Origin of the sequence: Collinsella aerofaciens, from assembly GCF_009876115.1 — a bacterium.
Classification (GTDB): domain Bacteria; phylum Actinomycetota; class Coriobacteriia; order Coriobacteriales; family Coriobacteriaceae; genus Collinsella; species Collinsella aerofaciens_N.
Window position 1 is genome coordinate 1 of record NZ_WWSY01000014.1, and the last position, 50,373, is coordinate 50,373.

34 protein-coding genes, 1 tRNA gene and 1 pseudogene are annotated in these 50,373 nt (G+C 60.2%); 21 read left to right on the top strand and 15 right to left on the bottom strand.

What is annotated here, in order from left to right; translation table 11 throughout:
- Positions 1 to 322: 322 nt before the first annotated feature.
- Complete coding sequence (locus tag GT571_RS07550; protein WP_161156434.1) at positions 323 to 2,623, top strand: hydratase; 2,301 nt, start codon at positions 323 to 325, stop codon at positions 2,621 to 2,623.
- Positions 2,624 to 2,826: 203 nt separating this feature from the next.
- On the opposite strand, the gene GT571_RS07555 is transcribed toward GT571_RS07550, so the two are convergent.
- A complete protein-coding gene (locus tag GT571_RS07555) occupies positions 2,827 to 3,474 on the bottom strand; it encodes a hypothetical protein (protein WP_161156436.1) in 648 nt (215 codons plus the stop codon).
- An 890-nt stretch (positions 3,475 to 4,364) separates the two neighbouring features.
- Here GT571_RS07555 and clpB point away from each other — a divergent pair.
- The 3 genes from clpB (at position 4,365) to GT571_RS07570 (ending at position 8,870) form a co-directional block, all read left to right on the top strand.
- Positions 4,365 to 6,992, top strand: coding sequence for an ATP-dependent chaperone ClpB (clpB, locus tag GT571_RS07560; RefSeq protein WP_161156438.1), 2,628 nt, complete (start codon positions 4,365 to 4,367; stop codon positions 6,990 to 6,992).
- Positions 6,993 to 7,126: 134 nt separating this feature from the next.
- Positions 7,127 to 7,309, top strand: a complete 183-nt coding sequence (locus tag GT571_RS07565) for a hypothetical protein (protein ID WP_240136230.1) — start codon at positions 7,127 to 7,129, stop codon at positions 7,307 to 7,309.
- Positions 7,310 to 7,517: 208 nt separating this feature from the next.
- Positions 7,518 to 8,870 carry an ATP-binding protein gene (locus tag GT571_RS07570; protein WP_161156440.1) on the top strand — a complete coding sequence of 451 codons (1,353 nt, stop codon included), beginning with the start codon at positions 7,518 to 7,520 and terminating at the stop codon, positions 8,868 to 8,870.
- 44 nt (positions 8,871 to 8,914) lie between these two features.
- Here GT571_RS07570 and GT571_RS07575 read toward each other — a convergent pair whose 3' ends face one another.
- From GT571_RS07575 to GT571_RS07585, 3 genes are all read right to left on the bottom strand, one after another.
- Entirely contained in the window at positions 8,915 to 10,417 is a 1,503-nt protein-coding gene (locus tag GT571_RS07575) for a hypothetical protein (RefSeq protein WP_161156442.1), read from the bottom strand.
- A 238-nt stretch (positions 10,418 to 10,655) separates the two neighbouring features.
- The gene (locus tag GT571_RS07580; protein WP_161156444.1) at positions 10,656 to 11,663 is read right to left on the bottom strand and encodes a DUF5692 family protein; all 1,008 of its coding nucleotides are present in this window, start codon (positions 11,661 to 11,663) and stop codon (positions 10,656 to 10,658) included.
- Between the two features lie 63 nt (positions 11,664 to 11,726).
- The gene (locus GT571_RS07585) at positions 11,727 to 12,389 is read right to left on the bottom strand and encodes a TetR/AcrR family transcriptional regulator (RefSeq protein WP_161156446.1); all 663 of its coding nucleotides are present in this window, start codon (positions 12,387 to 12,389) and stop codon (positions 11,727 to 11,729) included.
- A 189-nt stretch (positions 12,390 to 12,578) separates the two neighbouring features.
- On the opposite strand from GT571_RS07585, the gene GT571_RS07590 reads away from it, so the two are divergent.
- The 7 genes from GT571_RS07590 (at position 12,579) to GT571_RS07620 (ending at position 19,742) form a co-directional block, all read left to right on the top strand.
- Positions 12,579 to 15,356 (top strand): FAD-dependent oxidoreductase, encoded by a 2,778-nt coding sequence (locus GT571_RS07590; protein WP_192934675.1) that lies wholly within the window; start codon positions 12,579 to 12,581, stop codon positions 15,354 to 15,356.
- Positions 15,357 to 15,452: 96 nt separating this feature from the next.
- Positions 15,453 to 15,881 (top strand): hydrogenase maturation nickel metallochaperone HypA/HybF, encoded by a 429-nt coding sequence (locus tag GT571_RS07595; protein WP_161156448.1) that lies wholly within the window; start codon positions 15,453 to 15,455, stop codon positions 15,879 to 15,881.
- A gap of 377 nt (positions 15,882 to 16,258) precedes the next feature.
- On the top strand, positions 16,259 to 17,248 hold the full coding sequence (locus GT571_RS07600; protein WP_099432538.1) for a PTS sugar transporter subunit IIB: 990 nt from the start codon (positions 16,259 to 16,261) through the stop codon (positions 17,246 to 17,248).
- A gap of 18 nt (positions 17,249 to 17,266) precedes the next feature.
- Positions 17,267 to 18,085, top strand: coding sequence for a PTS mannose/fructose/sorbose transporter subunit IIC (locus GT571_RS07605; protein ID WP_161156450.1), 819 nt, complete (start codon positions 17,267 to 17,269; stop codon positions 18,083 to 18,085).
- Positions 18,086 to 18,101: 16 nt separating this feature from the next.
- Positions 18,102 to 19,022, top strand: a complete 921-nt coding sequence (locus GT571_RS07610) for a PTS system mannose/fructose/sorbose family transporter subunit IID (protein ID WP_161156452.1) — start codon at positions 18,102 to 18,104, stop codon at positions 19,020 to 19,022.
- Positions 19,023 to 19,142: 120 nt separating this feature from the next.
- Entirely contained in the window at positions 19,143 to 19,541 is a 399-nt protein-coding gene (locus GT571_RS07615) for a DUF956 family protein (protein WP_006235193.1), read from the top strand.
- A 125-nt stretch (positions 19,542 to 19,666) separates the two neighbouring features.
- Positions 19,667 to 19,742 (top strand) — tRNA-Arg (locus GT571_RS07620).
- Between the two features lie 435 nt (positions 19,743 to 20,177).
- On the opposite strand, the gene pknB is transcribed toward GT571_RS07620, so the two are convergent.
- The 7 genes from pknB to GT571_RS07655 all read right to left on the bottom strand — a co-directional run bounded on the left by pknB (position 20,178) and on the right by GT571_RS07655 (position 31,178).
- Positions 20,178 to 22,121: a Stk1 family PASTA domain-containing Ser/Thr kinase gene (gene pknB, locus GT571_RS07625; protein ID WP_161156454.1), complete on the bottom strand. Its 1,944-nt coding sequence runs from the start codon at positions 22,119 to 22,121 to the stop codon at positions 20,178 to 20,180.
- 132 nt (positions 22,122 to 22,253) lie between these two features.
- Positions 22,254 to 25,124 carry an FtsW/RodA/SpoVE family cell cycle protein gene (locus GT571_RS07630; protein ID WP_161156456.1) on the bottom strand — a complete coding sequence of 957 codons (2,871 nt, stop codon included), beginning with the start codon at positions 25,122 to 25,124 and terminating at the stop codon, positions 22,254 to 22,256.
- Positions 25,125 to 25,140: 16 nt separating this feature from the next.
- Positions 25,141 to 27,039 (bottom strand): Stp1/IreP family PP2C-type Ser/Thr phosphatase, encoded by a 1,899-nt coding sequence (locus GT571_RS07635; RefSeq protein ID WP_161156458.1) that lies wholly within the window; start codon positions 27,037 to 27,039, stop codon positions 25,141 to 25,143.
- On the bottom strand, positions 27,036 to 27,452 hold the full coding sequence (locus tag GT571_RS07640; RefSeq protein WP_006235180.1) for an FHA domain-containing protein: 417 nt from the start codon (positions 27,450 to 27,452) through the stop codon (positions 27,036 to 27,038). Before GT571_RS07640 ends, GT571_RS07635 begins: the two co-directional genes overlap by 4 nt.
- Positions 27,453 to 27,458: 6 nt before the next feature.
- On the bottom strand, positions 27,459 to 28,469 hold the full coding sequence (locus GT571_RS07645; RefSeq protein ID WP_161156460.1) for an FhaA domain-containing protein: 1,011 nt from the start codon (positions 28,467 to 28,469) through the stop codon (positions 27,459 to 27,461).
- A complete protein-coding gene (locus GT571_RS10015) occupies positions 28,466 to 30,319 on the bottom strand; it encodes a serine/threonine-protein kinase (protein ID WP_204987214.1) in 1,854 nt (617 codons plus the stop codon). Before GT571_RS10015 ends, GT571_RS07645 begins: the two co-directional genes overlap by 4 nt.
- Positions 30,320 to 30,461: 142 nt before the next feature.
- On the bottom strand, positions 30,462 to 31,178 hold the full coding sequence (locus GT571_RS07655) for a hypothetical protein (protein ID WP_161156462.1): 717 nt from the start codon (positions 31,176 to 31,178) through the stop codon (positions 30,462 to 30,464).
- Positions 31,179 to 31,293: 115 nt separating this feature from the next.
- Here GT571_RS07655 and dnaX point away from each other — a divergent pair, with 115 nt between their 5' ends.
- The gene (dnaX, locus tag GT571_RS07660; RefSeq protein ID WP_161156464.1) at positions 31,294 to 33,792 is read left to right on the top strand and encodes a DNA polymerase III subunit gamma/tau; all 2,499 of its coding nucleotides are present in this window, start codon (positions 31,294 to 31,296) and stop codon (positions 33,790 to 33,792) included.
- A 21-nt stretch (positions 33,793 to 33,813) separates the two neighbouring features.
- Here the strand turns inward: dnaX and GT571_RS07665 are convergent, their stop codons facing one another.
- Positions 33,814 to 34,287 carry a hypothetical protein gene (locus GT571_RS07665; protein ID WP_161156466.1) on the bottom strand — a complete coding sequence of 158 codons (474 nt, stop codon included), beginning with the start codon at positions 34,285 to 34,287 and terminating at the stop codon, positions 33,814 to 33,816.
- A gap of 339 nt (positions 34,288 to 34,626) precedes the next feature.
- Here GT571_RS07665 and GT571_RS07670 point away from each other — a divergent pair, with 339 nt between their 5' ends.
- The 7 genes and pseudogenes from GT571_RS07670 (at position 34,627) to GT571_RS07700 (ending at position 42,409) form a co-directional block, all read left to right on the top strand.
- Positions 34,627 to 34,947 carry a YbaB/EbfC family nucleoid-associated protein gene (locus GT571_RS07670; RefSeq protein ID WP_006235174.1) on the top strand — a complete coding sequence of 107 codons (321 nt, stop codon included), beginning with the start codon at positions 34,627 to 34,629 and terminating at the stop codon, positions 34,945 to 34,947.
- A 13-nt stretch (positions 34,948 to 34,960) separates the two neighbouring features.
- Entirely contained in the window at positions 34,961 to 35,557 is a 597-nt protein-coding gene (recR, locus tag GT571_RS07675) for a recombination mediator RecR (RefSeq protein ID WP_089573257.1), read from the top strand.
- Positions 35,558 to 35,802: 245 nt separating this feature from the next.
- Positions 35,803 to 36,708, top strand: coding sequence for a hypothetical protein (locus GT571_RS07680; RefSeq protein WP_161156468.1), 906 nt, complete (start codon positions 35,803 to 35,805; stop codon positions 36,706 to 36,708).
- Positions 36,705 to 38,549 (top strand): serine/threonine protein kinase, encoded by a 1,845-nt coding sequence (locus GT571_RS07685; protein ID WP_161156469.1) that lies wholly within the window; start codon positions 36,705 to 36,707, stop codon positions 38,547 to 38,549. Before GT571_RS07680 ends, GT571_RS07685 begins: the two co-directional genes overlap by 4 nt.
- A 3-nt stretch (positions 38,550 to 38,552) precedes the next feature.
- The gene (locus tag GT571_RS07690; protein WP_117862639.1) at positions 38,553 to 39,491 is read left to right on the top strand and encodes an FHA domain-containing protein; all 939 of its coding nucleotides are present in this window, start codon (positions 38,553 to 38,555) and stop codon (positions 39,489 to 39,491) included.
- A gap of 324 nt (positions 39,492 to 39,815) precedes the next feature.
- Positions 39,816 to 40,085: pseudogene (locus tag GT571_RS10290) on the top strand (methyltransferase); the annotation flags it as partial.
- A 695-nt stretch (positions 40,086 to 40,780) separates the two neighbouring features.
- The gene (locus GT571_RS07700; protein ID WP_161156472.1) at positions 40,781 to 42,409 is read left to right on the top strand and encodes an ATP-binding cassette domain-containing protein; all 1,629 of its coding nucleotides are present in this window, start codon (positions 40,781 to 40,783) and stop codon (positions 42,407 to 42,409) included.
- An 886-nt stretch (positions 42,410 to 43,295) separates the two neighbouring features.
- On the opposite strand, the gene GT571_RS07705 is transcribed toward GT571_RS07700, so the two are convergent.
- From GT571_RS07705 to GT571_RS07715, 3 genes are all read right to left on the bottom strand, one after another.
- Complete coding sequence (locus GT571_RS07705; RefSeq protein ID WP_147324165.1) at positions 43,296 to 43,475, bottom strand: hypothetical protein; 180 nt, start codon at positions 43,473 to 43,475, stop codon at positions 43,296 to 43,298.
- 30 nt (positions 43,476 to 43,505) lie between these two features.
- Positions 43,506 to 43,709, bottom strand: a complete 204-nt coding sequence (locus GT571_RS07710; protein ID WP_124785779.1) for a hypothetical protein — start codon at positions 43,707 to 43,709, stop codon at positions 43,506 to 43,508.
- 169 nt (positions 43,710 to 43,878) lie between these two features.
- Entirely contained in the window at positions 43,879 to 45,237 is a 1,359-nt protein-coding gene (locus GT571_RS07715; protein WP_117564922.1) for a radical SAM/SPASM domain-containing protein, read from the bottom strand.
- 516 nt (positions 45,238 to 45,753) lie between these two features.
- Between GT571_RS07715 and GT571_RS07720 the strand changes: the two genes are divergently transcribed.
- Positions 45,754 to 46,233, top strand: coding sequence for an FHA domain-containing protein (locus GT571_RS07720; RefSeq protein ID WP_117564921.1), 480 nt, complete (start codon positions 45,754 to 45,756; stop codon positions 46,231 to 46,233).
- Positions 46,234 to 46,684: 451 nt separating this feature from the next.
- Positions 46,685 to 50,224: a pyruvate:ferredoxin (flavodoxin) oxidoreductase gene (nifJ, locus tag GT571_RS07725; RefSeq protein WP_161156474.1), complete on the top strand. Its 3,540-nt coding sequence runs from the start codon at positions 46,685 to 46,687 to the stop codon at positions 50,222 to 50,224.
- Positions 50,225 to 50,373 lie beyond the last annotated feature (149 nt).

A 50,373-nucleotide genomic window follows, 5' to 3' on the forward strand; every position in this document is an offset into this window, starting at 1 on the left:
GTCGCAGCCCCGACCCGCGGTCACGAGCGGGGGCTCCTGTCTTTTTAGTGCCCTCGGATTGGGTCATAGTGTCTGTCCGTCCTCTGCCTGCGGCGTTGCCTTGCTCCGGATGCGGTAGGGTAGTCATTGGGGACGTTCTTAAATGACTAGTCGAAAGGGACGCTCTTGCACAAAATCTTCCGGCCCTCGACCGGCACGTCCTTTACTTTACCTAGATAAAGTGAACGTGCAGATTCGTAACCCACTCGCAACCGTTCTATGGCACGATATTGAACGAATGTATGCTATGCGCCCAAATCTTTTGGGCAGAGTGGGAGACAGTATGGTCAAGCTGTACGAGGACGGCATCTACCTGCGCGGCGGCAGCGAGGTCGTGCCTGCGGCCGAGGCTGCTGAGCGCGGCATTACGAAGACGCCCGAGGATGCCAAGCGCGGAACCATCGCGTATTCGATCCTCCAAGCACACAATACGTCCGGCGACCCCGAGGCACTCAAGATTCGCTTCGACGCCATGGCGAGCCACGACATCACCTTTGTCGGCATCATCCAAACGGCGCGTGCCTCGGGCATGGAGCAGTTCCCGCTGCCCTACGTGCTCACCAACTGCCATAACTCGCTGTGCGCCGTGGGCGGCACCATCAACGAGGACGACCACGTCTTTGGCCTCTCTGCGGCCAAGAAGTACGGCGGCATCTTTGTCCCGCCGCACATCGCCGTTATCCACTCCTTTATGCGTGAGAACTTTGCCGGTTGCGGCAAGATGATCCTGGGTTCCGACTCGCACACCCGCTACGGCGCCCTAGGCACCATGGCCGTGGGTGAGGGCGGCGGCGAGCTGGCCAAGCAGTTGCTGCGCGACACCTACGATGTCGCCTATCCCGGCGTCGTTGCCATCTACCTCACGGGTGCCCCGCGCCCCGGCGTCGGCCCGCACGACGTGGCGCTCGCCATCATCCGCGCCGTCTTTGCCAAGGGCTACGTTAAGAACAAGGTCATGGAGTTCGTGGGCCCCGGCATCTCGAGCATGACGACCGACTACCGCAACGGCGTCGACGTCATGACCACCGAGACCACCTGCCTTTCCTCAATCTGGGCAACCGACGAGGACACGCACGCGTTTTTGACCATGCACGGCCGCGGCGACGACTACCGCGAGCTCAAGCCCGCCGATGTCGCCTACTACGACGGCTGCGTCGAGGTCGACTTGTCGAGCATCAAGCCCATGATCGCGCTGCCGTTCCATCCTTCCAACGGCTTTGAGATCGACGAGCTCAATGAGAACCTCGAGGACATCCTTCACGAGGTGGAGCTCGAGGCCGCCAAGATCGGCGAGGGTAAGACGCACTTTAGCCTGCTCGACAAGATCGTCGACGGCAAACTGCACGTGCAGCAGGGCGTTATCGCCGGCTGCTCGGGCGGCAACTACGACTCCGTGGTCCAGGCTGCCCGCGTGCTCAAGGGCGCCAACACCGGCTGCGGCGAGTTCTCGCTGTCGGTCTATCCCACGAGCCAGCCCGTGGCGCTCGAACTTACACGCCGCGGCTATATCTACGACCTTATGGAGGCCGGCGCGATCGTGCGCACGGCGTTCTGCGGCCCGTGCTTTGGCGCTGGCGACACGCCCGCCAACAACGGCCTTTCGATCCGCCACACCACGCGCAACTTCCCCAACCGCGAGGGTTCCAAGCCGGGTAATGGCCAGCTGAGCGCCGTGGCCCTGATGGACGCCCGCTCCATCGCGGCGACGGCTGCCAACGGCGGCGTCCTGACGCCGGCGACCGACCTGCCCGAGGAGACTTGGGACGAGGCCTGCGAGTACACCTTTGACGACGTGCCGTACAAAAAGCGCGTGTACTGGGGCTTTGGCAAGGCGGAGCCTGCCGACGAGCTGGTCGAAGGCCCCAACATCAAGCCGTGGCCCGCGATGGAGCCCCTCGGCGACGATATCCTGCTCAAGGTGTGCTCCAAGATCATGGACCCGGTCACCACGACCGACGAGCTGATCCCATCGGGCGAGACGAGCTCCTTCCGCTCCAACCCGCTGGGCCTGGCCGAGTTTACGCTGAGCCGTCGCGACCCGGCCTACGTGGGCCGCTCCAAGGAGGTCGACGCCGTGGAGAAGCGTCGCGTGGCCGGCGAGGCCGCGGGCGACCTGGCGGCACTCGATGCCGAGCTTGCCGGTGTGTTCGAGGCACTGGCCGGCGTGGGTGTCGCGGCCGATGCCAAGGCGACCGAGTACGGCTCCATGCTCTATGCCAAGAAGCCCGGTGACGGTTCCGCCCGCGAGCAGGCCGCGAGCTGCCAGCGCGTAATTGGCGGCCTGGCCAACATCGTCCACGAGTACGCCACCAAGCGCTATCGCTCCAACGTCATGAACTGGGGCATGGTGCCCTTCCAGATGGAGGCCGAGCCCAACTTTGAGGTGGGCGACTACGTCTTTGTGCCGGGTATCCGTGCCGCGCTCGATGGCGATCTCAAGAACATCGCCGCCTACGTGGTGCGCGCCGATGGTGCGGTTGAGCAGATTGAGCTCTATATTGCCGATATGACGGCAGAGGAGCGCGCCATCGTCAAGGCCGGCTGCCTGATCAACTACAACAAGTTCAAGGCCGCTGCCGAGTAACGCTGCTGTACGCCCCGGCCACACCTTTCCCTCGTGCTCACGCGCTTCGCGAGGGTCGCCCGAGGGAAAGGTATGGCCGGGGCTACCGCGACGTTCTCGTTGGGTCTTGAGGGACGCTAATAAATAGACTTGCTTGATGCCGCCTCTTTTTATTGGGGCGGCTTCTTTTTGGACCACCACAAAGGTGCCTGTCCGGCGGGTTCTTATTTCGATGGGGTCCAGGTTATCTCATCGTCAAATAGCCAAGTGCGTGCTGAGCCGCTGTCGCGCGCTGTCTGTGGATCGGGCTCGCAGGTTTGTTCGTAGGCATCCTCGGTACACCGATCCATAAAATCGACGACTGCCGTCTGGTCGCCTTCCATGACGTAGATTACGTCGCCATCCGAGATATAGACCCCCGGCCCTTCGTTGTCCACGTAGCCGGGGTCGTATGAGACGTTGCACAGTCTGCTCCCGTTTGCCGCATCGAGTTCAAGGGTCGAATAATACCCGCCATTCATTTGGCCTTTCTTGGCTCGATATATTGCGGCGCCGTACCACCGCGTAAACGTTTTGCCTTTGAGTAAATTGGTTGCCTTGCCGATAAGCTGCTCATCTTGGGTATAGCGCGTGGCCCCAAGTTCGATTCGGGGATAGTTGCTGACCCCAAGCGCTGCGGGCGTACCGTCGAAATCGACGGTGATTGAATCGGGTTTGACGATATCGGTGAGGATTTCGATGGGGTAGCTTACGGTTTCAACCGCCGCCTGCGTCGCCGAGGCAGGGAGAAATGCGAGATAGATAATGCCTACGCCGGCTGCGGTAATTGCAAACGCTAAGACGAGCAGGCCGATATAGGTGGAGCGTTTCACGGCGGGTACCTCGCAAACAGTATGCAATCATTAAGATAAGCGATACCAGCTTACGACAATAGTCAAAAGAAAGCGACCGCCCGGAATGAGAGGGGCTAAAAGGCCCTATTAGGCTCCGATTTGACCTCTAATAGGAATATTTGCCTCCCTCTCATTCTGGGCGAGAGGTCAAAAATTGAGTTCACGAGTTTTGCGCAATACTATTCTCACTAAAGCCGCTATTTTCACTATAAGCACTATAAATACGATAGGAAGGACGACGAGAACATTGTGACGTGCGATAGCTAAGCCGTTTAAGCCGGACTCTGACCTTGAATCTCCGCCTCTATCTGTGCGAACGGGCTATTGTCGGTTCTCGATTCCATCGCTGCGTTCTCGCTAGGTCTTGGGATCGCCAAACGTAGACTGGGCTTGATGTCGCTTCTTTTAATCGGGGCTGATTCTTCTCTGGACCACCACAAAGGGGACGGGCATCTTTGTGGTGGTTCTTGGTTTGTCTCGATCTGTAACATCTTGGCCGCTAAAAGTGGGCCTGGTGTTACAGATTTAGATTTTCGATTCGGGTGTCTTCTGTTTGTCTCGATCTGTAACAGTTAGACCCTAATTTGCCGAGTAGATGTTACAGATTGAGACAAACGGTTGCCGCTGGTCATTTCATCTCGATCTGTAACATCTAGGACCAAAAATGGCTGCTAGATGTTACAGATCGAGATGGTAGTGCGCCTGGGCAGCGGCGGGCTGACATCTCAGTACCCTATCCATCAACCACTCAGAAAATCTTATATATAGAGACTTAGATTTGTGTATAAGATCGCGCAAAGCTGGCAACAATACTTCTCGAACAACGTGAAGCCGCCCCGTAGGGCGGCCGCCCCAAGAGAGGTGATTCCATGAGAATCGATAAGCTAGCAATGACGTCGCGCGAGGCGCTGCAGACCGCCATGAGCACGGCTGCCGACGCGCAGGCCGGCGCGGTGGAGCCGATTCACCTGCTGTCCGCCCTGCTTGGTGCCGGCGAGCGCAATATCTCCGTGATCATCGAGCGCATCGGCGCCGATCCGGCCCAGCTTGCACGCTCCACACAAGATGCCATCGACCGCGCGCCCAAGGTTTCGGGCGAGGGCCAGCAGATGGGCCTGTCCAATGAGCTCGTCCGCGTCATCGAGAAGGCCGAGAAGAAGGCCACCAAGATGGGCGACAGCTTTGTGGTGACCGAGCATTTGCTGATGGCGCTTGCCGAGGACAAGGGCGAGGCTGGTCGTGTACTGCGTGACGCCGGCGTCACCAAGGAGCGCATCGAGCAGGTCTACGAGGAGCTGCGTGGCGATGACCGCGTGACGTCTGCCGAGGATAAGACCCAGTTTGAGGCGCTGGAGCAGTACGGTCGCAACATCTGCGATCTGGCCCGCGCCGGCAAGCTCGACCCGGTCATCGGCCGTACCGACGAGATCCGCCGTACCATCCAGGTTCTGTCCCGCCGCACCAAGAACAACCCCGTGCTCATCGGCGAGCCGGGCGTCGGCAAGACGGCCATCGTCGAGGGCATCGCCCAGCGTATCGTGGCCGGCGACGTGCCGAGCACCCTGCGCGACCGCGACCTCATCGAGCTCGACATGAGCGCGCTGGTCGCCGGCGCCAAGTATCGCGGCGAGTTCGAGGACCGCTTGAAGGCCGTGCTCAAGGAAGTGCAAAAGTCCGAGGGCAAGGTCATCCTGTTCATCGATGAGCTCCACACCATCGTGGGCGCGGGTGCCACCGAGGGCTCCATGGATGCCGGCAACATCCTGAAGCCGGCGCTCGCCCGTGGCGACTTGCACGCAATCGGCGCGACTACGCTCGACGAGTATCGCAAGTACATCGAGAAGGACGCGGCACTCGCCCGTCGTTTCCAGACCGTTATGGTGAGCGAGCCTACCGTCGAGGACACCATCTCGATCCTGCGTGGCCTCAAGGAGAAGTACGAGATCTTCCACGGCGTGCATATCACCGATAGCGCGCTCGTGGCAGCTGCCGACCTCTCCGATCGCTACATTGCCGACCGCTTCCTGCCCGACAAGGCCATCGACTTGGTCGATGAGGCCGCAAGCCGCCTGCGCATGGAGCTCGACAGCATGCCGGTCGAGATTGACGCCACCACGCGTCAGCTCACCCAGCTGCAGATCGAGGAGCAGGCGCTCATGAAGGAGACCGACGACGCCTCCAAGGAGCGTCTGGAGGCCCTGCGCCAGGAGATTGCCGAGGTCCAAGAAAAGCTCAACGTGCAAAAGGCCGGCTGGCTCAACCAGAAGAACGCCATCGACCACGTGCAGGAGCTTAAAGGCCAGCTCGACGAGGCCAAGAGTGAAGAGGAGCGCGCGACGCGCAACGGAAACTTGGGCCGTGCGTCCGAGCTGCGCTATTCCGTGATCCCGGGTCTGCAGCAGCAGATTCAGGATTCCGAGGCTGCGCTCGAGGCACAAAAGCAGCAGGACGGCGAGGGCCTCAACGAGCAGGTGACCTCCGATGAGATCGCCGAGGTCGTGAGCGCCTGGACCGGCGTGCCCGTCTCCAAGATGATGCAGGGCGAGCTCGACAAGCTGAAGGGCTTGGAGGGCGAGCTGCATAAGCGCGTCATCGGCCAGGACGAGGCGGTCTCCGCTGTCGCCGCGGCCGTGCGTCGCAGCCGTGCGGGCCTCTCCGATCCGGACAAGCCCATCGGCAGCTTCTTCTTCCTGGGCCCCACCGGCGTGGGCAAGACCGAGCTCGCCAAGGCGCTTGCCGAGTGCCTGTTCGATGACGAGCGTGCGCTCGTGCGTATCGACATGTCCGAGTACATGGAGAAGTTCAGCGTCCAACGTCTGATCGGTGCGCCTCCGGGATACGTGGGTTACGACGAGGGCGGCCAGCTTACCGAGGCCGTGCGCCGTCGTCCGTACTCCGTGATTTTGCTCGACGAGATGGAGAAGGCTCATCCGGATGTCTTTAACGTGCTGCTGCAGGTGCTTGATGACGGCCGTCTGACCGATGGCCAGGGTCGCCAGGTGTCCTTCAAGAACACGATCATCATCATGACGTCTAACGTGGGCTCCAAGGCCATCGCCGATCTGTCCGGTAAGGACGAGGAGGAGATGCGCCATCAGGTCGACGCCGCCATGGCTCAGACCTTCCGCCCCGAGTTCCTCAACCGTATCGACGATATCGTGGTGTTCCATCCGCTCGGCATGGCGCAGATCGAGAAGATCGTCGACATCCAGCTTGCCGACGTCCGCGCGCGTCTGGCCAAGGAGCGCATGACGCTTGCCATCACCCCGGCGGCCAAGCAGATGCTCGCCGTGGGTGGCCTGGACCCCGTGTTCGGTGCCCGTCCGCTCAAGCGCCTGGTCCAGCGCGAGGTCGTGGACGCCATCGCCGCCGCCATCATCGACGGTACGGTGCGCGAGGGCGATCAGGTGACGGTCGATGCCGACAAGGACGGCGGCTTTACCGTCGTGTGCGACAACACGCCGTCTGCTACCTACGAGGTCCCCGACGCCGAGTAGATTTATGGGACATGCCTTAAAATCTGCCAGCCGTCTCTAAACGCCAAGGGCGGCGGATCCAATTGGGTCCGCCGCCCTTTTTCGTGCGACAATCGATAATGTTGAACACGATTGCATGGCAAGGAGATATGCAGATGATAGACAAGAACAGGACGAATGCGCCGGTCGCCAACGCCGCGCCGGCCGCACCCAAGCCTGTGCCCAAGCCGCGCGACCCCTACATCCGTGCCGAGAACGAGGATGACGACGGCTACGATCCTTATAGCGATCGTCGCCCCGAGCGCGAGCCCCTCTTCGAAGCCGACCCCTGGCGTTAAGTAGCTCATTTGGGACGGGGCTTTTTTAGCTACTTTGTTTTCGGCTAGAGGCGTTCATGCCTGCCCCCCTCGGCCGCTCGATATCCTCCGGGAGGGGCCACTAATAGAAAACTTGCTTATCCATTAATCAAGATACGCATAATCTTGCTCTCCTGCTAATCAAGAATCGTTATAATCTTGATTAGCAGGAGAGCAAGATTGGAGAATTATGGCATTCAACGACTTGGTGGCTCAAAAAATAAAGGACTTTGAGCAACAGGGGATTCCGCAGGTCTTTGAGCGCGACCTTGATCTGGGCAACCCGCAGGAGCCAAAGCGCGACAACATCGTATATGTGATTGTGGGCGCCCGTCGTTGTGGAAAGACGTATCGCCTGTATCAGGAGATACGGCGGCTTCAGGGCCAAGGCGTCGAGCTTGACCGGATGCTATATTTCAATTTTGAGGATGAGCGCTTGCGTCCGTATGAGCCATCGCTACTAGCGGACGTGCTCGATACATTCTATGCACTATATCCTGCTGCTCGAGGCGAGGGCGCCTACCTTTTCTTTGACGAGATCCAGGAAATACCCGAATGGGGTGCGTTTCTGCGACGCGTGGTCGATACGGAGAAGGCGACCGTTTACGTGACGGGATCTTCTTCTAAGATGCTGTCCTCAGAACTTAAGAGCGAGTTCAGGGGCCGTTCTCTTGTGCGAGAGCTTTTTCCGTTGAGTTTTTCGGAATACGTCCGATATAAGACGGGGAGCGTTCCTGAGTCGAACGCACCCTTCTCCTCGAGCGATGCAGCGTTGCTCCGACACCATCTGGTCGGATATCTCGAGCGAGGGGGATTCATCGCGACACTTGAGCAGACGCCCGCAGACGCGATTCAGCTGCTACAGGAATATGCGTCGCGAACGGTCGCCATGGACGTCGTTGAACGTTACGACGTCAAGAACCCCCGTTTGGCCTCGCTGTTTCTGGCGCGGTGCATGGCATCTTCGGGACGAGAGCTGTCAGTGAACAAAGTGTACAACGAGTTCAAGAGCAGACAGATATCCGTCAGTCGAAATACGCTCAGCGACTTACTTGAGTATTACGAGGACGCCTACCTGCTGTTTTCGGTGCCGGAGTTCACGCGTTCGCTTGCAAATAATACGCGGTCTGCGTCTAAGGTCTACGCCGTCGATCCTGCGATGTTCGGAGCGTTCTCCCCCGCATCGGCATTGGATCATGGTCAGAGGCTCGAGACCGCGGTGTTCAATGCGCTCAGAAGAAGGACCCCCGCCGTGCGGCCCGGTTCGGTTTGCCGCCTGCTGATTAAAGATAAGAATAAAAGCCATGAGGTGGACTTTGTGGCTGGGGATGCACTGCTCATGCAGGCTTACGGCCTGATTCAGGTAAGTGTGGATATGACAAGCGAGAAAACGCGCGAGCGCGAAATTGCCGCGCTCAATGCCGCGATGGCCCAGTTTGATCTTGGCGAGTCGGTAATCGTTACCATGGATGAGCAGGCCGATATTCCATGCAAACACGGCGTGGTACATGCTGTGCCCGCATGGAAGTGGCTCCTTTCCTAATCGTCTATGGATTTGCGAGGCCAGGACTCAGGTGTCATGGTCCGCTAGTCCTGGGCCTTGATGCTCGGCAGGAGAATCTGGGCGAGGTAGTCGGTCTCGAGTTTGGTCGCAGCGTCGGCCTTGCCGTCTTTGCCGACCAGTACGTTCTTGATCTGGCTATAGGTGTAGCGGTTGCCGGTCGTGAGCTCGACAAGCTCAATGGCCGAGTCCATAGGGTAGGTCGACACGGGATTCTGCGTCCGTCCGTTGATGGTCTGGGGCACCACGTACGGATAGACGGGACCGCTGGCGTAGACGGTATAACCGTTGCCTAGGTTGGCCGCACCCAAAACCGTATCGCCCTCATCGGGCGTAAAGCTCTCGCCCTCGCGCACTGCGACGAGCGTCACAATCGGTGTATCGCTGTCGCCGGCAAGATAGATGCATAGCGTGCTGCCATTTTGCCAAGTCTCGACCTTGCCGTACCACTCGACGGGGATATCGAGCTGGTAGAGGTCGGTTGCCTTGTGGCGGGCGTCGGCATCACGGGCCGCCTGTGCCTTTTGCGCGCTCACGGCATTGACGGCGGCGTCGCGCCGCGCGGTTGCCGCCTGCTGGAGCACCTTGGCGGTGGCGGCGGAGCTCGCGCCTCCCTCCTCGGCATATTTGGCGGCGGCATCGATCTGGTCGTCAGTCACCGTGTCGGCCGAAGGCACCTTGAGCTTAAAGGCGGCCTGGCTGCTTAGGTCCTGTCCGTCGCTCTTGATCGTGACCTGCGCCTTGGTGCTCGGGACGGTATAGATGGTGCCGTCGGCCGCGATGGGAGAGGCAGCGATGGAGAGCGTGTAATCGCCGGGCAGCAGTTTGATGCCGCGGCCGTGCTCGTCAACATAGAGCGTTTCGCTCACGGATGAGCCATCAGCGTCCTGACCGCTCACCTGTACGGGAATCTTAGAGCTGGTGGAACAGTCGAGGCCCGCGGCATGCACGCCAATCTGCACCGACATCATCGTGTGGGCATTGGCGGCGACAGCGGCAGCCTGCTCTTGCTGATATCCGTTCCAGGCAGCATAGCCTGCACCGCCGGCGACGAGCGCGGCGGCCACGATACCGGCGACCATCAGATTGCGGCGCTTGGGCGACATCTTGCGATGACGAACCTCGGCCTCGCGTGCCGAGGGAACGGACGGTAGGGGAATATCGCCCATGGCGATGGTCTCGTCCACGGCTGGTGCGGAACCCAGGCCAGGAAGCTCGCGGGTCAGCGAATCCTCGGCCGGCAAGCTGTCGAGCAAGACGGTTTCCTCGCCCGTGTCGGATTCGGGCTGATTGCCGGCCTCGCTTTCGGTGTCTTCGTGACCTGCCTCGTCTTCGGTGGGCGCGGCGCCATCGTCTTTTGCATCCTGATCATCGAGCTGCGCCTCGATTTCCGGCTCATCCTGCACATTAACGCTCGAATCGTCAAACGTAATCTCGGCCAGCGCGATCTGGTCTAGACTCTCCAGGGCCTCGGCACACGCTTCTGCATCTTGGACCGCATCCTCTTGGCCCATCGTCTCATCTTTCATATATCCCCCAAGCTCAATATCGGGACAACAATGTACCCAAAAACGGGGCTCCATAGAGCCGCCGCATGATTTGAAATCCGATTTTATATATGCGCGTGTTTTTGAATAGATGAATAGAGGCGCAACGACAAAAAGCCCCCGGAAAGCGAGCGAAACGCTTTTCGGGGGCTCTGCGAGACATTGGATTGAAAGGCCTGGTGAGCGGGCCTATGCCCAAGTGCCAACAGCGGCCAACATGTTACTCGGCGTGCGCGTAATCAACCTTGGCACGGCGAGCGGTGGCCTTCTCCCAATCGCTGGTGCCCTCAAAGACATCCTGCTTGTAGGGATTGCGGCCGAGCTTCTTGGCGCGGTAGGCGATGTAGATGATCGCGGCGACGTTGGCGACCAGTGCGGCGATCGAGACCGCGGTAGCGGCGCCGGGGTCGAGCGTGGAGTGGGTCACAAAGATGGACTCCTCCTGGAAGTACGGGAACACCTGGGCAAACATGCACCAAATGGCCAGCGTAAAGGCGCGGTTCTGGATCCAGCCGCCCTTGTTCCAGATAAAGGCGGCGACGGTGGGCGCCAGCAGCAGCGCAAAGCCGCAGAACCAGGAGTGGGTGGGCAGGCAGTTGTAGGTGTAGCAGAAGTTCCAGATGTCGTAGGCGATGATGTAGACCCAGGTCATGTCGGGCCACAGCATGTCGGTCTTGTCCTCGGAGGCGTAGACGCTCCACCAACCGGTCATGCAGAAGATGTTGATGATACCGGCGATGCCGTTGAACACGTTGTTCCAGCCGGCCAACTGCGTAGCACCTTCGGAGGTGACCCAGGTGGGCTCGCCCAGGACAAAGAAGTGATAGGCGCTCTCGAAGTCGGACACGACGGCGATCATGATGTTGATGGCGACGATCACAAACGGCCACGCGCGGAACCAGTGCGCCTTGCCGATCTTGCCCCACTGATACTTAATGGCGATGAAGCCCCAGCAACCGGCCAACGCCGCGTAGACCTTGGCGTAGTGGAACCAGCTGTTCTGGTACACATGGGTGGGGTTGGTGAGCGCCCACTCGGCACCCTGCGAAACGCCGACGGCGATGGCGACGCAGTAGATGGTCATGGCCAGCGGAGCCACGCCAAAGATGATGGCCGCGCCGAGCTTGGTGCGGCGGCCGACCTCGTTGAGCACGATCAGGCCGATAAAGACCATGGCCCAGCCGGCCCAGTGGATAAGGGTATCGCTACCCCAAACATCGAACAGCATGCCGCTCTCCTTTCACAAGCCCGCGGCCCCTCTTTCGATCGCGGGCAGTTTGACCAAATGTCGTCAGTTCTGGGGCTTGCGCTCCAGATACTTGGCGGTATAGCCCTCGATGTGGAGTGTCGAGGCGATGATTTCCTTGACCGTCTCGTCGGGCACATCGGGGTGCGTGCGGATATACATCAACAGTCCCATGATGAGGGTGTAGAACGTCTCGTAGACATGGTCGATGCGCAGCTCGTGATGGGCGACAAAATCCACCACGGTGGTGTCGCAGATATACTGTGCCACGCGCTGGACCACGTTGTGCAGAAAGCCGCCGTAGAGCGCGCCGCTGCTCGAGGTGAGCGTACTCGGCAGCTCGTGGCCGCTGGCGACCAGGCGCTTAAAGAGCGGGGCGACGGTGTCGAGTGCGCCCTCGATATCACCGACGATGCGGCTGGCATTCCACTGCTCGAGCTCGGAGATAAAACCGTCGATTGCCTCGTCCATGACGGCGGTGACGGCGGCGTCCATATCGGCAAAGTAGTGGTAGAACAATGAACGCGTGCAGCCGGCTCGCTTGGTCACGGCCGATACCGATAAGTGGGACACGCCAAGCTCGGAGCTTACGGTGCGCACGGCATCGAGGATCTCGCGACGGCGTTCGTCGCCCGTCAAGCGCTTTGCCGCACTATCGGATGCGGGGACGGCATCGACCACAGAGGTATCTGCTGTTTTGCCGCCCATGTTTTGCCGCCTTCCATCCTCTTTTGCCTGACCGTTCGCCTAACAGTCTTGAATATTGTTGACGGTTCGTCAATACTATTTTTGACACAATGTCAACTAATGGCGGGTGAACGGCATGGGGGCATGTCCGGCCTGCAAAAAAGAGGGGCGCTGCGGCCTCGTCGGGCTGCGGCAAGAGAAGGGACAACCATGATTCTCAACGGACCGGGAATTAGCTACACCGAGCCTGACATCGGTTCGGAGTTCGTGCCGCCGCTGCCGGAGCATCCGCGCGAGGCCATCGTCAAGCTGTGCGAGCACTGCACCAACCGTCTGCTGCATCGCGACGAGCTGCTGGGCTACGAGTACTGGTCGTTTGCCGAGGCCGCAACCGACGAGCAGGCCGAGGTACTCTGCAAGATGAAGATGCGCCGTCCCTATACGCTGCCCGAGATGGTCAAGCTCACCGGCATGCCCGAGGCCGATATCGAGAAGATGCTCGACGACATGAGCTACACGGGTCTGCTCGAGTACAACTGGGAAAATCCCGAGCGCGCCAAGCAGTGGGTGCTGCCCATGCTGGTGCCGGGTTCCGCCGAGTTCCTCAACATGCGCGTGAGCCAGCTCGAGGAGCACCCGGTCTATGCCAAGTTCTTTGAGCAGGCGTCCAAGGGACCGCTGTCCAAGGCCACGCCGATGGTGCCGCCCGGAGGCGCCGGTATCGGCATGCACGTCATTCCGGTCGAGAAGGCCATCGATGCCGCGAGCACGTCGGTGCCGATCGAGCATATCGAGCATTGGCTCGACAAATACGATGGCAAGTATGCCGCCAGCACCTGTAGCTGCCGCGCGAGCCGTCGCGTGATGGGAGAGGGCTGCGCCGACGACCCCGCCGACTGGTGCATTGCCGTGGGCGATATGGCCGACTATGTGGTCGAGACCGACCGCGGCCACTATGTGACGCGCGAGGAGGTCTACGACATCTTGCGCCAGGCCGAGGACAACGGCTTTGTGCACCAGATCACCAACATCGACGGCGAGAACAAGATCTTCGCCATCTGTAACTGCAACGTCAACGTGTGCTACGCCCTGCGCACCTCGCAGCTGTTCAACACGCCCAACCTGTCGCGCTCGGCCTATGTCGCCAAGGTCGAGAAGGACAAGTGCGTGGCCTGCGGCCGCTGCGTTGAGGTGTGTCCGGCCGGCGCCGCCAAGCTGGGCCAGAAGCTCTGCAGCAAAAAGGCGGGCGGACAGGTGCCCGAGTATCCGCGCCAGGAGCTGCCCGATGCCACCAAGTGGGACCACACCAAGTGGTCGCCTAACTACCGCAACGACAACCGCATCGAGACGCACGAGTCCGGCACCGCGCCCTGCAAGACGGCTTGCCCCGCGCATGTCGCCGTTCAGGGCTATCTGAAGCTCGCGGCGCAGGGCCGCTATGACGAGGCCCTGGCGCTCATTAAACGCGAGAACCCGCTGCCCGCTATCTGCGGCCGTGTGTGCAACCGCCGCTGTGAGGATGCCTGCACCCGCGGTCGTGTGGACGCCGCCGTGGCTATCGACGAAGTCAAGAAGTTTATCGCCCAGCGCGATCTGGACGCTGCGACCCGCTACGTCCCGCCCGTGGTGACGCCGACGCGCGCTGGCGGCTTCGACCAGAAGATTGCCATCATCGGTGCCGGCCCGGCCGGTCTGTCCTGCGCTTTCTATCTTGCCGAGAAGGGCTACAAGCCCATCGTGTTCGAGAAAAACGAGCGCCCGGGTGGCATGCTCACCTACGGCATTCCCAGCTTTAAGCTGCAGAAGGATGTTATCGAGGCCGAGGTCGAGATCATTCGCCTGATGGGTGCCGAGTTCCGCTATGGCGTGGAAGTCGGCCGCGACGTGACGCTCGACGAGCTGCGCACGCAGGGTTTTAAGGCCTTCTACGTGGCTATTGGCTGCCAGGGCGGCCGCCTTGCCGACATTCCGGGCGAGGACGCCGAGGGTGTGACCGTGGCCGTCGACTTTTTGCGCGAGGTCAACAGCGGCAAGATTGACGCGCTGCCCGGCCGCACCATCGTGGTGGGCGGCGGCAACGTGGCCATCGACGTTGCCCGCAACGCCTGCCGTCTGGGTTCCGAGCACGTTGAGATGTTCTGCCTGGAGAGCGAGGCACAGATGCCCGCCAGCGAGGAAGAGCGTCGCGAGGCCATCGAGGACGGCGCGCACATCAGCTGCGGTTGGGGTCCCAAGGAGGTCCACCTGGACGAGGCCGGTCGTGTGTGCGGTATCACCTTCAAGCGCTGCACGCGTGTCTTTGACGACGAAGGCCGTTTTGCGCCCGAGTACGACGAGAACGATCTACGCCGTGTCGATGCTGACCGTGTCGTCATGTCCATCGGCCAGTCCATCGTGTGGGGCGACCTGCTGGCTGGCTCCAAGGTGGAGCTTGGCCGTGGTCAGGGCGCCCTTGCCGATCCCCAGACCTACCAGACCGCCGAACCCGACATCTTTGTGGGCGGCGACGTCTATACCGGTCCGAGCTTTGCCATCGATGCCATCGCCGCCGGTCACGAGGCTGCGGTGTCCATCCACCGCTTTGTGCAGCCGGGCTCCACGCTCACCATCGGCCGCAACCAGCGCCGCTACACCGCGCTCGACCGCGACGATGTCGTGATCGAGAGCTATGACAACGCGAGCCGTGAGGTTGCCCACGTGGACCACGAGCGCGAGAAGGCCGCGCCCTTCAGCGAGTACGTCGAGACCTTTACCGAAGAGCAGGTGCGCGCCGAGACCGCCCGTTGCCTTGGCTGCGGTGCCTCAATCGTCGACCCCAACAAGTGCATCGGCTGCGGCCTGTGCACCACCAAGTGCGCGTTCGATGCCATCCATCTGGATCGCGATCGCCCCGAGTGCTCCACGATGGTCAAATACGAGCAAAAGCTCCCGAGCCTTGGCAAGTATGCTTTAAAGCGTGCAATCAAAATCAAGTTCGGTCGTAAATAGGTAACCATGGCGGGTAAGGGGACGGCGCAGACTAGATTTCGCCGTCCCCTTGCTTTGAGTTTGCATCGCATCAACCGTTGTTGAAAGGTTTCTACCTTGCATGAATTGGGAATCGTTTATCACATTATTCGCGATGTTGAGAACGTGGCGCGCGCCAATGGCGTGCGTCGCGTTTCGAGCGTCACGCTGCTGCTGGGCGAGGTCTCGGGCGTCGTTCCCGACTTGCTGCTCGACGCTTGGCGCTGGGCGGCAGATAAAAAGTCCATCACGCAGGGCGCGGAGCTTATCGTGGAGTCCGTCGAGGCCGTGACGCATTGCGAGGCGTGCGGCCGCGACTATGCGACAGTCGAGCACGGCAAGACCTGCCCCCATTGCGGCAGTGGTGACACCTATTTGCTCCAGGGCCAAGAGGTCATGATCAAGCAGATCGAGACCCCCGACGAGGATCCGGCAGACGCTGCCCCCGACGGCCCTTCTGACGCCCCCGACGCCGTCGACGCCGCTAACCCTCTCCACATCGTCTAGCCCCTAGTCGTTGGGGACGTTCTTGTTTGACTAGTCGTTTAAGAACGTCCCCAACGACTACTTGCGCTAGAGCATAAGTTATACAATTAGTCAAGTTATGTCTGTTTAAACAAAATAGCGGCACGCAGGCGCATTGGGATTAACCTAAAAGCGGCGTTAATGAACAGAGTGTCTGTATATATCTGTGAAAGTAATTGGGAAATCACGTTTTAGTAGGCAATGAGCTGTAAATCAGCAACGTAATCAATTTGTAACAAACTTAGACGTTTAAACAAATAATGCAACCGTTTGCGAATTTAGCTATAAATCCACAAGGCGAACAGGTATACTCCATTATTGTCGTGTAGGAAATACGTAGACAAAAAGGAGGTTATGTGATGGTAAGTATTGTTCTTGCTAGCCATGGTGACTTGGCGGCTGGAATCAAGCAGACGGGCTCGATGGTCTTTGGCGATCAGCCGTCTGTTGCCGTGGTCTCGCTCGAGCCGAGCATGGGCCCCGACGACTTCCGTGCCAAGGTCGAGGAAGCAGTCGCTTCCTTCGAGGACCAGGAGCAGGTGCTCTTCCTCGTTGATCTGTGGGGCGGCACGCCGTTCAACCAGATCAGCGGGCTCATCGAGGGCCACGATTCCTGGGCTATCGTCACCGGTGTCAACCTGCCTATGCTCATCGAGGCATATTCGCAGCGCTTTGACGCAAAGAACACTGCACATGCGATCGCAAAACATCTCGTGACTGAGGCTAAGGCTGGCGTGCGCGTCAAGCCCGAGTCTCTGGAGCCCGAGGAGAAGAAGCCGGCTGCGGCCGCCGCTGCTCCTGCAGGCGCCATCCCTCCGGGAACGGTCATCGGCGATGGGCACATCAAGATCGCCCACGTCCGTATCGACACCCGTCTGCTTCATGGTCAGGTGGCCACCACGTGGACCAAGCAGATCAACCCCAACCGCATCATCGTGGTTTCCGACGGCGTTGCTCACGACGAGCTCCGCAAGACCATGATCGAGCAGGCTGCCCCTCCGGGAGTCCATGCCAACGTTGTGCCCATCAAGAAGATGGCCGAGGTCGTCAAGGACACGCGCTTTGGTGACACCAAGGCCATGCTGCTGTTCGAGAACCCGCAGGATCTGCTCAGGGCCATCGAGGCCGGCGTCGACATCAAGGAAGTCAACATCGGTTCTATGGCTCACTCCAAGGGCAAGGTCGTCGTCACCAACGCCGTCGCTATGGGCGATGACGACGTCAAGACTCTCGAGGCCCTCAAGGCCAAGGGCGTCAAGTTCGAGGTCCGCAAGGTTCCTTCGGATTCCTCCGAGGATCTCGACGCCATGTTGAAGAAAGCTAAGGCCGAACTGGCCGCTCAAGCATAGTAAAGGAGGGTCCGATACATGTCTGCAATCACTATTCTGCTTGTTGCGATTGTCGCGTTGCTTGCCGGTATGGAAGGCATTCTGGATGAGTTCCAGTTCCATCAGCCGCTCGTGGCATGCACGCTTATCGGTCTCGTAACCGGTCACCTTCAGGAGGGCATCCTCCTGGGCGGTTCGCTCCAGATGATGGCCCTTGGCTGGGCTAACGTCGGCGCCGCCGTCGCGCCTGACGCCGCTCTGGCCTCGGTCGCCTCTTCGATCATCATGGTGCTCGCCCTCAACGGCGGCGCCACCGATTCGGGCAAGGCCGTTACCGCCGCTATCGCCGTCGCCGTCCCGCTGTCGGTCGCTGGCCTGTTCCTGACCATGATCTGCCGTACCCTGGCTACCGCTATCGCTCACGCCATGGACGGTTGCGCCGAGAAGGGCGACTTCGCCGGCATCGAGCGCTGGCAGTACGCTGCTATCCTCATGCAGGGCCTTCGTATCGCCATCCCGGCAGTGCTTCTGTGCATCATCCCGGCCGAGGCTGTTACCAACGCGCTTAACGCTATGCCCGACTGGCTGTCCGGCGGCATGGCTGTCGGCGGCGGCATGGTCGCTTCCGTCGGTTACGCCATGGTCATCAACATGATGGCCACCAAGGAGACCTGGCCGTTCTTCATCCTCGGCTTTGTCCTTGCTGCCATCCCTCAGCTCACGCTGATCGCCCTTGGCCTCATCGGCATCTCCCTTGCCCTCATCTACCTTGGCCTTAAGGATCTGGCCAAGCAGGGTGGCGGCATGGGCGGTGGCTCCGGCGACCCGCTCGGCGATATTCTGAACGATTACGAGTAGGAGGGGAGTGATACATATGGCAGAGAACAAGATTCAGCTCACCAAGGCTGACCGCAAGAAGGTTTGCTTCCGTCATCAGTTCCTTCAGGGCTCGTGGAACTACGAGCGTATGCAGAATGGCGGCTGGTGCTTCGCAATGATCCCTGCGATCAAGAAGCTCTACACCAGCAAGGATGACCAGATTGCCGCTCTTAAGCGCCACCTGGAGTTCTATAACACCCACCCCTATGTTTCCGCCCCCGTCATTGGCGTTACCCTCGCTCTCGAGGAGGAGCGCGCCAACGGTGCTCCGATCGACGACGTCGCCATCCAGGGCGTCAAGGTCGGTATGATGGGCCCGCTCGCCGGCGTCGGCGACCCCGCCTTCTGGTTCACCCTTCGCCCGATCCTGGGCGCTCTGGGCGCTTCCCTGGCCCTGTCCGGTAGCATTGCCGGTCCGCTGCTGTTCTTCTTCGCGTGGAACATCATCCGTTACGCCTTCCTGTGGTACACGCAGGAGTTTGGCTACAAGGTCGGCTCCTCCATCGCCAAGGACCTCTCTGGCGGTCTGATGGGCAAGGTTACCGAGGGTGCTTCCATCCTGGGTATGTTCATCATCGGCGCCCTGGTCGAGCGCTGGGTGTCCATCTCCTTCACCCCGGTCGTCTCCAAGGTCACGCAGTCTGCTGGCGCCTTTATCGACTGGGCTAACCTGCCCTCCGGTTCCGAGGGTGTCAAGGAAGCACTGACGATGTATAACTCCATCGGCGGTACTGCCCTTGATCAGGTCAAGGTCACCACGCTTCAGGCCAACCTCGATCAGCTCATCCCCGGCCTTGCCGCCGTGTGCCTGACCCTGCTGGTCTGCAAGCTCCTCAAGAAGAAGGTCAGCCCGATCGTCATCATCCTGGCTCTCTTCGCCGTCGGCATCATCGGTCGCGTCTGCGGCTTCATGTAAGCACGCTTCGGCTTAAGACCGAGAGTTGCTAGGCAAGGGCTTTTGAGCCATTGAAACGGACCGCACCCGGTGGGTACACTGGATGCGGTCCGATTGTTTTATTTGGAGGGCGAGGCGCGCATGGCGCAATCTCAGAACAGCACGGTCGATCTGGCAACGCCGGCAACCTGTCTGATGGGGCTTACCAGCCACGGTAACGTGATGGTGGGCAATAAGGCGTTCGAGTATTACAACGAGCGCAATCCCGAGGATTATATTCAGATCCCGTGGGACGAGGTCGACTATATTGCCGCCGAGGTTTTGCGCGGCACCAAGAAGATCACGCGTTTTGCCATCTTCACCAAGGATAACGGCCACTTTACGTTCTCGACGCGCGATGACAAAGAGACGTTGCGCGCGGTCCGCAAGTACGTCGACGAGGATAAGCTCGTGCGTTCGCCCGACTTTATCGATGTGACGGCCAAGGGCGCCAAGAGCATCCCCTCCGTTATCAAAAACCTCTTCCACAAAGGCAACTAGTCGTTGGGTAGTAATTGGGGACGTTCTAAAACGACTAGTCATTAAAGAACGTCGCAGATGACTATCTCGAAGAGCGGCTATGCGCTGCATGGTAGTGGCGCAAATCTGCTACACTAATACAACATGCCTCCGTAGCTCAGGGGATAGAGCACCGCTCTCCTAAAGCGGGTGTCGACGGTTCGAATCCGCCCGGGGGCACCAGAGATTTGTCGAGCCCGGTACCACTACGGTGCCGGGCTCTTCTGGTCTAAGGGCAGGATTCGGACCGTCGACACCCGCGTCACCAATTTCCCCGCGGGGGGAGTTTTCGAATCCGCCCGGGGGCACCAGGGAATATGACGGCGTCGCGAGAGCGGCGCCGTTTCTGGTTTGTGGGGCCGTCGGCGGATTCGGACCGTCGACACCCGCGTCACCAATTTCCCCGCGGGGGGAGTTTTTGAATCCGCCCGGGGGCACCAGAGATTGATTGAGCTCGGTATCGCTATGGTGCCGGGCTCTTCTGGTTTAAAGTTACGCTCATCCATGGGCGGTAATCCCACGTCAAAAGAAAAGCGCCCGCTTGCTGGGGGAGCAAGCGGGCGCTTCTGAGCGAATGTGTTTGCGGTCTAAACCGCTCGGAGCAACAAGCGATTGACGTTAGTTGCTAGACTCGGAGTCGTCGCCGGAGCTGGAACCGGAGACGGAAACCGTCAGCGTGATCGTGGTGTCGGTGGACTGCTTACCGGTGGGGGAGACACCCGTAACGGTGGCATTCTCGTTGCCGCTCACAGGGTTGCCGTTCTGGTCACAGAAGCCGATGTTGTAGAAACCGGCGTTGTTGAGCGCGGTGACGGCGGCGGAGATGCTCTTGCCGTACAGGTTGCCCGGGACGCTGGCCTTGCCGGACTTCTTGGCAATGACGACGGTGATCGTGGCGCCGGGCTTCTGCTTGCCGCTGGGGTTCCAGCTAATTACGGTGCCCTCGGTAACCGAGTCGTTTTCCTGGTAGCTCACGTCGACGCCAAAGCCAGCCATGTCGAGAGCGTTGCGCGCCTGGGCCTCGGTCATGTCGGTCAGATCGGGCACCGAGGTGGTGTCCGGGCCGCTGGAGACCTTGTACGAGATGGTCGTGCCCTTCTCGACCTCCTTGCCGGCGGCAGTGCTCTGCTCAAAGACCTGGCCCTCTTCGGCCTCATTGGCTTCCTCCGAAGCGCTGCCCTTCAGCCCCACGCTTGCCAATGCGGCCTCGGCCTGGTCCTTGGTCAGGCCGAGGAGCTGCGGAACCTCAACCTTCTCGGAGGGCTTAGGGCCCTTGGAGATTACCAAGTTCACCCTCGTGCCCTTGGCCTTCTTGGTGTTGCCGTTGGGGGTCTGCTCGGCGACCTTTCCCTCGTCGACATCGTCGTTGTAGCTCTGGTCGACGGTGCCAACCTCAAGGCCGGCTTCCTTGATCAGCTCAATAGCGGTTTCCTGGTCCTTGCCCAGCACGTCGGGCACCGTGACCTGTTCGCCGCTGAACATGCCCGTGGCAAAGGCCACTACAACGCCAATCACGGCGACGGCGGCAATCACGGCGGCGATGATCTTGTTCTTGTTGGACTTAGGCTTCTCGACCTCGTAGGAGCCCGTGGAGCCCGAGACAGCGCTACGGGCGGTGTTCTGACCGCTCACGCCCGAGACGGGACGAACCATGGCGCGCGTTGAGTCGGAAAGCTCGCGGGTCTTGGTAGCACCCAGGTCGCCGGCGGCACCGATGATGCGCGTGGGCTCCGAGACGTTGACGGCACGGCCGGACAGGTAGCTGTTGAGCACCTGGCGCAGCTCGTCGGCCGTTTGGAAGCGGTTTGCCGGGTCCTTCTCCATGCACTTGAGGATGATACGCTCCAGGTCGGCATCGACGCCGGAGTTGATCTGGCTCGGCGGGATGGGGAGCTCGTTGACCTGCTTGAGCGCGACCGAGATGGCGTCGTCGCCGTCAAAGGGCACGCGGCCGGTGGCGCACTCGTACATGACGACACCCAGCGAGTAGATATCCGAGGTGGGGCCGAGGTCCTGGCCGCGGGTCTGCTCGGGGCTTACATAGTGGGCGGTGCCCAGCACGTTGTTATCCTGCGTGAGATGACTGTTCTTGGCGCGCGCGATGCCAAAATCCATTACCTTGATGTTGCCGTCGGGCAGCACCATGATGTTTTGCGGCTTGATGTCGCGGTGGATGATCTCGTGCTTGTGCGCGACCGAAAGCGCGGAGCTGATCTGCGAGCCGATTTGCGCGACTTTCTTGGGATCGAGGGCGCCGTGGCTCTTGATGCCGCTTTTAAGGTCGGTACCGCGCAGGTACTCCATGACGATGTAATAGGTGTCGCCGTCCTTGCCCCAGTCGTAGACGCCCACGATATAGGGGGAGGACAGGCCGGCAGCTGCCTGGGCTTCCTGCTTAAAACGGGCGGCGAAGGTGGCGTCGCCGGCATACTGCGGCAGCATGATCTTGACGGCAACCGTGCGGTCGAGGACCTGATCCTGTGCACGGAAGACGGTCGCCATACCGCCCGTTCCCACCTTATCTTTGAGGAGGTATCTTCCCCCGAGGACCCTCTGTTCCATTCCTGCTCCTAACATAACTATTCGCTCAACGATGTGTGTAGTACCAGATGTGTGGCCGCTGGGGCCGTGTGGCGCGTTGCCGCTAGCTCATCGGCCGCGGCGCGCCATAAGTATCCGCTTTGATCATGGGCATCACGCTCCCTGTGCGGCGAGCGCCGCGGTCAGGACGATGCCGGCAATCTTGGCCGCCTTGACGTCGTGTTTGTCGTAATCCTCCAGGGCTACCGAGATGGCAACCGTGGGTGAATCGTAAGGTGCAAAGCCAACAAACATAGAGTTGACGTTGGTGCCGCCGATCTCGGCCGAACCGGTCTTGCCGGCAACCTTGACGCCCGGAATCTGGGCATCGGTGCCGGTACCGGACTGGACGACGGCGAGCATGGCCTGCTTGACCTGGTCGGCCGTGGCAGAGCTGACAGCCTGGCCCAGCGAGCGGGACTGCGTGGTCTTGACCACGGTTCCGTCCGGGGCGAGTATCTGGGACACAAAGAACGGGTCCATGACCACGCCGCTGTTGGCGATAGCGGCAGCGATCACGCAATTCTGCATGACGGTGGTCTGCGGGCCAGGCGTGTGGTCCATGCCGACGGGCTGGCCGGCGCCTGCCCAAGCGGTCTCCCACTCGGTCATAAGCGACGGGTCGGCCATGATGGAAGCTGCGGTGGTCAGATCCTGACCGAGCTTTTGGCCGTAGCCAAAGGCGTTGGCAAACTGGACGAGCGAGCTGGCGCCAATCTCGTTGGCCACCTGGCCAAAGACGACGTTGGACGACACGGCGAAGGCCTGCTGCAGGCTGATGGTGCCGTAGCTCTCGTTGGCATAGTTGGTGACCGGCGCGTTGCCGATGTCCATGGAGCCAGGCGCCTGGTACGTGCTGGTAAGGCTGGCGGTGCCGGTTTCGAGCGCCGCGGAGAGTGTGACGACCTTAAAGGTCGAGCCCGGGGTGTACAGCGCGTCCATGGCACGGTCGTACATGGAGCCGTCCTCGCCGCCGCCCGACTGGAGTAGCGCATCGATGTTGGTGTTGTCGTAGGTGGGCGAGCTCGCGCACGCAAGGACCGCACCGGTGCGCGGATCCATGACCACCACAGCGCCCTTAAAGCCCTTGAGCGCCTGCTCGGCAGCCGTCTGGATGCGCGAGTCGATGGTGAGCTTGGCGGTATTGCCCGGCTGGGTCTGCCCCGCGAGCGACGCGATGGCGTTGTTCCAGCTGGAGTAATCCTTGGAGCCGGTGAGCGTATCGTTCATGACGCTCTCGATGCCGGCGGTGCCGTATTGCTGACTCACGTAGCCCACCACGTGCGCGGCCATGTTGCCGTTGGGGTAGGAACGGGCGTAGGTGCCGTCCTCCTGCTGCAGCGACTCGGCTAGCGTCACGCCGTCGGACGTGATGATGGAGCCACGCTGGATGTACTTGGAGCGGGCGATGGTGTGGTTGTTGGTCGGCATGTCCTGATAGTCCTTCGCCTTGATGACCTGGACATAGGTAAGGTTGCCGATAAGGATGGCGAACAGCGCCGTAAAGGCAAACACGGCACGAGTCAGACGGTTGGCAAGTGCCACGCGGCCGAGCACGCCGGACTCTGGCGTGTCGAGCAGGCGACGACGCATGCGAGAACCCGCGGAGTGGCTGCCGTTGCCGTAGGAAGGTGCGTTGGCAAAACGCGTACCGGTCGGGGCAGCGGCGGATGCGACCTGGTCATCGGTGATGGCGGCCATGGTGCCGGTGCCGGTGAGCTCGGCTTCGCGTCCGGTTGCCTCGTCGCCGGCGCGCAGCAGCAGCGCGACGATGATAAAACTCGCCAGCAGCGAGGAGCCGCCCTGGCTCATAAAGGGCAGGGTGACGCCGGTCAGCGGGATTAGGCGGGTTACGCCGCCAACGATTAAGAATGCCTGGAAGCTGATGGCCGCCGTAAGGCCGGTCGCGCTAAAGGCGGCAAGGTCGGACTTGGCGCGGGCTGCCGTGGTGAGGCCACGCACGGCAAATAGCATAAACAGGATGAGCACGGCGCCGCCGCCCAAAAGGCCCATTTCCTCGCCGATGGCCGAGAAGATAAAGTCGGACTCGACGACGGGGATGTTGTTTGCCATGCCGTTGCCAATGCCGACGCCAACCAGGCCGCCGTCAGCCAGCGAGTAAAGTGACTGTACGATCTGGTAGCCCTGGCCCTGGGCGTCTTTAAACGGATCGACCCAGACCTGAAAGCGCACCTGCACGTGCGACAGGAACTTGTAGGCGCCCACGGCGCCAACGGCCAGCAGCGCAAGGCCGATGATGACGTACGAAAAGCGTCCCGTGGCAACATAGAGCATCAGCAAAAAGATGGTGTAGAACAGGACGGCCGAGCCCAGGTCGCGTTCGAAGACGACGATGAGCAGGCACACACCCCACACGGCAAACAGCGGCAGCAGCAGGCGAAAGCGCGGAATCTTGAGGCCCAGGATCTTGCGGTTGGAGATGGAGAGCAGCTCGCGGTTCTCGGCAAGATAGCCTGCCAGGAACAGGACGATGAAGACCTTGGCGAACTCGCCGGGCTGGATGGTGAATCCCGCGATGCGAATCCACAGCTTGGAGCCCGAGATCGTGGTGCCGATAAAGATCGGCAGCATCAGCAAGATGATGCCGATAATGCCAAAGGTGTACTTGTAGCGCATGACCACGTCGAGGTTCTTGACCAGTGCGAGCGTTCCCACCATGAGCGCCACCGAGACAAACAAGATGATAAGCTGCGAGATGGCGAGGTCGGGGGCCAGGCGCGTCACGAATGTGATGCCGATGCCCGAGAGCACAAAGACGATGGGCAGGATGGCGGGGTCGGCGCCGGGCGCCAGGATGCGCACGGCGATATGCGCCGCGGCGAAGGCGGCGAACAGGCCGATCGGCACGGCGAGCGTCTCAAAGGAAATCGTGGCGCCCGCGGTGAGCACGTACATCGCATAGAGCAGGATGACGGGGAACGCCGAGGCGATGAGCAAGAGCAGTTCGGTGTTGCGGCGACTCATAAGCGGCACTCCCTTTCTAATTCTTATCGGAGGCTTCGGCCTCGGCTGACTGTTCGGCGGTTTTCTCGGAATCTGACTCGGAGGTGGATTTCTGATCGGTGTTGTCGCGAATCGTTTGCGCGTCAATCACCTGACGGGTCTGCTCCTCGTCAATCTGATGGCGGTACTTGGAAATGGTGTCCTGCGCATCGTCGACATTCGTTTGCGGAATGCCTGCCTTCAGGCGGTTTTGCGTGTCTTCGGGCAGGTCGGACAGTTTGATGCTGGTTTCGCTCTCGAGCCAGTGGAGTTCGACCCCGAGCGTCTTGCCGGGCAGGCCGCGCCAGACGGCGACATTGCCGTGGTAGGTTCCCAAGTAATAGGAGCCGGTGACGCCCGTGTATGCCCAGATGCCTGCTACCAGCACAAAGACAAGGGCCAAGATGGCGGCGATGGTGACATTGCGGCGTCGGAGGCGTTTTGCCTCGCGCATGACGCCGTCGTCGACCAGGTCGACGACCACCACGGTCACATTGTCGTGGCCGCCGGCGGCGAGCGCCGCGTCCACCAAGTTGTCGACACAGATCTGTGCGGTCGAGGACTGCGTAGCGATGTTCTCGATATCGCTATCGGGAATCATGCTCGAAAGACCGTCGGAGCACAGAATCAGGCGGTCGCCTTCCTCGATGTGCAGGGTAAAGTGGTCGGCATACATGGCGGGATCCGAGCCCAGCGCGCGGGTGATGACCGAGCGGTTGGGGTGGACGCGGGCCTCGTCGGCCGTAATCTCGCCGGCATCCACGAGCTCCTCCACGTAGGAGTGGTCGCGGGTCACACGGATGAGCGTGCCCTCGTGGAGCAGGTAGGCGCGCGAGTCGCCCACGTGGGCGATGGCGAGCGTGTCGTTTTCGATGTAGGCGCAGGTGGCCGTGCATCCCATGCCGGGTTTGCCCAGGCCGTTGAGGGCGGCTTCGATCACGGCGGCGTTGGCGGCCTCGACGGCTGCGGCCAGGCGCGCGGCGTCGGCGAACTGCGGCGCCGTCTTGGCGATGGTCTCGACGGCGATGGAGGATGCCACCTCGCCGGCGGCGTGTCCTCCCATGCCGTCGCACACGCAAAAGAGCGGCGACTGCACCAGATAGGAGTCCTCATTGTGCGGGCGTACACATCCGACGTCGGAGCGGGCACCCCACATAAGCTGCGTGGTGGTGCCGGCGTCGTAGGTCGAGTCGGTTTCGATGCGCTCGTCGGTCAGCGGCTCAAAGCTCATGGTCGAGCCGGGATCTTTGAGCTTTGCCTCCACGGCGGCGACATCGATCTCGGCGGTGTCGCCGGGGGAGACGGTGTCGGCATCGTTGCCCGACTCGGCGTCGGAGATGTCCGGAAGGTTGAGATCTTCGGTTACGCGGTCGGCGGGATTGCCGTCCTGCTGCGGCTCGACAGCCGTCGGCTCGGGCGTCGCAAAGTGCGACGGCGCGGGCATGCTCTGGGGTTGAACTGAGGGCTCGGGAGCTGCGGCGGGCGCGGCAACGGGCTGCTCGACTTCGGCAGGCGTTGCGGATGCGGGTACCGCCTCGCTTGTCGGGGCGACGGGGAATACCGGCGCGGCAGGCTCGGGGGCTGCAAACACGGCAGCGCTCTCGTTAATCGCCTCGGCGACGGGCTCGGCAAAGTGAGCCGGTGCGGGCGTTGCCTCCGGTTCCGCCGACTGCTCGGCAGCGTGCGCGCCGATGGGGGCATCGAGCTGCTCGGTATCGGCGTCCTCGTCATCGACGAGTGTCGGATATTCTTGAGTTACATGCGAAAGAGGCAGGGAGAACACCGTGTCCTCGGGCTCCACGGTCGCAGGGCGCGCCGGAGCGGCATGAGCCGGCGCAGCTGCGGGGGCAGTCGGCGTCTCGGGCATGGTTGCGGACTTGTTCTCCTCGTCGATCATCGACGGTTCACCTTCATGACCACGTCGCCAATCTGGACCTCATCACCCTCGCGCAGCGTTGCGGGCTCCACCAGCTGACGGCCGTTAACGAGCGTGCCGTTCAGCGAGTTGAGGTCTTCGATGATGAGTGCCGGGCCCTGCAGCGAAAAGCGTGCGTGCGAGGCCGAGACAAACGGTTCGTTGATGCAGATGTCCGAGGACGGCGAGCGGCCCACGATGACGGGGCCGAGCATGTCTACATGGATGCCACGGATGCCGCGCGGACCCTTGTCCACATCGATCGTCCAGATAGCGGAGTCGCGGCGCTGGCCGCGTACGAGTCCCACGCCGGTTTTCATGACGGCGAACAGGAAGATGTAGAGCAGGGCGACCAGGACGATGCGGCCTGCAAAAAGGACGATATCGATGTTCATAAGCGACTATCCCCTAAATTCAAAGGTGCTCAGGCCAAACGTCAGCAGGTCGCCGTTGCGCAGCGGGCAGCGCGTGATGCGGCGGTTGTTGACGAGCGTGCCGTTGGTGGAATTGAGGTCCTCGATCGACCAGTCCGAACCGGTAAAGGTGAGTTGGGCGTGACGACGCGACACGTTGGGGTCGCGCAGGGCGATGTCCGAAACCGAACGCTCGCGACCGATGGTCACCTGCGCGGAAGTGATGCTGTGGCTCTCGCCGCTCACGACGTCGACGAGCTGGGCGAGTGGGCGCTGCGGGGCGCGGGTGCTCGCCATGTTGGAGGCAATACCGGCCGCGGCGCCAAGGCCCACGGCGGCGCCGGTCGCGGCGGCTCCGCCCATACCGGCGAGGGCGTCACGAGAGACGGTCTGCGGCACGGGGATGGGCGCGGCGGCGGGGTCGGGGGCGTTGGGCGCAAAGGGGTCGGCAACGGCGAGCGGGTCGGGAGCGGCGGCACGGGGCGCCGGCTGCTGGGGCATGGCGGCGGGGTGCTGTTGCTGCGGAGCGGCGAATTGCTGCTTGCCGGCGCGGGGGGCGCTGGCGGCGCGGCTTGCGGCCGAGTTGTTCTGACCCAGGCCATTCTGGTAAGCGCGCTCTTCCTCGTACAGACGACCGAGCGTGGGGGCGTCGACGTTCTCGGCAAAGACCGAGAACTTACCGGCACGCAGCTGCGGGTCGATCATAAAGCGAACGAGGGGTTCGCCGACAAACACATACCGGCGCTTTTCGGCCTGCGCCTTCACAAACTCGCGGACTTCGCGCGAAAGCTCGGGGTAGAACGGGGCGAGCATGGGATCGTCGTCGGCGGCGATCAGGATGGTATAGAGTGCCGGCGCGGTGTTGACGCCGTTGATCACCAGAGTCTGATCCTCCATGTCGCGAGCGGCCTGCTTGGCAAGCTTCTTAAAGGAGAACGGGGCACGGGTGGCACCGAAGATGCCGGCCACGTGGTCCTCGAAGATGTTCAGGAAGTTCACGAAAGATCACTCTCCGTATAGGTTCTTTGGTATCCGAGCAAATATAGGCATATCCCAACGATTATAGAGGATAGGGTTCCCGCAACCGCCACCTTGACGACGACCGCGGCCGCAAGGCTGGCAATTTCCATATGGTGTGCAAGACAGAGCGACGCCGCGGTGCCTATTCCGCAGCCGGCGATGGCGGCGATTGCAGTCAGGTTCGAGCCCTGCACGGCACGCTTGGCATGGACGTTGAGCAGCAGAGATGTCAGTGCAGCTGTCGCCGCGACGAGCACGACGGCAGCCCAGAAGAGCATGTCTCCCAGCGCCGCGGCAACATTGCCGAGCCCCAGCACGCCTCCGGCGGAAAGCGCAACCGTAGCCAGGCGGCCAAAAAGCGCGCCCATTCCCGTGGCGGCCGCGGCGCTTGCCGGGCCGAGCCAAAAGGCCGCGATGCCGGCGGCGACCCCGGCGGCAAGGAGGGCGTCGCCCGTTAGACAGCCAAGTGCCACCGCGCAGGTGAGCGCGGCGCTCGCGGCGGCCTCGGTGCGGCCCCAGGCGATCCACCAACCGGACATGGTGGCGGCAAAGAGCACCGCGACGGGCAGCATCGACAGGATGCCCTGCGCCTGCATGGTGGCGTTGGCCATAAGTACCAAAAAGCCCACGGCCGAGATAGCCGAGCCAATCTGCGGGGCCAGGCCGGCGGCCGCCCCAATCGCGATGGCCGCGGCAATAAGTCCGGGAAGCGCCGCGACGCCAGCCGTCTGCATGATCAAAAAGCTAAAGGCACCACACGTTAGCGCCGAGATGGCGCGCATGGTGTAATCGCGCGCGTGGCTCCAGCGCGTGCCGGCCCAACCAAGCGCGGGGTCGACCTCGATGGTGTCGTCCTCATAGGGCAACGATTCGATATCGTCTGCCGCGCGCTCGTCATCCGACAGCTCGCCCACCATCTGCTCCAGGCTGCGACGGCCCTCGCGCACGCTGCCCAAGCCGGCGAGCAGCTGGTCGCAAAATGCCTCGATGCTGTTGGGGCGGTCTTGTGGCATGGGAGAGAGGGCGCTCATGAGCGCAGCCTCGGCTCCCGGGGGAAAGTGCGGGATGAGCTCGCTGGGGTAGGTGGCACCGCCGATGATGCGGTCGAGCGAGTCGCCGGGCGTGGCGGCCATAAAGGGAGCGCTGCCGCACAGGCCCTCGTAGATTACACAGGCGAGGGCAAAGACATCGGTGCGCTCGTCGACTGTGCCGGTCTCGATATCGAGCTGTTCGGGCGGCATGTAGCCGATGGTGCCGCCGCGCGAGCCGCCAAAGCCGCCGGCAGACGACAGCCGCGCCATGCCAAAGTCGGTGAGCTTTACATTGCCCGAGTGGTCGATGAGCACGTTGGCGGGCTTAATATCCAGGTGGAGCACGCCGTTGCTATGGGCGAAGGTGAGCGCCTGGCCCAGCGCGTCGGCAATTGCCGCGGCCTCGTCAAAGGTGAGCGAATGGCCATCCACGCGATGCAAAAACTCGGCCAATGACATACCGTCGACATACTCCATGACCAGGTAGGCATAGGCGGTGTCGTGCGTAAAGTCGATAACCTGCACGATATTGGGATGTTGAAGCATGGCGGCGGTGTGTGCCTCGCGCAGGACATCCATGATGTCGCTGGCGGGCATGCCGGCACCGCTTGTGAGGGGGATGCGCTTAATGGCGACGCGACGGCGCAGGTGCGTGTCGCGGCAGATCTCGATGGAGCCAAAACCGCCGGTCGCAAGCGTCTCGAGCGGCTGGAACCGCTTGAGCAGCTCGCGAGAGCTGGTGCCCTCCAAGGGAACGTCCGGCGAGAACCGGGCGGTATGTTGCGAGAAAAGCGGCATGGCCAACCCTCGTGCGTTTAAAGTTCGTTTGCGAGCGGCAGGCGCGGAGCCGAGCCGTTCGCGGTGGCATAGATGCTGCTAGTTTAGCACGCTCGGGCGCATGGTGAAGGTAGCGGGGCGAGGCGGCCTGTCTGACTTGGCCTTAGCGCTTCTTCTTGTTCTTCTTCTGCTTGCGTTGCTTGCCCTTGGTCTCCTGGGGCTGGTCGCCCTGCTTGGCCTCGGCAGCGGCCTTCTCAGCCTTCATCTTCTTGCGTTTGGTCTCGATGCGCAGCTTTTTGTTGATGCGCGCCTTAAGGAAGGAGCCAAACTGCTCGGCATCACCACGCACAAAGGTGTCCTTAGGGATCGTCACGCCCTGGTCGGCGAACATGGCCACAAAGATGCGCTCGCCGTCGAGTACGTGGTCGAGCTTCTCAAACGGGAAGAACTGCGACTTGCCGCTCTTGCCCCAGACCATCAGGCCGTCCTCGTTGGCGGCGACGCGGCGGTAGCGGCCGCCCATGGATTCGTCTGCCTCGACGGCATCGATAAAGTCGCGCGCGAGCGTATGGTGCAGATTTTTGCTCCACCAGGCCAAAAAGGCGCCGAATACGATCAGGACGACGCCGAACTTGATCCAGCTGCCGCCGGCCACCAGCATGCCGATGCCGATGAGCGCGGCAATCGCGGCGGCGACATACAGGGAGCCGCGGCGCCTGGGCGAGGCGACCAGACGGGCGAAATCGGTGACGAGGTCGTTTTCGTACTGATACTCGTTGAGGTACAGGACGCCATCGTCGGCTGCTGCCTGCGTCTCGAGCGCGACCTCGACCTGGTCGGCTGCTTCGGAGGGAACGAGGTTGCTCTCTGCGTCTGCCATGCTCTTTGGACTCCTATCGCGACGGGCTCGCCGTACGGGTTATTATGGATGCAGTATGCCGTGCGACCGCATGGCCGCCGCGGCAACAAGACTCAGTATACCCGGGGGAGCACCCATGGAATCGTTGTACCGAAAGTATCGCCCGCTCACCTTCGACTCCGTGGTGGGCCAGCAGCATATCGTCTCGACGCTCGAGCACGCCATCACCGAGGGGCGCCTGTCCCACGCGTACCTGTTCTGCGGACCGCGCGGCACGGGCAAGACCACCATGGCGCGCATTTTGGCCAAGGCGCTGCTGTGCCGCAATGCCGAGGCGGCGCGCGCCGAGGGTGCGAGCGGCTGCATGCCCGATGGCACCTGCGAGGAGTGCGAGCTCATCGCCGAAGGCAACCACCCCGATGTCTACGAGCTCGATGCCGCAAGCCGTACCGGCGTAGACAACGTGCGCGAGGAGATCATCAACTCCGTTAACTTTGCCCCGGTGCGTGGCAAGTACAAGATCTATATCATCGACGAGGTCCACATGCTCACGACGGCGGCGTTTAACGCGCTGCTCAAGACGCTCGAGGAGCCGCCGGCGCACGTGATCTTTGTGCTGTGCACCACCGACCCGCAAAAGATTCTGGAGACCATCCTTTCGCGCTGTCAGCGCTTCGATTTCCACCGCATCGGTAACGAGGATATCGAGCGCCGCCTGGCATACGTGTGCGAGCAGGAGGGCTTCGACTACGACGACGAGGCGCTTGCCATCGTGGCGCGCCATGCCAAGGGCGGCATGCGCGATGCGCTCTCCACGCTGGAGCAGCTGAGCGTCTTCGGCAACGGCACCGTGCATGCGGACGATGCCCGCTCACTTTTGGGCGAAGTTTCGGACCAGATTCTGGGAGAGTTTACGCGCGCCATTGCCGATCGTGATGTCGCCGAGCTCTATGGGCTTATTCGCGCGCAGGTCGAGGAAGGTAACGATCTGCTGGAACTGACGCGCGACCTGGTGGCGCACGTGCGCGACGTGTATGTTGCCTGCGTTGCCGGTGCCCGTGCTGAGTTGTTTGAGGGCGGTGTCGAGCAGGCCGAGGCGCTTGCAGCCGAGGCCGCTGCCTTTGGCGAGCATCCTGCCGATCGTTTGGCTCGCGTGCTGACCGTGCTCGACGATGCCGCCTTGGAGATGAGGGGTGCGAGCGACGTGCGCCTGGTGCTCGAGATCGCCTGCACCCGCCTGACGCGTCCCGAGGCCGATTTAACGATTGAGGCTTTGGCCGAGCGCGTGGCTCGCTTGGAGGCCATGGTTGCCAACGCCGCCGTTCCGGCGAGCGTGGCTGCTGCTCAAGCGAGTGCGCCTGCGGCTGTCGCGGCTGCACCTGCGACGACACAACAACCGACGCTGATCTCGGGTACCCGAGCTGCTACTCCTGCGGCGACCGCCGCCCCCGCTGGTACGTCCGCGCGCCAGGGCGGTATGCCTTGGGACCGTGGTGCTGCTGTTCCGGCTGCCCAGCCTGCGTCCCGTTCTGCGTCCGTGTCAGCTTCCAAGCCTGCAGCGCCTGCACCTCAGTCTGCGCCGACTCCGACGCCTCAGCCCGTTGCGGCCCCCGCGCCTGCCACCGCTCCGGTACCTAAGCCCCAGTCCAACAACGCCGCCCAGGTTGCCGCCGCCGGTGCTGCCGAGACCCCCGCGGTTGAGGACGCCGGCGAGCTCCAGCGCAAATGGGCCGAGGTCGTCGAGCGCGTCAAGGCTCGTCAGGCCTCCTACGCAGGGCTTTTGCTCAACGCCCGCGCCACGGCCGACGACGGCTCCAAGCTCACGGTCTCGTTCCCCGCGGGTTCGACTTTTGCCATCAAGATGCTCGGTCGCGCCGATACGCAGTCGGTGGTCCTGCCGACGGTCTGCGCGGTCTTCGGTCGTCGTACCGTCGACTATGTCCTGGATGGGGGTGGCACGCCGGCTCCTCAACATGAGGAGCATTCTCCATCTGCACGGGCTGCGGTATCTGCGGACCCGCAACCCGTGTCCTCGGTGCCCCCTGCATCCTCGAGCGCCAGCGCGACGCAGCCAAAAGCGGCGCCGGTAGCGGCACCGACCCCGTCGGCGCCTGAACCCGCTGCGCCCAAACCGGCTGCTCCGATCCCCGCGCCCAAGTCCGCTGCCGCGCCTGCGCCCAAGTCATCCGACCTGGCCAAGGCCCCTTGGCTGCGCTCCGACAACTCTGCCGGTGCTCCTGCCACGGGCAAGCTCCCGACCGAGCCAGCGCCCCGAGCGCCCGAGCGCGCGTCCGTCCCCATGGCTCAGCCGCCTGCGCAGGCTGCGCCATGGGAATCCGAGCAGGTGCCCTACGACGATGCTATGGTCGGTGGTTTTGCTGCCGATGCCGGCGGGGATGATCTGCCCCCGTTCGACGTGCCGGGTGCGGCGTCCGCGACCAAGGCCGCTGCTGTGGCACCCGCAGCCTCTGCAAACGACGACGTCCCCGCCGCTCCCTGGGAATCCAATCCCGGTGCTGGCAGCCCCTTCGGCCATCAGGGCGCAGCCCCGAGCATCCCGCAGACCGAGGACGAGGCCAAGGCCCTCATCCGCAGCGTCTTTGGCCAGGCCACCATCTTCAAGCCGGTGGAGTAGCTGCGCAGGCGGGTATACTGCTCAAGAAGAGGACCCCTTGTCCGGGCGCATCTGTATTTCGGACATGTGTAGTGTGGTGCCGCGTATGTCGCATTTGAGCAGACAGGTGCGTGACGGTCGGCCTAGGATGCTGAGGTCGATACGATACGTCGCATGGCCGTCCGTGTACTCGACTTGCTCGGCGTTGACGGTTGCTCCGATTGTAAATAAAGAGCCCAGTTCGGCATCGACAATCTTGGAGTCCTTTATCTTGACCTTGAACTCTTGGTAGAGGGACGGGCTGTTGTAGTAAATGGTTCGGGTTCCGTCGGTGCATTCATCGGTCGTCTCCCATTTGACGACGGGCTGGTCCGAGCTGGCTATCAGCAGTTCTGCTCCAAAAGCTATGGCATGGGTGATGACAACCAGCAATGCCCAGCCGACAAAGAGATAGAGAACCACATATGCAACGGGGTGTTTTGAGCGGATGTTTTGGAGCGCGTCGGGGGCATTCATGGGGCACCTCCAAATTGCAATCTATGACAATCAAATTATACCCTGCCGCCATGTGCTCCGCCTCGAGCAGCGGTTTGGCATTTAGCTATTTAGTGGCACACATGAAATGCCGGATTCGGCTCTACTAGATTGAGTATGCGATATTATGCAACCTTGCATAATTCGGCCTTGCATAATCTTTGCGCGTGGTTTGTATTGGAGGACATGTATATCGACTGAGGTAGCGTGTCCGCCCCGCTTGCTTGCCCCGCGCCGTGGTACGATTTTTGAGTTTGAAAGTCCCGTCGCGCTCCGGCTGCCCTTGCAGCTTGTCGCGCGGCCGCACGTAAAGGAGCCATCATGGCCGGTATGAACATGCAGCAGATGATGAAGCAGGCTCGCAAGATGCAGGAGCAGCTTGCCGCCGCGCAGGAAAACCTTAAGTCCCAGACCGTCGACGCCTCTGCCGGCGGCGGCATGGTCAAGGTGACCGTTAACGGCGAGATGGAGCTCGTCAACCTCACCATCGACCCCGATGCCCTCGATCCCGAGGACGTCGATATGCTGCAGGACATGATCATGGCTGCCGTCAACGAGGCCGTTCGCGGCGTCAACGAGCTCGCCAACAAGCAGATGGGCGCCATCACTGGCGGCCTCAACATCCCGGGCATGCCGTTCTAAGACGCGCATATATATGAGTGCCAACCATAGCCTGCAAAAATTGCTCGATGAGCTGGGTCGTCTGCCGGGCATTGGTCCCAAGTCGGCCCAGCGCATCGCCTATTACCTGCTCGAGGCCGATGCCGAGGAGGCGCGCCGCCTGGCCGAGGCTATCCTGGAGGTTAAGCAGGAGGTTCACTTTTGCAGCCGCTGCTTTAACTACGCCACGGCCGACGAGTGCTCCATCTGCCAGGATTCGATGCGCGATACCACTCGCATTTGCGTGGTGGGCGAGCCGCGCGATGTCCAGGCGATTGAGCGCACGGGCAGCTACCACGGTCTCTACCACGTATTGGGCGGCGTGATCAGTCCCATGGACAAGATTGGTCCCGAGCAGTTGCACATTCGTGAGCTGCTGGCACGCTTGGGCCACGAGGACATCCACGAGGTCATCATCGCCACCAACCCCAATATCGAGGGCGAGACCACGGCGAGCTACCTGGCCCGCACTATCAAGCCGCTGGGCGTTGAGGTATCGCGTCTGGCGAGCGGCCTTCCCGTGGGCGGCGACCTGGAGTATGCCGACGAGCTTACGCTTGGGCGCGCCATCGAGGCCCGTCGCACGATTTAGGTGGCGAGCCTGCTCCTGCCGCATGTCTTCATCGCGACGCACGGGGTAGCCATAATTTCCCCGTGCGACTGTAAGTTTGTTGTGCAACAAAGATGCTTTGTATCCGCTTATCGCATGGATGCTTCCACTCGCATCCTTAATTTGCCCATTCGTTGCGCAACCTTTTGGGTTCGCTGATACACTCAAATATGGATTCGAATGAATGCGCCGCTCCCGAGCGGCGTGTTTTTGTTGGAGGAGAACGCATGCGGCCCGGTGGCACTCAGACAAAGCGCGGCGCCGCGGTGCGCATGCGACGCCGACTGGGCTTGGCGCCGCGGGCGTACGCACTGCTGTCTTGCTCGCTGGTGCTGGTCATAGCTGGCGTTTCTGCCTATGGCATGACCGTGCCGTCCATGATGCAGGCACATGCCGCACGCGAACCGCGCGTGGGGCATGAGGTCAAAAGTGACCTGGGGACCACGACTGGATATGCTTGGGCAAGTGCGGTCGCGCATATTGTGTTTGGCACCGGCGACGCGGACGGCGCCGAGGCCCCGGACAACGAAGTCACGCTTGCCAATGGCAAAACCATCGTGCTCACCAACACCAAGATCATCGATCGGTTGTCCAACAATAGCGTGGCGGCAACGGTGAATAAGGTCGAGCGGCAGAAGGAGCAGGACGCCCAGCAGTCCGGAAAGCCCGGTAGCTCGGATACTTCTGGCTCCGGCTCGGATTCGTCGAGTTCGGGCGGCGGCTCTGGGCCGGGTTCCTCTGCCGGAGGGTCTGGAAACGGCGGCTCGACGGGCGGCAACGCTGACAACGATGCAAACTCCGGTGGCCTTTCCGCTGCTGAGGAAGAGAGCATTCACAGTTGGCTTGTAACCAAGTACAACATGCTCGACGGCTATGTTTCTCGTGCCAATGACGTGGTTTCGACCTATAACTCTACGGGAGATCCCAGGCCGTGCGACAGCCTGGTCGGGGAGATGTTTGTCATTCGAGCTGAGTTCGGTCGTCAGACATTCTCGCCCCGGTCAAAGTGGTATCAGCAGTATGCCAATCTGTGGGGCTGTTACACCAACCTATGTCAATGGGTCGGCCATTACGGCGATGATGACGTCGCGCTCGGTAACTTCAACAATAACGTGGCGGCGCTTGCCCTATGATGACCGATCTTGCATCCACCACACCGCAATCGCTCGGTCGCGATCCCATGGTCGGCCTGCGCCTGGCGCGTGTCGACGGGTTTGAGCCGGCCATTGCGCTCGGTCAGGACGAACTGCCTGCCTATCTGCGTCGTTTTACGATGCTGTTTGCCGACGATGCCACCATGCGCCGTGGCGGTATCGGCCGCGTGACGCGTGCCGTCAACGCCCAAGGCGAGGCCGTAGCACTCAAACAGCTCATCTTGCCGACGCGCGATGAGTTTGACGACGATGCCGCCCATGAGGCGCTGGTCGCCAAGTTCAAAGCGGCGTTTCGCGAGGAATATGAATGCCATCGTGCCCTTTCGGGCCTTAAGGGCTTTCCCCGCCTCTATGGCTGGGGCGAGGTTGACGGTGTGCCTGCAATTGTCATGGAATGGGTCGAGGGCGAGACGCTCGCCCGCTTGCGCTCGCGCTTTGCCGTGGACGATGCCGGCCGCCTGTCGCCGCTTGTGGCGGCGCGCTTGGGGCGCGACCTGTTCGACCTGCTCTGCCGCATGAGCCTGGTGGGTGAGGGCTTTGTACATCGCGATATCTCGTCCGCTAATATTATGGTGCGTACGGCGCGTCTACCGCTTGACCGGCAGCTTGCCGAGGGCACCTTTGACCTGTGTCTGATCGACTTTGGCTCGTCGCTGGCGCTCGAGCCTGCGTCGGCCGTGGCCGGTACCGACGGCAAGGCGTCGTTTACGGAGCGCTATGCCACGCTGCGTCGCGCGACGGTTGCCTATGCCCCGCCCGAGATGCTCACCGACGATATTCCCGACCTGCGCGCTTTGCGTATGTCGCCGGCGATCGACGTCTATGCCGCGGCAAGCACGGTTTACGAGCTCATTGCCGGCGTCGAGCCATACGAAGCCGCGCCGGGCACTTCGGGCACCTCGGGTTCGCGCAAAAAGACGCGCGACATCGCGAGCCCCTACCGTCTCAAGATGGACACGCGGCCCGACTATCCCATTGGTGCCCATGCGCCCGGTTGTGATTTGACTCAGCTGCTTCGTCGTGAGCCCGATGTGGCGCTCGCCGCGGCCGAGCAGGCCCAGCAGCTAGGGCTTGAGCCGGATTCCGAAGAGCTACGCGATGCGCTGGCGTTTGTCGATGCCCAGCTGTTCGACGTGGTGATGGCCTGTCTGTCCAGCCATCAAAAAGATCGTCCCGAGCCGGCGGCGGTCGAGGCGGCGCTCTCGGCGTTTTGTGACCACTATGCGCAAAATGTCGGTCGTTCGCTCCGCGGCGAGCCGCTCACGCCGTGCCCCATGGATGCGTCTGGCCGTGCGGTTCGTCGCGCGCTGATGGTCGGCGCGACGGTCGTCTGTGGCGTGGTTTGGGCTGTGGTCGTGGTTTCGGCCGCGCTGCTGGCGTCGGGCGCTCGCGTGACGGCGACTTTGGGATCGCTCGTGTGGTCTGGGACGCTACCGGGTATTATTGCCGCACTGGCGTTGGCGCTGCCAGGCATAGCCGGCGTTACCGCGGGGGCACTTGCGCGCAATCGGCGCTCGGGGTTCCTGCAGGGTGTGCTTGCGCTTTCTGCCTGCGAGGTTCCAGTACTGGTTGTGGCTGCATGTAGCGTATTTTCCCAACGCGCCGTGATGGGCGGCCTTGTTGCCGCTCTGGTTGCAACCTATACGCTTACGTGGTTTTTGCTTGCGATGGGCTTTGCCTTTGAACTTCCCGTTTCGGCACCGCGACGCACAAAAGCCCAGATGGCGACTCCGCTTGCCGGTGGAGCCGCAGCTGCCCGTACTTTTGGCGGACCTGTCGAAGTATCGTCCGATTCTATTTCTACGACCAAGGAGGCCTAGGTCATGGCATCTCAAGTTAAGCTCACCCCATGCGGGGCCATGTTTGACATCTTTAAGCGCGCGGCGCATCTGAGCCATATCGAGCTGTGCGGCCTGGTGCTTTCGTCCCGTCCGCTCGCCGACGGCCGCAGCCCGCAGAGCCGAGCCGCCGATCGCTCTTGGGTTTCCCGCTTTATCGTTCGCGCGCCGGTCGGCACGCTTCAGCAGCGCTACTTTGCCGAATACGGTACCTCGGCTGCGCGTATTATGTCGCAACTGGCCCTGCGCCAGCGAAATCCCATGGACTCCACGGCTGTGATCAATATGGTGTGCGGTCCTGCAGGTGAACCGATGGTACGCGCGCTCGAAGAGTGCCATCAGGACACGAATCTCTATCGCAACGCGCTCGATCGCCTGTCCCAGGCGGCGGAACTCATGCCCGCCGAGCGCGCCGAGGCCGTGCTGGTGCTGTTTGTCGCCGTCGGTTGTTCGGCGGATGTGCGGTCCTCGGTGAACTATGCCATCGACTACGCGCACGCGACCTGTGGCGGAGGCACCTCCACGCCGCGTTCGCTTGGCATGTCGATGACCGCGGGCGAACGCGAACCCGCTCCGGCGCACCCCTTGGGCTTGCTGCGCGTACAAAACAGTTTTGTCGTGAGCGCCCCGCGCTGGATTCAGCCGAGTGAGCAGGGTGTTGAGATTGGTGCGCTGGCCACTGGTGAGGGCGATATTACCGACGTCGGCGACGATGTCTCGGCCCGCCATGCCCATATCTGGTGCGATGCTCAAAATATCTGGCACGTCGAGGACTTGTCGTCCACCAACGGAACCGTGGTGGTAAACGGGGCCACGCGCGTCTGCATTCAGGTCGAGCCCGGCCGTTCCGCCCAACTCAATCCCGGCGACGAGCTCAAGCTCGGCGAATCCACTACCTACGCCATCCTCTTCGGTGCCCTCTAGCCGGCAGATAGGGACGTTTCTTTTCTGCCGGCACTTGGGGACACTCCTCGGCGCGCCAGAGCCAGTCGCCCGGGGATGGAGGGGCCATTTTGGCCCTTGGCGGTCAGTCGGGGCGAAACTAGAAGATCTTTCCGATTCGCGGCTGTTCATGCTTGTAGAGCATCTAAAACAATAGGATGTTATTCTGGAATATGCCGGGTGCGTGAACTTGCCTGTCTTAGCCTTAATAAGGTATAGGGGAGTTTGGCTCAGGGGTTCCGTCTTGTTCTTCAGCGCAGTATTGTGGGACAGATTTGCTGAGATTGGCGCCTTACACCGCAGAGCGCACGGAAGGCTCTCGATTTGTGTTCTGGCCCCAGAATACAGGGCCTGATACTTACCAACTGTGGCATGGATGTAACATCTGTAGAAATCAACCCTTTTGTTGTCGACCTTTGTAAGAAAAACACTGCCATCAACTCTTTGGATGACGAAACTAGGGTGCTTGAGGGGAGCCTTTACTCCCCTCTGAGAGATGACTCATGTTTTTCGCTTGTCGTTGTGAATCCTCCGTTACTGCCGATTCCGGATGAGATTCCTTATCCCTTCGTTTGAGATGGAGGACAATCGGGTCTGGATAAAACACTTCGTATTCTTAAGGGTGGCGATACGCATTTAGAGAAAAACGGTAAATACTGCTAATAGGGGTGACGACGATGGTGCAGGGGCGACCCGCGATGCTCTCATCAATACGTCGGATACTTGGGAAATCAGGTCTAGATGCATGTATGATGATGCTGTGTGGCTATTCAATTAATCCGCGTTCCGAATGGGTGCAGGGTATAGCTGCGACATCGTATGCTTTTGACCCGGCGCGATACTCAGATATTTCTGAGGCGGTTGACGAAGTTTATACGCACTATGCCGCGCAAGGCGTTTCGGAAGTTTGCACATCTACGTTACGGGCTTAGGTTTCTTCAAGCGAGCAGGCCGGTTGCGTTATTTCGAGCGATTTTTCTAGTCTAGACGACAAAAGGCAAAGGATTTGATGGGTATAAAACGCGGACGTTTGTGGGCGGATGCTCAAATCTATTGTGGCAATCGGGCGGTTGAAAAAGATATTTCAACCGCCCGATTGCCAGGTTCGTCGGAGGAGATGTCCGATTCCGACTCTCTTGTAGGAAGAGCTTGAGATCGTATTGGCCCAAGGCAATCTTAAAGCAGTCTCATTGGCAAATCTTCGCTCCTGTTGTGTTGAGGTGTAAGGTATCAGTGATTGATGTTTTGTGGCGGGTAGATTGGGGCCTTCCTTGATTCGATGCGTTCTCTCGAGGTTCATCAGAGCAAAAGGGGCTTTCGTCTTCATTGCTATCACGGTGATTGGAACCGCTCTCTCCTATGCCATGCCATACGTGAACGGGAAATTCTTAGATTTTCTTCTCGGTAACCGCAGCGAAAGAGACGCCGTACTCTTCGCGCTCCTGGTTGCGTCAATAGGAGTTTTCTCCACCCTCTTTACTTATTTTGCAGGAACACTTTCCATTCGCATAACCACGAGACTTTCCTTTGATCTTCTCAGGGAGGCCGTCTTGCGTTTTGAAAGAGACGATTACTTGGTGAGTCGGACCATCGATCCAGCCTATACAACGCAACGGATTATTTCCGACTCCAGCGTGGTCTCATCCTTCGTTTTGGCGAATTTTATCAGTGCGCCGCTGTCCATTGTAGCCATTCCCATCGTATTGCTTATCATATGGTCAATTGATTCAACTCTCGCGGTGTTTTCCATCATTCTCCTCATCGTGTATTTCTGTGTAATTACTGGGTTGAGGAAACTTTTGTATAGGGTCACGTATGAGAAGAAAGAGGCGGACAGCGCCTTTTACGCCGCAATTGCATCGCAGCTTAATCAGATTCTCAACATTCAACTGACATCTTCGTACGGCAAGAGCGAACAAGCGCTCGACGCTGGGTTTAAGAGCTATTTTCCCAAAGTTTTGCGCTCCGGAAAGCTATCATATTCTCTGACATCGCTCGATGGTCTTTTCGCAGCGTTGTTTCAAGCGGTGATACTTGTTGTTTCCGGAGTACGAATCATTAACGGAACTATGTCAATAGGCGAGTACATTATCATCGGTACATACTTCGCGGTTCTCTTTAAGACTTTGAAAAGTATGATGTCATTGTTCAAATCCTATCAAGATGCCAAAGCATCATGGGATAGGACGGCTATCGCGACGAGAGAAAAGGAGAGATCGGGGTGGAATCGGACCGATTTAGCTAAACTCGATGAAATAAATGACATTTCGGTATCTGATTTGGAATTCTCGGTTGCCCTTCCAGACGGATCTGTCCGAGAGGTCCTCGGCGGGTTTTCTTTCAAGTTTTCCGGTCCTGGTACATATTGCATAGTTGGGGAAAACGGAAGAGGCAAGACGTCACTTCTTTACTTGATGCTCGGGCTATACTCATCGAAAGGCAAAGTAAAATACAACGGCGTGCCAATCGAAGAATGCGACTTGGATTACATACGTGCGAGAGAGATATCGTGCTGCCCACAGTCGTGCTTCGCGCCGGACGAAACGGTGAAAGAGCTGTTAGAGTATTTCGACACGCCCTTTTCTTCCTATCACCGGGGTGTAGATGGCCTACTTTCGCTGGAAAACAGCGTGAAGGAGTTGCTCGGGAAACGTTGCTCCGCGCTTTCGGGCGGTGAGCTGCGCCGAGTGTACTTATGGTCGGCGATTTCACGCAAGTCGTCAGTTTTGGTACTCGACGAGCCCACGACTGGGTTAGACGCTGTAAGCCGCGCCGAGCTTGCGGCCTATGTTAAGCGCAACAAGCAAAGCCAGCTGATCATCGTTGTCTCTCACGATGACGAGATGGTCGGCGCGGTAGAAGGGGTAGTGGATTTAGGCAGCATGTACCAGGGTAAATGATGACAAGTGTAGTGCTACCCAACTGGCAGAGATAACAAAAAGGCGATGCAGATGCACGTAGCATTCAGGCGGTTCGGACTCGGTGCCTTCACGCCATCGCAACGCTTTCAGATATAGTTCTCGTTCTCTTACTAAAGGAAACTTTAGTCTACGTCATCTTGTCGAGACAGAGGTGAAGCGAAGTGTTGTCGCGACGTATCTTATTCCAGGTGGCTCAGTATCAGCGTGAGAATCGCACCAAAGTGTACTTACGATTCTCGTGTCCCACGGACAACATGAGCTGAGCATTGAGGTTCCACCCTTTGCTGCAACTACACGGGGTTGGACGGCAATGAATATGCCGGGCCGCATACCACGCGCAGCGGGGGTCCATGTCCCAGTATGTTGCCTACAGCAGCCTCGATGTCCACGCACACATCATCTCTGCCTTCGCGTTCAATCCATTTGCCGGAGAGTGCGAGGGTTGCCAGGCCGTAGAATTCGAGCCGAACAAATGAAATGCGGTATCAGCGCATAGGATTAAACTGACGATTGCTTTGCACTGAGAATACGCTTGGAAAGCCGCTATGGGTGGCGGCCCGGGTTAAATAGAGAAGCCCGTCCGATCACTTTCATGTGGCGAACGGTCGGGCTTCTTATTCCACTTGCCAATGCTCGGCTCATATTGGAAGAAAGCTACGCTAATGTTTGCGTGACACTCCTATTTTCTCCGAAGAAAGAGTCGGATAATGAAGAATAGAATTAAAAAAGGTGCCAGATATAACGCAAGTATAAAGGCTAATCCAACGAGACCTTGCAATAATGGCATAACTCCTCCCAGACACGAGATTTTGGTATTTGTTCCCATCTTATTCTGAATTGGACCAAATAGTTCCTAGCCACAAAACTACTCGTCAACTGGATCGCACCAATCTGCTGGCAAAACACAGCTTGATTCTTTATCGACATAGCACCAATCCGCAACAGGGCACTCGGCGATGTCGTAAAAATTGCATATATCAACTCCAAGACAACAAGGCTCAACGGGAGGATGTTCATTTGAACCAACAGGATGGATATGCTTCATAACAGCTCCTCACCTTAATCCAATTAGAGACTACGTTTGATCAATGCCACAGTGATCTACAACGCAGATGCTGCCGCCATCCATGTCATAGTCGCAGTAATCGTATGCACCACAGCCATCTGCTTTATCATAAACAGTACAGATGTCAGTAATGCCCAAGAGGCAGTCAAAAGACATCGGCTTCACGCCTGCCTCGTCGCCACTTCCTGGATTAATCGGATGAATATGCTTCACGACTACCTCCCTTTGAGTGCAGAAAAACCTCAATATTGTGTATAACAAACCAAGATGTCTAGTTCACCATATTTCTAGAATGGTTTCGGCGAACGTAGCAATAAGCTTCGCAGACGGTAATCAGAAGAACGAACACCTCCACAATGGTGACAGCAATGCGCTGAACCGCTTATTCCGATACAGTAGCTTCTCGTTGATTTTTCTCCTGCGAAGATGAGTGGCGGGAAATAAGGTCAAAAGCCATCTCGTAGCACATTTTTCTATATTCACATGATGCAGGGTGTAGACTCTTGGGCAAGTAGCCGTGCTCGCCTGCAGCCTCCCAGCTACAGCCCCCACCACAGAAAGACCGAGCCCAACAGTCCGTACAGTCAATTCTTTTTTCGACACCCTGACTCCAGTTTTCAATATACCTAGTTTCGTCAATTCCGGTGACGATGTTGCCCATTTTGAATCGCATCATCCCGACAAACCTGTGACAGGGGTATACGTCCCCTTCGGGAGTCACGGAAATAAAACGCCTGCCAGCCCCGCATCCGACAAAGGCGATCCTGTTGCTCATAATCAAATCAACTGCAGTTTTCAATGTTCTAAACAAGGGCTTTTCCCCTTGATCAATCTGTTTGAGATATTGATCCGCCAAATCTATTAGGCCCGCCCTGATTTTGTTTAATGAGTGTTCGTCGAGTTTGATATTCTCATCGAATGAGCTCACGGGCGAGAAGTAAATCCTTCTGAAGCCCATCTCTTTAAACTGAAGATAGTCTTCAACAAGGTTACAGTTATTATTTGTTAAGGTCGCTCTTGCGCCGAAGGGGAACGACTCGGAAAAACGACGAACGTTTTTGTCGATATCGGAGAAAGAGCCGCCTCCCGTCTTGTACGGGCGCGATGCATCGTGCTTGCATCCTGTACCATCGAGACTAATCAGAACAGAAAACCCGTGCTCCTTGAAAGAATTCACAGCAGTGTCATTCAAAAGCGTTCCGTTGGTCGTAATAGAATAGGTAAAGTTTCTATTGGGGTATATTCTTTTTGAATAGTCGACCGTTTTCCATATCAGCGGCTCGTTAATCATGGGTTCCCCACCAAAAAAGACGATCGCAAGCGTTTCGTTTTCCGATGAACTTGCGACGAGGTAGTCGACCGCCTTGAAGGCTATCTCGTCTGTCATCAGCAGAGGAGACGTTCCATAATCTCCTTTACCGGCAAAACAGTAACTACAACCAAGGTTGCATGCATGTGAAACGTGGAGTTCGATGGATCTAAGTTTTCGAGGCGTGTCTTTTGTTAAGAAAGTCCGCTCAGACAATCGTTGATACTCATCAATGTCGTCTTCAAGTTCTGCTATGGTCGTTTGGTCGTAGCCTTTCGCAGCAAGTGACTTTGTTAGCAACTTCGAGTTGACCGTTCTTCCCGATGCTTCAAATATGCGAAGCGCATCTTCTGATGCTTGGTCAACCTGAAAGCAATTGCGAGTGACCTCATCGAAGCAGTAACGACGATCACTTACTGAGAAAAAATGCATACGTTCCTCAATTTCATGCTGGACTGGCACTAACCTTGTTTATTGTTGCGCAGCTATAAAAAACCACCAGCGGGGATTCGGTGTGCGGCCCAATCGGACTCCCAAAAGGTTCTATTTGAGACTGGCAAGCTTTGTGTTGTTGGCACTTCGACAGCGCTCTTTATTCCAACATGGAGCCTCGCAGTTTGAGTCGACTTGCCTCTGGAAGGTCCGATCTTAACTTGATTTAGGATGAAAACAGATTACAGGCGCGCTCCTCTAGAAAGAAAGGAAACCAATCGCCGCCTTTCACCAGGAAAGTTTTTATAGCCCACCTCGAGCAAAATGAAAGATGCGAGAGCGATTGGGGAACAACGCGAATCTCCCCTTTTGGGTGGGAGCGAGCCTTCAGCCACCGGCGAACGACTCGCCCTGGTCAGAATCTGGAAGTGGTGCCGGGCCGCTTGGGCCTCCCCGGTGACTTCGTGGGGCTTACCTGCCTGACGTCGAGGAGTACATCCGCAAGATTCGTTCCCTATGCCGTTTGCTCTCACGCCCGCCTTAGTTCCAAGTCGGGCGAGCCGCCGCGCTCATGCGACCCGTGGCGGCGACACGTCGACGCCGCGCTCGCTGAGCACATCTTCGGTCGCGGGCGAGCACGAGGTCGCGCCGGCGCATCCGCTGGGACTGCTGTGCGTGCAAAACGGCTACGTGGTGAGCGTCCCGCGCTGGATTCAGCCGAGTGAGGAAGGCGTTGAGATCGGCGCGCTGGCAACGGGGGAGGGCGGCATCACCGACGACGTCTCGGCCCGCCATGCCCATATCTGGTGCGATGCTCAAAATATCTGGCACGTCGAGGACTTGTCGTCCACCAACGGAACCATGGTGGTAAACGGCGCGACGAACGTCTGCATCCAGGTCGAGCCCGGCCGCTCCGCTCAGCTCAACCCCGGCGACGAGCTCAGACTTGGCGAATCCACCACCTACGCTATCCTCCTCGGCGTCGGCGCCCTCTAGTCGGCAGATGGGGACGTTCCTTTTATGCCGGCACTCCGGGACACTTCTTGGCGCGCCAGAGCCAGTCGCCCGGGGATGGAGGGACCATTTTGGCCCTTGGCAGTCACCCAAGGTAAACCTTTACCGCCCGCCTATATTTGCCGAAATTACACTTGAAGGCGGGGTACAATAAACCCGCATGCGGATTTCCGTTGCGGGCGCTTCCCATCGCCGGGGCGTGCCCGGGAGCATCCGGCATGCGGCCTTTGCGGCGCTCGGTCATGTGCAAGACGGGCGGTCGGGTCTGTGGGGCGCATCAACTGCCCCTCGCCTCGGCATGTCTTCTCTCCACGCCATGTACCTGCTGCTGAGCCTGCCTGCCAGATGATTGGAAGCAACAGCGTAAATCCCATCACGCCAACATCCCGGCGATCGCCGGGGCCTGTATACCTATATGAGAGGAGAGGGGTATATGGCGCGTAAGTTTAAGTCTATGGACGGCAACGAGGCGGCCGCATATGTTTCGTATGCGTACACCGAGGTAGCGGGAATCTATCCCATTACGCCGTCCAGCCCGATGGCCGACCATGTCGACCAGTGGGCGGCCCAGGGTCGCAAGAACATCTTCGGCACCCCGGTCAAGGTCGTCGAGATGGAGTCCGAGGCAGGTGCGGCCGGTACCGTTCACGGTTCGCTGGGCGCCGGTGCTCTGACCACCACCTACACGGCTTCTCAGGGTCTGCTCCTGATGATCCCGAACATGTACAAGATCGCGGGCGAGCAGCTCCCGGGCGTCTTCCACGTCTCCGCGCGTTGCGTCGCCTCCCACGCCCTGAACATTTTTGGCGATCACTCCGACGTCATGGCCTGTCGTCAGACCGGCTTCGCCATGCTCGCCGAGGGCAACGTCCAGGAGGTCATGGACCTTTCGCCGGTGGCTCACCTTGCCGCCATCGAGGGAAAGACCCCGTTCCTTAACTTCTTCGACGGCTTCCGCACCAGCCACGAGATCCAGAAGGTCGCCATGTGGGACTACAAGGATCTGGCCGAGATGTGCGACATGGACGCCGTCCAGGCTTTCCGCGACCATGCGCTCAACCCTGAGCACCCGCACACCCGCGGCAGCCACGAGAACGGCGATATCTTCTTCCAGAACCGTGAGGCCTGCAACAAGGTCTACGACGAGCTTCCCGCTGTCGTCGAGGGCTACATGAAGAAGATCAACGAGAAGCTCGGCACCGATTACGGCCTGTTCAACTACTACGGCGCTCCCGATGCCGATCGCGTCGTCGTGTGCATGGGCTCCTTCTGCGACGTGCTCGAGGAAGTCATCGACTACCTCAACGCTCACGGTGAGAAGGTCGGCCTGGTCAAGGTTCGTCTGTTCCGTCCGTTCTCCATCAAGCACTTCGTCGACGTTCTCCCCGAGACCGTCCAGAAGATCGCCGTCATGGATCGCACCAAGGAGCCGGGTTCCATCGGCGAGCCGCTCTACCAGGACGTCGTCTCCGCTCTCTACGAGGCCGGCAAGACGGGCATCAAGGTCGTCGGCGGCCGTTACGGCCTGGGCAGCAAGGATACGCCTCCCGCATCCGCGTTCGCTGTCTTCGAGGAGCTTAAGAAGGACGAGCCCAAGCGCGAGTTCACCATCGGCATTGTCGATGACGTGACCAACTTGAGCCTGCCCGAGGCCGAGGATGCGCCCAATACCGCAGCCCCCGGCACCATCGAGTGCAAGTTCTGGGGTCTGGGTGGCGACGGTACCGTCGGCGCCAACAAGAACTCGATCAAGATCATCGGCGACCACACCGACAAGTACGTTCAGGCCTACTTCCAGTACGACTCCAAGAAGACCGGCGGCGTCACCGTCTCGCACCTGCGCTTTGGCGATTCCCCGATCCGTTCGCCGTACTATGTGACCAAGGCCGACTTTGTCGCTTGCCACAACCCCAGCTATATCGTTAAGGGCTTCAAGATGGTCCGCGACGTCAAGCCGGGCGGCACCTTCCTGGTCAACTGCCAGTGGAGCGACGAGGAGTTCGCCGAGCACATGCCCGCCGTGGCCAAGCGCTACATCGCGAACAACAACGTCAACGTCTACCTGATCGACGCTATCGACCTGGCCGCTAAGGTCGGCATGGGCAAGCGCACCAACACGGTGCTCCAGTCCGCCTTCTTCGCGCTGGCCAAGGTCCTGCCCGCCGAGGACGCCCTGCAGTACATGAAGGACGCGGCTACCAAGTCCTACATGAAGAAGGGCCAGGCTATCGTCGACGCCAACCACAAGGCCATCGATGCCGGCGCTACCGCTTTCCGTAAGTTCGAGGTTCCGGCCGACTGGGCTACCGCCGAGGACGCCGCTCCCGTCGAGCTCTCCGAGGAGACCAAGTCCGCTATCGCCCAGCAGGTCAAGAACCTGCTCGAGCCCATCGATCGCATGGATGGCGACAGCCTGCCCGTTTCCGCCTTCGTCGGTTGCGCCGACGGCCAGTTTGAGCTGGGCGCCTCCGCATACGAGAAGCGCGGCGTCGCCGTGGTCGTTCCTCACTGGGACGAGACCAAGTGCATCCAGTGCAACCAGTGCGCCTATGTGTGCCCGCATGCCACCATCCGTCCGTTCGCGATGACCGAGGACGAGGCTGCCGCCGCGCCCGAGGCTGCCCGCACGCTCGACGCCATGGGCCCCAAGGCCAAGGGCATGAAGTTCACCATGGCTGTGTCCCCGCTCGACTGCATGGGTTGCACCAACTGCGTCAAGGTCTGCCCCAAGGGCGCCCTCGAGATGGTTCCCACCGAGCAGGAGATGGACCAGCAGCCCGTTTGGGACTACATGGTCGAGAACGTCTCCGAGAAGAAGGAGCTCATCGCGGCCAACGTCAAGGGCAGCCAGTTTAAGCAGCCCTACCTGGAGTTCTCGGGTTCCTGCGCCGGCTGTGCCGAGACCGCCTATGCACGTCTGGTGACCCAGGTCGCCGGCGACCGCATGTTCATTTCCAACGCCACCGGCTGCTCCTCCATTTGGGGTAACCCCGCTGCCACCGCTCCTTACTGCAAGGACAAGGACGGTCACGGCCCGGCGTGGAACAACTCCCTGTTCGAGGACAATGCCGAGCACGGTCTGGGCATGGCCGTTGGCTATGAGGCCGTTCAGCACAAGCTGATCGCCGCTACCCAGGACATCATCGCTGCCGATGGTCCGTCCGATGAGCTCAAGGCCGCCGGTCAGGCTTGGATCGACTCCGTCAACGACGCCGAGGCCTCCAAGACTGCTGCCGCTGCCTACGTTGCCGAGCTCGAGAAGTGCGGCTGCGACGCTTCCAAGGCAATCCTCGCCGACAAGGCTTACCTCACCAAGAAGTCCTTCTGGATCTTCGGCGGCGACGGTTGGGCCTACGACATCGGCTTCGGTGGCCTGGATCACGTCCTGGCTTCCGGCCACAATGTCAACGTCTTTGTCTTCGACACCGAGGTTTACTCCAACACCGGCGGTCAGGCCTCCAAGGCCTCGAACCTGGGCCAGGTCGCTCAGTTCGCCGCTGCCGGTAAGGTGACCAAGAAGAAGTCCCTGGCCGAGATCGCCATGAGCTACGGCTACGTCTACGTGGCGCAGGTCGCCATGGGCGCCAACCCGGCTCAGACCCTCAAGGCCATCCACGAGGCCGAGGCCTACGACGGCCCATCCCTCATCATCGGCTACAGCCCCTGCGAGATGCACTCCATCAAGAAGGGCGGCATGCAGAACTGCCAGGCCGAGATGAAGAAGGCTGTCGAGTGCGGTTACTGGAACCTCTTCCGCTTCAATCCCGAGGCTGCTGCCGGCAAGAAGTTCTCGCTCGATTCCAAGGAGCCCGCGGGCGGTTATCAGGAGTTCCTGATGAACGAGGCCCGTTACGCTTCGCTGACGCGTTCCTTCCCCGAGCGCGCCGAGGAGCTCTTCAAGGAGAACGAGCAGGCCGCTATGGACCGCTACGCTCACCTGGTGAAGCTCAAGACGGTGTACAACGAGGCTTAGGTCTCCCACCGCAGGATCTGAGGGCTGACCTTCGCGGACGTCCTCGGACATGAAAGAACCCCCGCTGCGCACTGAACTGCGCCCCAATTCTTGGACGGGCTAATAAGCGGCCTACGCCGCACATAGGGACTGATTCCGGAATTCCTCCG

Coding starts and splice junctions, on each gene's coding strand:
- GT571_RS07690 (WP_117862639.1), top strand. CDS start 38,553: ATGGCATCTCAAGTTAAGCTCACCCCATGCGGGGCCATGTTTGACATC.
- GT571_RS07575 (WP_161156442.1), bottom strand. CDS start 10,417: ATGAAAGATGAGACGATGGGCCAAGAGGATGCGGTCCAAGATGCAGAA.
- GT571_RS07610 (WP_161156452.1), top strand. CDS start 18,102: ATGGCAGAGAACAAGATTCAGCTCACCAAGGCTGACCGCAAGAAGGTT.
- GT571_RS07630 (WP_161156456.1), bottom strand. CDS start 25,124: ATGAGTCGCCGCAACACCGAACTGCTCTTGCTCATCGCCTCGGCGTTC.
- GT571_RS07590 (WP_192934675.1), top strand. CDS start 12,579: ATGATTCTCAACGGACCGGGAATTAGCTACACCGAGCCTGACATCGGT.
- GT571_RS07565 (WP_240136230.1), top strand. CDS start 7,127: ATGATAGACAAGAACAGGACGAATGCGCCGGTCGCCAACGCCGCGCCG.
- GT571_RS07570 (WP_161156440.1), top strand. CDS start 7,518: ATGGCATTCAACGACTTGGTGGCTCAAAAAATAAAGGACTTTGAGCAA.
- GT571_RS07715 (WP_117564922.1), bottom strand. CDS start 45,237: ATGCATTTTTTCTCAGTAAGTGATCGTCGTTACTGCTTCGATGAGGTC.
- recR (WP_089573257.1), top strand. CDS start 34,961: ATGAGTGCCAACCATAGCCTGCAAAAATTGCTCGATGAGCTGGGTCGT.
- GT571_RS07600 (WP_099432538.1), top strand. CDS start 16,259: ATGGTAAGTATTGTTCTTGCTAGCCATGGTGACTTGGCGGCTGGAATC.
- nifJ (WP_161156474.1), top strand. CDS start 46,685: ATGGCGCGTAAGTTTAAGTCTATGGACGGCAACGAGGCGGCCGCATAT.
- GT571_RS07655 (WP_161156462.1), bottom strand. CDS start 31,178: ATGGCAGACGCAGAGAGCAACCTCGTTCCCTCCGAAGCAGCCGACCAG.
- GT571_RS07705 (WP_147324165.1), bottom strand. CDS start 43,475: ATGAAGCATATCCATCCTGTTGGTTCAAATGAACATCCTCCCGTTGAG.
- pknB (WP_161156454.1), bottom strand. CDS start 22,121: ATGGAACAGAGGGTCCTCGGGGGAAGATACCTCCTCAAAGATAAGGTG.
- GT571_RS07685 (WP_161156469.1), top strand. CDS start 36,705: ATGATGACCGATCTTGCATCCACCACACCGCAATCGCTCGGTCGCGAT.
- GT571_RS07680 (WP_161156468.1), top strand. CDS start 35,803: ATGCGGCCCGGTGGCACTCAGACAAAGCGCGGCGCCGCGGTGCGCATG.
- GT571_RS07580 (WP_161156444.1), bottom strand. CDS start 11,663: ATGCTGTTCGATGTTTGGGGTAGCGATACCCTTATCCACTGGGCCGGC.
- GT571_RS07615 (WP_006235193.1), top strand. CDS start 19,143: ATGGCGCAATCTCAGAACAGCACGGTCGATCTGGCAACGCCGGCAACC.
- GT571_RS07640 (WP_006235180.1), bottom strand. CDS start 27,452: ATGAACATCGATATCGTCCTTTTTGCAGGCCGCATCGTCCTGGTCGCC.
- GT571_RS07665 (WP_161156466.1), bottom strand. CDS start 34,287: ATGAATGCCCCCGACGCGCTCCAAAACATCCGCTCAAAACACCCCGTT.
- clpB (WP_161156438.1), top strand. CDS start 4,365: ATGAGAATCGATAAGCTAGCAATGACGTCGCGCGAGGCGCTGCAGACC.
- GT571_RS07720 (WP_117564921.1), top strand. CDS start 45,754: ATGCCGTTTGCTCTCACGCCCGCCTTAGTTCCAAGTCGGGCGAGCCGC.
- GT571_RS07605 (WP_161156450.1), top strand. CDS start 17,267: ATGTCTGCAATCACTATTCTGCTTGTTGCGATTGTCGCGTTGCTTGCC.
- GT571_RS10015 (WP_204987214.1), bottom strand. CDS start 30,319: ATGCCGCTTTTCTCGCAACATACCGCCCGGTTCTCGCCGGACGTTCCC.
- GT571_RS07585 (WP_161156446.1), bottom strand. CDS start 12,389: ATGGGCGGCAAAACAGCAGATACCTCTGTGGTCGATGCCGTCCCCGCA.
- GT571_RS07670 (WP_006235174.1), top strand. CDS start 34,627: ATGGCCGGTATGAACATGCAGCAGATGATGAAGCAGGCTCGCAAGATG.
- dnaX (WP_161156464.1), top strand. CDS start 31,294: ATGGAATCGTTGTACCGAAAGTATCGCCCGCTCACCTTCGACTCCGTG.
- GT571_RS07550 (WP_161156434.1), top strand. CDS start 323: ATGGTCAAGCTGTACGAGGACGGCATCTACCTGCGCGGCGGCAGCGAG.
- GT571_RS07635 (WP_161156458.1), bottom strand. CDS start 27,039: ATGATCGACGAGGAGAACAAGTCCGCAACCATGCCCGAGACGCCGACT.